This window comes from Streptomyces sp. NPDC057682 (genome assembly GCF_042799575.1).
Classification (GTDB): domain Bacteria; phylum Actinomycetota; class Actinomycetes; order Streptomycetales; family Streptomycetaceae; genus Streptomyces.
In genome coordinates this window covers 390,411-444,901 of the sequence record NZ_JBHVIN010000005.1, presented here as the reverse complement: position 1 = coordinate 444,901, position 54,491 = coordinate 390,411, and the positions used below count along the sequence as shown (strand labels likewise).

The 54,491-nt window shown below is 72.5% G+C and carries 59 protein-coding genes (2 of these 59 cut by a window edge); 29 read left to right on the top strand and 30 right to left on the bottom strand.

Going from position 1 to position 54,491, the window contains the following annotated elements; genetic code table 11:
- The 3 genes from ACFVDM_RS11875 to ACFVDM_RS11865 all read right to left on the bottom strand — a co-directional run.
- Positions 1-381 carry the 5' portion of an SRPBCC domain-containing protein gene (locus ACFVDM_RS11875; protein WP_383636624.1) on the bottom strand. Its footprint begins 15 nt before the window's first position, so only the first 381 of its 396 coding nucleotides appear in the window; the start codon lies at positions 379-381; the stop codon falls past the left edge of the window.
- Positions 382-386: 5 nt separating this feature from the next.
- Complete coding sequence (locus tag ACFVDM_RS11870; protein WP_383636621.1) at positions 387-989, bottom strand: CGNR zinc finger domain-containing protein; 603 nt, start codon at positions 987-989, stop codon at positions 387-389.
- Positions 990-1,098: 109 nt separating this feature from the next.
- Positions 1,099-1,938: a GntR family transcriptional regulator gene (locus ACFVDM_RS11865; protein WP_383636618.1), complete on the bottom strand. Its 840-nt coding sequence runs from the start codon at positions 1,936-1,938 to the stop codon at positions 1,099-1,101.
- 272 nt (positions 1,939-2,210) lie between these two features.
- Here ACFVDM_RS11865 and ACFVDM_RS11860 point away from each other — a divergent pair, with 272 nt between their 5' ends.
- From ACFVDM_RS11860 to ACFVDM_RS11830, 7 genes are all read left to right on the top strand, one after another.
- On the top strand, positions 2,211-3,479 hold the full coding sequence (locus ACFVDM_RS11860; protein WP_383636615.1) for an extracellular solute-binding protein: 1,269 nt from the start codon (positions 2,211-2,213) through the stop codon (positions 3,477-3,479).
- A 69-nt stretch (positions 3,480-3,548) separates the two neighbouring features.
- A complete protein-coding gene (locus ACFVDM_RS11855) occupies positions 3,549-4,538 on the top strand; it encodes a carbohydrate ABC transporter permease (protein ID WP_383636611.1) in 990 nt (329 codons plus the stop codon).
- Positions 4,535-5,377 (top strand): carbohydrate ABC transporter permease, encoded by an 843-nt coding sequence (locus tag ACFVDM_RS11850; protein WP_383636608.1) that lies wholly within the window; start codon positions 4,535-4,537, stop codon positions 5,375-5,377. The genes ACFVDM_RS11855 and ACFVDM_RS11850 overlap by 4 nt, the downstream gene beginning before the upstream one ends.
- A 32-nt stretch (positions 5,378-5,409) precedes the next feature.
- A complete protein-coding gene (locus tag ACFVDM_RS11845) occupies positions 5,410-7,002 on the top strand; it encodes a beta-N-acetylhexosaminidase (protein ID WP_383636605.1) in 1,593 nt (530 codons plus the stop codon).
- Positions 7,003-7,075: 73 nt separating this feature from the next.
- The gene (locus tag ACFVDM_RS11840) at positions 7,076-8,509 is read left to right on the top strand and encodes a cellulose binding domain-containing protein (protein WP_383636602.1); all 1,434 of its coding nucleotides are present in this window, start codon (positions 7,076-7,078) and stop codon (positions 8,507-8,509) included.
- Positions 8,510-8,629: 120 nt separating this feature from the next.
- Positions 8,630-9,223, top strand: coding sequence for a TetR/AcrR family transcriptional regulator (locus tag ACFVDM_RS11835; protein ID WP_383636599.1), 594 nt, complete (start codon positions 8,630-8,632; stop codon positions 9,221-9,223).
- Entirely contained in the window at positions 9,220-10,056 is an 837-nt protein-coding gene (locus tag ACFVDM_RS11830) for an alpha/beta fold hydrolase (protein ID WP_383636596.1), read from the top strand. Before ACFVDM_RS11835 ends, ACFVDM_RS11830 begins: the two co-directional genes overlap by 4 nt.
- 131 nt (positions 10,057-10,187) lie before the next feature.
- Here the strand turns inward: ACFVDM_RS11830 and ACFVDM_RS11825 are convergent, their stop codons facing one another.
- Positions 10,188-10,403, bottom strand: a complete 216-nt coding sequence (locus ACFVDM_RS11825) for a hypothetical protein (RefSeq protein ID WP_383636593.1) — start codon at positions 10,401-10,403, stop codon at positions 10,188-10,190.
- A gap of 752 nt (positions 10,404-11,155) precedes the next feature.
- Between ACFVDM_RS11825 and sigK the strand changes: the two genes are divergently transcribed.
- From sigK to ACFVDM_RS11780, 9 genes are all read left to right on the top strand, one after another.
- A complete protein-coding gene (gene sigK, locus ACFVDM_RS11820) occupies positions 11,156-11,731 on the top strand; it encodes an ECF RNA polymerase sigma factor SigK (protein WP_383636813.1) in 576 nt (191 codons plus the stop codon).
- The gene (locus ACFVDM_RS11815) at positions 11,728-12,480 is read left to right on the top strand and encodes an anti-sigma factor (RefSeq protein ID WP_383636590.1); all 753 of its coding nucleotides are present in this window, start codon (positions 11,728-11,730) and stop codon (positions 12,478-12,480) included. Before sigK ends, ACFVDM_RS11815 begins: the two co-directional genes overlap by 4 nt.
- A gap of 308 nt (positions 12,481-12,788) precedes the next feature.
- Complete coding sequence (locus ACFVDM_RS11810; RefSeq protein ID WP_383636810.1) at positions 12,789-14,042, top strand: NAD(P)/FAD-dependent oxidoreductase; 1,254 nt, start codon at positions 12,789-12,791, stop codon at positions 14,040-14,042.
- Entirely contained in the window at positions 14,039-14,785 is a 747-nt protein-coding gene (locus tag ACFVDM_RS11805; protein WP_383636587.1) for a DUF1365 domain-containing protein, read from the top strand. The genes ACFVDM_RS11810 and ACFVDM_RS11805 overlap by 4 nt, the downstream gene beginning before the upstream one ends.
- Entirely contained in the window at positions 14,782-16,128 is a 1,347-nt protein-coding gene (locus tag ACFVDM_RS11800) for a class I SAM-dependent methyltransferase (RefSeq protein WP_383636584.1), read from the top strand. The genes ACFVDM_RS11805 and ACFVDM_RS11800 overlap by 4 nt, the downstream gene beginning before the upstream one ends.
- On the top strand, positions 16,125-17,411 hold the full coding sequence (locus tag ACFVDM_RS11795) for a class I SAM-dependent methyltransferase (RefSeq protein WP_383636581.1): 1,287 nt from the start codon (positions 16,125-16,127) through the stop codon (positions 17,409-17,411). The genes ACFVDM_RS11800 and ACFVDM_RS11795 overlap by 4 nt, the downstream gene beginning before the upstream one ends.
- Positions 17,408-18,238, top strand: a complete 831-nt coding sequence (locus ACFVDM_RS11790; RefSeq protein WP_383636578.1) for a DUF1295 domain-containing protein — start codon at positions 17,408-17,410, stop codon at positions 18,236-18,238. The genes ACFVDM_RS11795 and ACFVDM_RS11790 overlap by 4 nt, the downstream gene beginning before the upstream one ends.
- 41 nt (positions 18,239-18,279) lie before the next feature.
- Positions 18,280-18,972, top strand: a complete 693-nt coding sequence (locus ACFVDM_RS11785; RefSeq protein WP_383636575.1) for an alpha/beta hydrolase — start codon at positions 18,280-18,282, stop codon at positions 18,970-18,972.
- A 184-nt stretch (positions 18,973-19,156) separates the two neighbouring features.
- Complete coding sequence (locus ACFVDM_RS11780; RefSeq protein ID WP_383636572.1) at positions 19,157-19,612, top strand: tellurite resistance TerB family protein; 456 nt, start codon at positions 19,157-19,159, stop codon at positions 19,610-19,612.
- 56 nt (positions 19,613-19,668) lie between these two features.
- Here the strand turns inward: ACFVDM_RS11780 and ACFVDM_RS11775 are convergent, their stop codons facing one another.
- Both ACFVDM_RS11775 and ACFVDM_RS11770 read right to left on the bottom strand, forming a co-directional pair.
- Positions 19,669-20,601, bottom strand: a complete 933-nt coding sequence (locus ACFVDM_RS11775) for a M56 family metallopeptidase (protein ID WP_383636569.1) — start codon at positions 20,599-20,601, stop codon at positions 19,669-19,671.
- 4 nt (positions 20,602-20,605) lie between these two features.
- Positions 20,606-20,998, bottom strand: a complete 393-nt coding sequence (locus ACFVDM_RS11770; protein ID WP_383636567.1) for a BlaI/MecI/CopY family transcriptional regulator — start codon at positions 20,996-20,998, stop codon at positions 20,606-20,608.
- A 441-nt stretch (positions 20,999-21,439) separates the two neighbouring features.
- On the opposite strand from ACFVDM_RS11770, the gene ACFVDM_RS11765 reads away from it, so the two are divergent.
- Complete coding sequence (locus tag ACFVDM_RS11765) at positions 21,440-22,441, top strand: sporulation protein (protein WP_383636564.1); 1,002 nt, start codon at positions 21,440-21,442, stop codon at positions 22,439-22,441.
- Between the two features lie 2 nt (positions 22,442-22,443).
- On the top strand, positions 22,444-22,680 hold the full coding sequence (locus tag ACFVDM_RS11760) for a twin-arginine translocase TatA/TatE family subunit (RefSeq protein ID WP_383636562.1): 237 nt from the start codon (positions 22,444-22,446) through the stop codon (positions 22,678-22,680).
- 111 nt (positions 22,681-22,791) lie between these two features.
- On the opposite strand, the gene ACFVDM_RS11755 is transcribed toward ACFVDM_RS11760, so the two are convergent.
- Positions 22,792-23,724 carry a helix-turn-helix transcriptional regulator gene (locus tag ACFVDM_RS11755; protein ID WP_383636559.1) on the bottom strand — a complete coding sequence of 311 codons (933 nt, stop codon included), beginning with the start codon at positions 23,722-23,724 and terminating at the stop codon, positions 22,792-22,794.
- A 106-nt stretch (positions 23,725-23,830) separates the two neighbouring features.
- Here ACFVDM_RS11755 and ACFVDM_RS11750 point away from each other — a divergent pair, with 106 nt between their 5' ends.
- Complete coding sequence (locus ACFVDM_RS11750) at positions 23,831-24,403, top strand: NIPSNAP family protein (protein WP_383636556.1); 573 nt, start codon at positions 23,831-23,833, stop codon at positions 24,401-24,403.
- Positions 24,404-24,513: 110 nt separating this feature from the next.
- On the opposite strand, the gene ACFVDM_RS11745 is transcribed toward ACFVDM_RS11750, so the two are convergent.
- The 8 genes from ACFVDM_RS11745 to ACFVDM_RS11710 all read right to left on the bottom strand — a co-directional run bounded on the left by ACFVDM_RS11745 (position 24,514) and on the right by ACFVDM_RS11710 (position 30,614).
- Positions 24,514-24,885, bottom strand: a complete 372-nt coding sequence (locus ACFVDM_RS11745; protein ID WP_383636807.1) for a VOC family protein — start codon at positions 24,883-24,885, stop codon at positions 24,514-24,516.
- 346 nt (positions 24,886-25,231) lie between these two features.
- A complete protein-coding gene (locus ACFVDM_RS11740) occupies positions 25,232-25,741 on the bottom strand; it encodes a hypothetical protein (protein WP_383636553.1) in 510 nt (169 codons plus the stop codon).
- Between the two features lie 192 nt (positions 25,742-25,933).
- The gene (locus ACFVDM_RS11735) at positions 25,934-26,140 is read right to left on the bottom strand and encodes a hypothetical protein (RefSeq protein ID WP_383636550.1); all 207 of its coding nucleotides are present in this window, start codon (positions 26,138-26,140) and stop codon (positions 25,934-25,936) included.
- Between the two features lie 171 nt (positions 26,141-26,311).
- Positions 26,312-26,587, bottom strand: coding sequence for a hypothetical protein (locus ACFVDM_RS11730; RefSeq protein ID WP_383636547.1), 276 nt, complete (start codon positions 26,585-26,587; stop codon positions 26,312-26,314).
- A gap of 78 nt (positions 26,588-26,665) precedes the next feature.
- The gene (locus tag ACFVDM_RS11725; protein WP_383636544.1) at positions 26,666-27,382 is read right to left on the bottom strand and encodes an SMI1/KNR4 family protein; all 717 of its coding nucleotides are present in this window, start codon (positions 27,380-27,382) and stop codon (positions 26,666-26,668) included.
- Positions 27,383-27,564: 182 nt separating this feature from the next.
- Positions 27,565-27,762: a hypothetical protein gene (locus tag ACFVDM_RS11720; RefSeq protein WP_383636542.1), complete on the bottom strand. Its 198-nt coding sequence runs from the start codon at positions 27,760-27,762 to the stop codon at positions 27,565-27,567.
- A 556-nt stretch (positions 27,763-28,318) separates the two neighbouring features.
- Positions 28,319-29,593, bottom strand: coding sequence for an APC family permease (locus ACFVDM_RS11715; protein WP_383636539.1), 1,275 nt, complete (start codon positions 29,591-29,593; stop codon positions 28,319-28,321).
- A gap of 373 nt (positions 29,594-29,966) precedes the next feature.
- On the bottom strand, positions 29,967-30,614 hold the full coding sequence (locus ACFVDM_RS11710) for a TetR/AcrR family transcriptional regulator (protein ID WP_383636804.1): 648 nt from the start codon (positions 30,612-30,614) through the stop codon (positions 29,967-29,969).
- Between the two features lie 175 nt (positions 30,615-30,789).
- On the opposite strand from ACFVDM_RS11710, the gene ACFVDM_RS11705 reads away from it, so the two are divergent.
- Complete coding sequence (locus tag ACFVDM_RS11705) at positions 30,790-32,292, top strand: MFS transporter (protein ID WP_383636536.1); 1,503 nt, start codon at positions 30,790-30,792, stop codon at positions 32,290-32,292.
- A 122-nt stretch (positions 32,293-32,414) separates the two neighbouring features.
- Here ACFVDM_RS11705 and ACFVDM_RS11700 read toward each other — a convergent pair whose 3' ends face one another.
- From ACFVDM_RS11700 to ACFVDM_RS11685, 4 genes are all read right to left on the bottom strand, one after another.
- Complete coding sequence (locus ACFVDM_RS11700; protein ID WP_383636533.1) at positions 32,415-32,843, bottom strand: hypothetical protein; 429 nt, start codon at positions 32,841-32,843, stop codon at positions 32,415-32,417.
- Positions 32,844-32,912: 69 nt separating this feature from the next.
- The gene (locus ACFVDM_RS11695) at positions 32,913-33,341 is read right to left on the bottom strand and encodes a carboxymuconolactone decarboxylase family protein (protein ID WP_383636530.1); all 429 of its coding nucleotides are present in this window, start codon (positions 33,339-33,341) and stop codon (positions 32,913-32,915) included.
- On the bottom strand, positions 33,341-33,754 hold the full coding sequence (locus ACFVDM_RS11690) for a MerR family transcriptional regulator (RefSeq protein WP_383636527.1): 414 nt from the start codon (positions 33,752-33,754) through the stop codon (positions 33,341-33,343). Before ACFVDM_RS11690 ends, ACFVDM_RS11695 begins: the two co-directional genes overlap by 1 nt.
- Positions 33,755-33,963: 209 nt before the next feature.
- Positions 33,964-34,614 carry a TetR/AcrR family transcriptional regulator gene (locus ACFVDM_RS11685; RefSeq protein WP_383636525.1) on the bottom strand — a complete coding sequence of 217 codons (651 nt, stop codon included), beginning with the start codon at positions 34,612-34,614 and terminating at the stop codon, positions 33,964-33,966.
- A gap of 132 nt (positions 34,615-34,746) precedes the next feature.
- Between ACFVDM_RS11685 and ACFVDM_RS11680 the strand changes: the two genes are divergently transcribed.
- From ACFVDM_RS11680 to ACFVDM_RS11665, 4 genes are all read left to right on the top strand, one after another.
- Entirely contained in the window at positions 34,747-36,093 is a 1,347-nt protein-coding gene (locus ACFVDM_RS11680) for a flavin-containing monooxygenase (RefSeq protein WP_383636523.1), read from the top strand.
- Entirely contained in the window at positions 36,090-36,935 is an 846-nt protein-coding gene (locus ACFVDM_RS11675) for an SDR family NAD(P)-dependent oxidoreductase (protein ID WP_383636520.1), read from the top strand. Before ACFVDM_RS11680 ends, ACFVDM_RS11675 begins: the two co-directional genes overlap by 4 nt.
- Positions 36,932-38,287: an MFS transporter gene (locus ACFVDM_RS11670; protein ID WP_383636517.1), complete on the top strand. Its 1,356-nt coding sequence runs from the start codon at positions 36,932-36,934 to the stop codon at positions 38,285-38,287. Before ACFVDM_RS11675 ends, ACFVDM_RS11670 begins: the two co-directional genes overlap by 4 nt.
- A 115-nt stretch (positions 38,288-38,402) precedes the next feature.
- On the top strand, positions 38,403-39,107 hold the full coding sequence (locus ACFVDM_RS11665) for a sulfite exporter TauE/SafE family protein (protein WP_383636514.1): 705 nt from the start codon (positions 38,403-38,405) through the stop codon (positions 39,105-39,107).
- A 43-nt stretch (positions 39,108-39,150) separates the two neighbouring features.
- On the opposite strand, the gene ACFVDM_RS11660 is transcribed toward ACFVDM_RS11665, so the two are convergent.
- Together ACFVDM_RS11660 and ACFVDM_RS11655 are read right to left on the bottom strand one after the other, a co-directional pair.
- Positions 39,151-39,690, bottom strand: coding sequence for a hypothetical protein (locus ACFVDM_RS11660; protein WP_383636511.1), 540 nt, complete (start codon positions 39,688-39,690; stop codon positions 39,151-39,153).
- A gap of 161 nt (positions 39,691-39,851) precedes the next feature.
- The gene (locus ACFVDM_RS11655) at positions 39,852-40,451 is read right to left on the bottom strand and encodes a TetR family transcriptional regulator (RefSeq protein WP_383636508.1); all 600 of its coding nucleotides are present in this window, start codon (positions 40,449-40,451) and stop codon (positions 39,852-39,854) included.
- Between the two features lie 61 nt (positions 40,452-40,512).
- On the opposite strand from ACFVDM_RS11655, the gene ACFVDM_RS11650 reads away from it, so the two are divergent.
- On the top strand, positions 40,513-41,343 hold the full coding sequence (locus tag ACFVDM_RS11650; protein WP_383636505.1) for a class I SAM-dependent methyltransferase: 831 nt from the start codon (positions 40,513-40,515) through the stop codon (positions 41,341-41,343).
- Positions 41,344-41,380: 37 nt separating this feature from the next.
- On the opposite strand, the gene ACFVDM_RS11645 is transcribed toward ACFVDM_RS11650, so the two are convergent.
- From ACFVDM_RS11645 to ACFVDM_RS11635, 3 genes are all read right to left on the bottom strand, one after another.
- A complete protein-coding gene (locus tag ACFVDM_RS11645) occupies positions 41,381-42,655 on the bottom strand; it encodes an MFS transporter (protein ID WP_383636801.1) in 1,275 nt (424 codons plus the stop codon).
- 17 nt (positions 42,656-42,672) lie between these two features.
- Positions 42,673-43,209, bottom strand: coding sequence for an ArsR/SmtB family transcription factor (locus ACFVDM_RS11640; protein ID WP_383636502.1), 537 nt, complete (start codon positions 43,207-43,209; stop codon positions 42,673-42,675).
- Positions 43,210-43,345: 136 nt separating this feature from the next.
- Complete coding sequence (locus ACFVDM_RS11635; RefSeq protein ID WP_383636499.1) at positions 43,346-44,146, bottom strand: SAM-dependent methyltransferase; 801 nt, start codon at positions 44,144-44,146, stop codon at positions 43,346-43,348.
- A 259-nt stretch (positions 44,147-44,405) separates the two neighbouring features.
- On the opposite strand from ACFVDM_RS11635, the gene ACFVDM_RS11630 reads away from it, so the two are divergent.
- On the top strand, positions 44,406-45,464 hold the full coding sequence (locus tag ACFVDM_RS11630; protein ID WP_383636496.1) for a phosphotransferase family protein: 1,059 nt from the start codon (positions 44,406-44,408) through the stop codon (positions 45,462-45,464).
- A 141-nt stretch (positions 45,465-45,605) separates the two neighbouring features.
- Positions 45,606-46,418: a hypothetical protein gene (locus ACFVDM_RS11625; RefSeq protein ID WP_383636494.1), complete on the top strand. Its 813-nt coding sequence runs from the start codon at positions 45,606-45,608 to the stop codon at positions 46,416-46,418.
- Between the two features lie 49 nt (positions 46,419-46,467).
- Here the strand turns inward: ACFVDM_RS11625 and ACFVDM_RS11620 are convergent, their stop codons facing one another.
- The 6 genes from ACFVDM_RS11620 to ACFVDM_RS11595 all read right to left on the bottom strand — a co-directional run bounded on the left by ACFVDM_RS11620 (position 46,468) and on the right by ACFVDM_RS11595 (position 50,856).
- Positions 46,468-46,905, bottom strand: coding sequence for a VOC family protein (locus ACFVDM_RS11620; RefSeq protein ID WP_383636491.1), 438 nt, complete (start codon positions 46,903-46,905; stop codon positions 46,468-46,470).
- 36 nt (positions 46,906-46,941) lie between these two features.
- On the bottom strand, positions 46,942-47,376 hold the full coding sequence (locus ACFVDM_RS11615; protein ID WP_383636488.1) for a helix-turn-helix domain-containing protein: 435 nt from the start codon (positions 47,374-47,376) through the stop codon (positions 46,942-46,944).
- Positions 47,377-47,440: 64 nt separating this feature from the next.
- Positions 47,441-48,352 (bottom strand): aldo/keto reductase, encoded by a 912-nt coding sequence (locus ACFVDM_RS11610; RefSeq protein ID WP_383636485.1) that lies wholly within the window; start codon positions 48,350-48,352, stop codon positions 47,441-47,443.
- A gap of 207 nt (positions 48,353-48,559) precedes the next feature.
- Positions 48,560-48,952 carry an SgcJ/EcaC family oxidoreductase gene (locus ACFVDM_RS11605; protein ID WP_383636482.1) on the bottom strand — a complete coding sequence of 131 codons (393 nt, stop codon included), beginning with the start codon at positions 48,950-48,952 and terminating at the stop codon, positions 48,560-48,562.
- A gap of 34 nt (positions 48,953-48,986) precedes the next feature.
- Positions 48,987-49,487, bottom strand: a complete 501-nt coding sequence (locus tag ACFVDM_RS11600; protein ID WP_383636479.1) for a protein-tyrosine phosphatase family protein — start codon at positions 49,485-49,487, stop codon at positions 48,987-48,989.
- Between the two features lie 169 nt (positions 49,488-49,656).
- The gene (locus tag ACFVDM_RS11595; RefSeq protein WP_383636476.1) at positions 49,657-50,856 is read right to left on the bottom strand and encodes a nuclear transport factor 2 family protein; all 1,200 of its coding nucleotides are present in this window, start codon (positions 50,854-50,856) and stop codon (positions 49,657-49,659) included.
- Positions 50,857-50,909: 53 nt separating this feature from the next.
- Between ACFVDM_RS11595 and ACFVDM_RS11590 the strand changes: the two genes are divergently transcribed.
- Together ACFVDM_RS11590 and ACFVDM_RS11585 are read left to right on the top strand one after the other, a co-directional pair.
- Positions 50,910-51,791: a LysR family transcriptional regulator gene (locus tag ACFVDM_RS11590; RefSeq protein WP_383636473.1), complete on the top strand. Its 882-nt coding sequence runs from the start codon at positions 50,910-50,912 to the stop codon at positions 51,789-51,791.
- Between the two features lie 205 nt (positions 51,792-51,996).
- A protein-coding gene (locus ACFVDM_RS11585) for a SpaA isopeptide-forming pilin-related protein (RefSeq protein WP_383636470.1) crosses the window boundary here: on the top strand, positions 51,997-54,491 show its 5' portion. 19 nt of this gene lie beyond the right edge of the window; 2,495 of the gene's 2,514 nt are visible here — the first part of the coding sequence; the start codon lies at positions 51,997-51,999; its stop codon lies off the right edge, out of view.

Sequence of the window (54,491 nt, the reverse complement as noted above, 5' to 3'; positions counted from 1 at the left end):
CGCGAGGGCCACCTGGTCCATGACCTGCTGCCAGTGCGCCCGTTGCCGCTCGCGCTCCTCGGGGCCGGCCAGGTGTTCCTGGTGGAAGCGGAGCATCGTGCGGGTGCCGCCGGCCGCGGGGGCGAGGGCGACCTGCACCGTGGTGGTGCCGTGGGTGACGCGGATGCGGTCTCCGGGGCGGTAGCCGCGCACCTCGCCCGTCACGCCGTCGTCGGTGCGGTAGGGGGTGCCGCGTTCCGGAGCGAGGACCGCGCCGGGACCGAGCCACAGGGCGAGGCCGTCGGCGCCGCTGACAAAGTCCCAGACGAGGGCCGGGGGCAGGGGCAGGGTGCGGGACACGCCGATCTGCCAGCCGCTGTCCTGGGTGAGTCCTGTGGGCATGAGGGTCATCCTTCCTCGATGTGGCGGGCGCGCAGGGCCCTGACCTTGTGGCGGTTTCCGCAGTGCTCCATGGAGCACCAGCGGCGGCGTCCGGGGCGCGAGGTGTCGACGTAGACGAGGTGGCAGTCGTCCGCAGCGCAGGTGCGGATGCGGTGTGCGAAGGGTCCCGTCAGCAGTTCGACGGCGTCCCGTGCGACGGTGGCCGCCAGTTGGGCGCCGGTGGCCGTTCCGGCCCACTGCCGTTGGCCGTCGGGGGTGATGGCCGGGGCAAGGGCCGGACGGGCGGCTGCCTCGTTGATGGTCCGGAGGTCGCGGGGCGGGTGGGGCTCGCCGGCGGCCCGCGCGACGACCACCCGGAGCAGCGCGTCGCGCAGCATCCGTACGTCGGCCACTTCCGCGTCGGAGATGGACAGGACCGGAGTAGGGGTCAGCCGGGACCTGTCCGCCCAGGCGGCCAGGTCGGCGGGTCCGTGCAGGACCTCGTAATGGCGGTAGGGCCCGGGACCGCCGGTGGTCAGCAGTTCCAGGCACAGCGCACCGGGGTCGAACCGATAGGCGGCACCGGAACGGGAGTGGAGCGTCAGGCCCGGGGTGGGCAAGGAATCCATGTAACCACTATAACCGGTTACGCTGGAGCGTGCGGGGCGACCGAGGAGTTCCCCCCGCCCCGCACGGGCTTCCCCGGACCGGCCGGAACGGGGGTGGCATCCGCCCCCGTCAGTCGCCCGACTGGATGTCCCCACGCGTCGAGGAGGTGATCGGCTCGCGCTGGGCGAAGTCGCCGGGAGGGATGCCCGGGTGGTGGTCGCCCTCCACGGGTTCCACGGCTGCGGCCGGGCCGAGGGCCAGTCGGGAGACGATGCGGTAGCGGTCGCCCCGGTAGAGGGAGTGCACGTACTCGACGGGGCGGCCGGCGGTGTCCGAGGTCAGCCGCTCGAAGAGGAGGGCCGGGGAGAGCTCCGGCACGTCCAGGAGGCGGGCCTCGGCGCGGGTCACCACGGTGGGTTCGATCGCCTGCACCGCCTCGTGGACGTGGACGTCGTGGCGTTCGCGCAGGTGCTGGTACAGGTCGCCGTTCTCCAGCTCGTCGGCGGAGAGGCCGGGCACGAGTTCGGCTCTGATGTGCAGGTGCTCGATGGCCATGGGCGCGCCGTCGACCAGCCGCAGCCGTGCCACGTACACGATGTCCGCGGCCGGTGACATGCGCAGCTTGCGGCCGACCCGGGCGCCGGCCTGGAGGGTGGTGAACTCCAGCAGCCGGCTCGACCAGGCCCCGGCCGCCTGCGGGACCGAGAGCGCGAGGTCCGCCGAGATCAGTTCCTGGGTGATCTTCTCGGGCGCGACGAACATGCCCCGGCCGTGCTCGCGCACGAGGAGTCCGGCGGCCACCAGTTCGTCGACCGCGGCACGCAGAGTGGGGCGGGAGACTCCGAGCGTGGCGCAGAGAGACCGCTCCGAAGGGATGGCGTCGCCCGGACGCCGGGACTCGATCAGTTCCAGGATCGCATCACGGGCTCGCTCCCGCTTGAGCACCGTCCCCGACGCGTCGACGTCCATGCGCTGCCCTCTCCTCACCACGTACTCACTCGATTGTGTGACCACTTGCCGACCTGTCACAGGATCAACTTAACCACTGGTCAGGCCAATTGTCACCGCAATCAGCACCCCGGTCGCCCGCGATCCCTTCAGCGAGATTCCCAAATCACCTCTGTACACAGGGGGTTGACGCCCTCAGAGGTCTATGCCACCTTCATCCACCAACAAGAGGTGAGCTGTCCAGTGACCATCATTGGTCAAGTGGTCAGGTCCTGGTCTCCCCGAGGTGAACCGTGAAGTACCGCTTGCTTGCCGGTGTGTCCGCGTTCGTGCTGGCCGCCGTGCTCAGTGCCTGTGGCTCATCCGACGACTCGTCCGACGCGTCCGGCGACGGCCGGACGACCATCGACGTCTGGCTGATGCGCGACAGCGTCTCGGCCGCGTTCCAGAAGGAGTTCGTGAAGGGCTTCGAGGCCGCGCACCCGGACATCCGGGTCCGGATCCAGACCCAGGAGTGGGACGGCATCGGCGAGAAGGTCACGGCCGCGCTCGCCAGCAACGACGCGCCGGACGTCATCGAGAGCGGCAACACCCAGGTCGCCCAGTTCGCGCAGAGCGGCGGCCTGGTCGACCTCAGCGACGAGGTGGACGGGCTGAACGGCAAGGACTGGCTCCGGGGCCTCGCCGAGCCGGGTGCGTACGAGGGCAGGCAGTACGGTATCCCCTTCTTCGCCGCCAACCGTGTGGTCGTCTACCGCACCGACCTCTTCGAGAAGGCCGGCATCGACGCGAAGGCGATCAAGACCCGCGACCAGTGGATCACGGCCACCGAGAAGCTCAACCGGGGCGGCACGCAGGGCATCTATCTGCCCGGCCAGATGTGGTACGCCCTGGCCGGCTTCGTCTGGGACGAGGGCGGCGACCTCGCCACCGAGTCCGGCGGCACGTGGAAGGGCGCCCTGGACACCCCGGAGGCGCTGCGCGGCATGGAGTTCTACGGGAAGCTCCAGGCGCTCGGCAAGGGGCCGAAGGACTCCGACGAGGACGACCCGCCGCAGGCCGATGTGATGGCGCAGGGCCGGACCGCCCAGGTCATCTCGCCCCCGGGCGGCGCCGGCATCGTCATCGAGAAGAACCCCGGCCTCAAGGGGAAGCTCGGCTTCTTCCCGATTCCCGGCAAGACCGCCGACACCCCGGGGGCCGTGTTCACCGGTGGCTCCGATCTGGTGATTCCCACCGCGTCCGGCAAGCAGGAGGCCGCGCTCGCCTTCATCAAGGAACTCACCGGGGACACCTGGCAGAAGAAGCTCGCCGTCGCCATGAGTTATGTGCCGAACCGCACCTCGCTCGCCTCCTCGGTGGCCGACGACCCGGGCGCGGCCGCGATGGCGGTCGGGGCGGCGAACGGCCATGCCACGCCGAACACACCGGGCTGGGCCGCCGTCGAGGCGGAGAACCCGATCAAGGACTACATGGCGGCCGTGCTCACGGGCGCGGACCCGGCGAAGGAGGCCGCCAAGGCGTCCGCCGACATCACCCGGGCCATGAGCACCGATTCCTGATCCCTCCCGGCCCCACCGCCTCATGCAACCGTCCGTCCATCCACCCGAATCGTCGAGAGGAGGCGTGCCGTGTCGGTCATCCGGGAACGGACCGCACCCCCCAGTCCCCTGCGCCGGACCGTTCCCGGCCTGTCCGGACCGCCGCCCCGCCGAGCGCGGCGATCCGGGGAACGGCGTGGCCTGCTGCCGTACGCCCTGATCGCACCGGCGGTCGGCGGGATGCTCTACCTGCTGGTCTATCCGCTGCTGCGGGCCGTGCTGATCTCGCTCCAGGACTTCCGGCTGCGGCAGCTGATCACGGGTGACGCCGAGTTCGTGGGGCTGCGCAACTACCGCACGCTGCTGTCGGATCCGCGCTTCTGGGAGGTGGTCCGGCGCACCTTCGTGTTCATGGCGGTCAATGTCGTCCTGATCATGGTGATCGCGACGCTGGTCGCCCTGATGACCGAGCGCCTGGGGCGGATCGCGCGGACGGTGGTGCTCGGTTCGCTGGTGCTGGCGTGGGCCATGCCGGTGATCGCGGCCACCACGGTCTTCCAGTGGCTGTTCCACTCCGAGTTCGGCATCGTCAACCATCTGCTGACCGGGGCGGGCCTCTCCTCGTTCGACCGCTATCCGTGGTTCGCGCACGGCACCACCGCCTTCGCCGTCCTGGTGCTGCTGATCGTGTGGCAGTCGGTGCCGTTCGCGGCGGTCACCGTCTACTCCGCGCTCACCACGGTCCCGGCCGAGCTGTACGAGTCGGCGCGGCTGGACGGGGCGGGCGCCGTCCGGATCTTCCGCTCGGTCACCTTTCCCGTCCTGCGGCCGATCTTCCTCCTGGTGTTCTCACTGGAGGTGATCTGGACGTTCAAGGCGTTCGTCCAGATCTGGGTGATGACCCGGGGCGGTCCGGGCGACGCCACCACGATCCTGCCCGTGTACGCGGTGCAGACCGCGCTCGCCGGCCAGCGCTACGACCTGGGCTCGGCCGCCTCGATGGTCACCGTGGTCCTGATGTCCGGGGTGCTCGTCCTCTACTTCCGCCAGATGCTCCGCCAGGAGGACGAGATCCGATGAGCCGTGCCCGTACCGCGCGCCTGCGGCGGATTCCGCTGAACGCCGCCGCCGCCCTGACCGTCCTGGTCTGCCTGTTCCCCGTCTACTGGATGATCTCCACCGCGTTCAGGCCGGCCCGGGACATCCAGTCCTCAGACCCCAGGCTGTTCCCGCGCACCTGGACGCTGGACCATTTCCGCACGGCCGTGCAGGCCGACGGCTTCGGGATGTTCTGGCGCAACAGCCTGCTGGTGACGGCGAGTTCGATTCTCCTGGCGCTGGTGGTCGCGCTCGCTTCGGCGTACGCGGTGGCCAGGCTGCGCTGGAAGGGCCGGCGGCAGTTCATGCTCATGGTGTTCATCGCGCAGATGGCGCCCTGGGAGTCACTGATCATCCCGGTCTACATCATCTCCCGGGACACGGACATGCTGGACCGGCTGCCCACCCTGACCCTCGTCTACTTCATGGTGACGCTGCCGTTCTCGGTGATCGTGCTGCGCGGCTTCATCGGGACCATTCCGCCGGAGCTGGAGGAGGCCGCGCAGGTCGACGGCTGCACCCGGGCCGGTGCCTTCCGGAGGGTGGCGCTTCCCCTGCTCGCGCCGGGGCTGATGGCCACCTCGCTGTTCGGCTTCATCACCGCGTGGAACGAGTTCGCGTACGCCAACTTCCTGATCATCAAGCACCAGGACAGCCGCACGCTGCCGGTCTGGCTCTCGTCGTTCCAGAACACCTTCGGCACCGACTGGGGCGCCACGATGGCCGCCTCCACCCTGTTCGCCCTGCCCGCGCTGGTGGTCTTCCTGGTGCTCCAACGCCATGTCACCTCCGGCTTCGCGGCCGGCGCCGTCAAGGGCTGACCGACCCCCAGCTCCCCTTCCGGAGGCCCCGTATGCCCGCACCCCGCCCCGAACACACCCTCGTCCCCCGCCCGCGGAAGGTCTCCTCCCGCTCGGGCCGCTTCACCCTCGCCCCGAACACCGGCATCCGCGCCCATCCGGGCGCGGAGGGCGCGGCCGACCTGCTGCGCACCCTGATCGGCCCCACCACCGGGCTGCCGCTCGCCCCCAGTGCCGCCGGCCGCGTGGTGCTCGCCCTCGAACCGCGGCTGAGCGGCCTCGGCGAGGAGGGGTACGGGCTCACGATCGGCCCGGACACGGTTCTGCTGCGGGCGGCCCGGCCGGCCGGGCTGCTGTGCGGCGTCCAGACGCTGCGCCAGCTCCTGCCCGCCGAAGCGCTCGCGCCGGGAGCCCGGAACGGGGGTTCCTGGACGCTGCCGTGCGTGGAGATCAGCGATGTGCCGGCGCATCCGTGGCGCGGCACGATGCTCGATGTGGCCCGGCACTTCCAGCCGGTCTCCTACCTGCGTCGTTACGTGGACCTGATGGCACTGCACAAGCTGAACACGCTGCATCTCCACCTCACCGACGACCAGGGCTGGCGGATGCCCGTCGCCGCCTATCCGAAGCTCACCGGGATCGGCGGCCACCGGACCCAGTCGATGGCCGGTCCCCCGGGCGGGCCCTTCGAGCATTTCGACGGCGTCCCGCACGCGGGGGCGTACACCACGCGGGAGTTGCGGGACCTCGTCCGGTACGCGGAGGCGCGCGGTGTACGGGTGGTCCCGGAGATCGAGATGCCGGGCCACGTGCGCGCGGCCCTGGCGGCCCATCCGGAACTGGGCAACGATCCGTCGCGGCGGCTGGGCGTGTGGACCCGGTGGGGCGTGTGCGACACGGTGTTCGGGGTCCACGAGGAGGTCTTCGACTTCTGCCGGACGGTGCTGGACGAGGTCATGGACGTCTTCCCGTCGCCGTACATCCACGTCGGCGGGGACGAGTGCCCGACGACCGAGTGGGAGAACAGCCCGGCGGCCCGGGAGCGGGCCTCGGCCGAGGGGCTGCCGGACGCGCGGGCGCTGCACGGCTGGTTCATGGGACGGATCGGGGCGTTCGTGACCTCGCGGGGACGCGTCCCGGTCGGCTGGGCGGAGACCGGCACCGAACTCCCCCGGGACTTCGCCGTGATGACCTGGCGTGATCCGGCCCATGCCCGCGCCGCCGCCCGCCGCGGCCACCGGGTGGTCGCCGCGCACTACCGGGCCACCTACCTCGACTACGCGGAGTCCGCCGATCCCTCGGAGCCCCGCGCGCAGCCGGGTCCTCCGGTGGAGCTGCGCACGGTGCACGGCGACCGTGCGCTGACCGACGGCTGGGATCCCGCCGAGACGGCGCGGCTGCTGGGGACGCAGGCCCAGTTGTGGACGGAGTACGCGCGCACCCCGGACCGGATCGAGTACCGGACGTATCCGAGGCTGTGCGCCCTCGCCGACCGTGCCTGGTCCGGTGGCCGTGACGGCTGGTCCGGCTTCCTCGCCCGCCTGGACCACCACACGGCCCGGCTCGACGCGCTCGGCGTCCGCTACCGCCCCCTGATCCCCCGGCCGCTCACCGCGGCATCCCCAGGAACAGCGCCGCCCCCGTGACAGCACGTCCCACCAGGAACAGCGCCCTCCGAAGACGCACTCCCCCACGACCGTTCCGGAGAGGAACAGACTCATGACGTCATCCGTGAAGAGCCGGCTGCGCGCCGCCGCCGCGGCGGCCGCCACCGCGGCTCTGGGCTGTACGGCCCTGGCCGCCGTCCCCACGCCGGCGGGCGCCGCCGGCGAGCCGATCGCGGTCCAGTACCGCAGCGGTGCGTCCGGTGCGACGGCCGACCAGAGCGAGCCCTGGCTGAAGGTACGCAACACGGGCAGCGGGTCCGTGCGGCTCAGCGACGTGAGGATCCGCTACTACTTCAAGGGCGACGCGGTGGGCGAGGTCTACCGGTTCGCCTGCTCCTGGGCGGTGAAGGGGTGCGCGAACGTCACGGGGACGTTCGGCACGCTCGCGAAGCCGACCGCGACCGCCGACCGCTATCTGGAGATCGGCTTCACGGCGGGCGCGGGTTCGCTGGCGCCGGGTGCCGACTCCGGTGATCTGCAACTGCGGTTCTACCGCGCGAACTGGCAGCCGCTGACGCAGAGCGACGACTACTCGTTCGGTGCCGGTTCGACCGCGTACGCCGACTGGTCGAAGGTGACCGCGCAGCTCGGCGGGGCCACGGTCTGGGGCACGCCTCCGGAGGGCAACGACCCCACCGATCCGACGGACCCGACCGACCCCACGGACCCGGGTGAGGACGGGCCGACGCTGTTCGACGACTTCAACTACGCCGGCCACACCGACCCGCAGATCGCGGCACACGGCTGGAGCGTCCGCTCCAACGCGGGCGGGCCCGGCGTGCCCGGGGCCACCTGGGCGCCGGACAAGGTCACGTTCGCCACGCAGAGCGGCAACTCCGTCATGAACCTGGAGACGTCGACGGCGGGCACCGGCGAGTCCACGAAGCAGACCGAGATCCTGACCCGGTCGATGAAGTTCCGCAACGGCACCTACGCGGCGCGCGTCAAATTCGACGACGCGCCGAAGTCGGGCCCGGACGGCGACCACCTCGTCCAGACGTTCTTCACCATCAACGACCTCAAGGCTCCGATGGCGGACGACTACGCGGAGTACGACTTCGAGTACCTGCCCAACGGCGGCTGGGGCGAGAGCGGCAACATCCTCTACACGACCTCCTGGGAGACGTACCGGCCCGACCCGTGGGAGGCCGTCAACCAGCACACCGAGTCCCGTCAGAGCTACGCCGGCTGGCACGACCTGGTGGTGACCATCGACGACAGCGCGATCACGTACTACATCGACGGACAGCTCTTCGGCACACACGGAGCGGCCTACCTTCCGGAACGCGGCATGTCGATCAACTTCAACCAGTGGCTGATCGATCTGGCCGGGCAGACGAGCACCACGCCCCGCGCGTACGACCAGCAGGTGGACTACGTCCTGCACGTCAAGGACCAGGTCCTCACTCCGGCGCAGGTGAACGCCAGGGTGGCCGCGTTCCGCACAGCCGGGACGACGTTCCAGGACACGGTTCCGGCCGGGTGACCCGGTAGCGGGAGCGAGCGGGGCGGGGCGGACGGCCGACGGGCTTCCGCCCCGTTCCCCGCTTGCCATTCCTAGGGCTCCTCGTCTATACCTAGGACTCCTAGGAAATGGGGAGGGCGCATGGTGCGGGCCGGGCTGACGGCGGACCGGGTGACGAGGGCCGGTGCCGAACTCGCGGACGAGGTCGGCCTCGATCAGGTGACCATGTCTCAGGTGGCGCGGCGGCTCGGGGTGAAGGACGCGAGTCTCTACACGCATGTGCGGGGACTCGACGATCTGCGGGGCAGGATCGCCCTGCTCGCGGCGGACGAGAAGACGATCCGTATCGCGGAGGCGACTGCCGGACGTTCGGGCAGGGACGCGCTCGTGGCCTTCGCGAACGCCTGGCGGGAGTACGCCCACGCGCATCCCGGCCGTTACACGGCGACCCAGACCCCGATGGAGATCGACCCGGGTCTCCTGGCGGAGGCTTCCGGACCGCGACGCGCGGTGGAGCTGACCTACGGCATGCTGCGCGGCTACGGGCTGGCCGAACCCGACGCGACCGACGCGGTCAGGCTGCTCCGCAGCACGTTCCACGGCTTCGTCGCCCTGGAGGCGGCCGGCGGGTTCGCGCACCGGCGCTCGCCCGAGCAGTCCTGGGTCCGCGCTCTCGACGCCCTTCACACCCTGTTGGAACACTGGCCCGTATCCCGGGAAGGAACGTCCTCATGACCGGCCCGACCACCGGAAGCCTGCGGGTGAACGGAGCGACCCTGCACTACGAGGTACGCGGGCGGGGCCCGCTCCTGCTGCTGGTCCCCGGCGGCACGGGCGGCGCGGCCTCGATGGACGCCGTCGCCGACACGCTGGCCGCCGCGTACACGGTGGCGACGTACGACCCGCGCGGCATGTCCCGCAGCACCTTGGACGACCCCGAAGCCGAGCAGCGGGTGACCGAACACGCGGACGACGCCTACCGGTTGCTGAATCACCTGTCGCCCGACGAGCCGGCCCGGATCTTCGGCGCCAGCTCGGGCGCGATCGTCGCCGTACACCTCCTCACCGCCCACCCCGAACGTGTCGCACGCGTCGTCGCGCACGAACCTCCGCTGGTGGAGGTCCTGCCGGACGCCGCCCGGCATCGCGTGCTCGTCGCCCGCGTGCGGGACACCTTCCGCACGCAGGGGCTCATGCCCGCCGTGGCCGTCTTCGCCGCGGGTCTCGCCGGGGACGGCGGCACCACCACGCCCGAAGCCGAGCTCAGGCTCCCGCCGCAGGCCGCCGCGCGGGCCGAGCAGACGCTGGCGGACCTGCCGTACTTCGTCGGACGCATCGTGCCCGCGTTCATGTCGTACGCCCCGGACCTCGACCGCCTGGCCGCCCTCGCCGACCGGCTCGTACTCGCCTGCGGCGAGGAGTCGCGCGGAGAGCTGACGTACCGTCCGGCCGCCTTCCTCGCCGAGCGCCTGGGGCTGGAACTGCAGCACTGTCCGGGCGGCCACACCGGGCTGACCACGCATCCCGGGGAGTTCGGGGAGGTCCTCGCGAAAATGCTCCGGGACTGACCGTCGTCCTGTGGGTGTGCCACGCCGCGACGCAACGCCGTCGATCGCACGGGGATGCGCATCGTCCGGCCGAGGCACGGCCCGGATCACCGGGGCGTGCCTGAGCGTTGCTGCCCGCGCGGACGCGTGGGTCAGAGCGCCTTCGCCTCCAGGTGGTACGAAGTGTCGACCCAGAAGCCGCTCGTGGACCTGCCTCGGATCTCCAGCACGTACTCGCCAGGAGTCAGCGGCCCGATGCCGCACCAGATGCCCCAGGCGAAGCGACGCGTCAGCCCCGTCCGGAACGAGGTGGATATCTCGTGCAATGCCAGCGGAAGACCGTTGAGGGACGCTGTGGCCTCAGCCACTGTCAGGGACTGGGGGACCTTCGAGTACGCCCTGGTGTGCTGCATGTTGATCACGGGGAAGAAGAGCGGCCGGTCGAAGGGGACCGCACAGCGCCGGACCACACGGCCGCACACGGCCGCCGTAGGTGCCTGCGAGGAACCAGAGGTCGTTCGGCTGCTTCCACGCGGCGTGTTCCCCGGTCAGATCCTGGACCGGGCTGAGGTCGTCCGGAGCCGAGAGCGCCCACTTCCACCATCGGCCCGCAAGCTCCTCGCCCTCCTCGCCGTTCAGCTCCCACACGCTGTCGACCGACTCCGTGCCACTCATGATTCCCCTCCTGATCGCTCTGCTCGTCCTCGCAGCCGTCGACCGGGGCCAGAACGTCGACCAGGGACTCGAACCCCGCCGAGACGCGAGTCGAAGACGTCACAAGAGCTTCCCGGCAAGTCAAGGACAGAGTGATGCCATCCCACCACACACCACTGACATCACCGTCCACGGGCCTCCGTAGCGGGTGGGCCGCGCGGGAAACCGTCGCCCGGACCGAAGGGGAGAAGCGGCCACCCATCCGCCGGCCCGTCGGCTACGAAGAACAGGCGAAACGCACTCAGGTTTCCAGGGCCGGACCGCCCCACGGGGTGGTCCGGCCCCGTAACAGCGACGGCACAAGGACCGGCATGCAATGGACGCCCCGCCCTCCGACGGCCACCCCGGGCCGCCTCTTCGTTCTCTCGCCACGGCCGGAGCCCCACAGGTGAACCAACCGATCCCCCTGAGCGACGGGCGGTCCCGAGGGGCCTCCGGTCGCGATCTCGTCGATGTCATGCAGAAGGTGGCCCACGGTGACAAGGAGGCCTTCTCCGTTCTCTACGACGCTCTCGCACCGTTGGTGTTCGGGATCGTGGTCAAGGTGGTGCGCGACCGTTCCCAGTCCGAGGAGGTCGCCCAGGAAGTCATGATCGATCTGTGGCGGCAGGCGGCGCGTTACCGGTCGGGGTCCGGCTCCGTCGTGACGTGGGCGGCCACGATCGCGCATCGGCGGGCCGTGGACCGGGTTCGCTCCGCGCAGGCCGCCACGGCCCGTGAGCAGGCTCAGGCGGCCCGCGAGCACGCGACCGCGTTCGACGAGGTGGCGGAGCAGGTCGAGACGCGTCTGGAGTCGGAGCAGGTGCGCCGATGTCTGCGGGGTCTGACCGAACTTCAGCACCAGGCGGTGACGCTGGCCTACTACCAGGGGCTGACCTACCGTGAGGTCGCCGAAACGCTGCGCACTCCGCTTCCGACCATCAAGACACGCATGCGGGACGGGCTCATCCGGCTCCGCGACTGCATGGGGGTGACCACATGAAGCACCACGCCACCGACGCCCACACCCTCGCGGCCGCCTACGCTCTCGGCGCGCTCGACGACGGGGAGCGGAGAGCCTTCGACGCCCATCTGCGGGGCTGTGAGCCCTGCCGGCAGGAAGCCGTCGAGTTCGAGGCGACCGCGGCCCGTCTGGCGGCGGCCGTGTCCCAGCCGCCGCCCGCCGCGGCCAAGGCACAGGTCATGGCGGCCGTCGACGGGGTCCGGCAGCTGCCGCCGCGCGTGGCCGCCCCCGCTTCCGCGGGGCCGTCGCTCCGCAGGCTGCTGAGCCGCCGCGCCGTTCCCCTGGCGCTGGCCGCCTGCGTGGCAGCCGCCGCGCTCGGCGGAGTCGCCGTCTGGCAGCTGAGGAACGGGCAGGACCTCAGGGACCGGGCCCGCCAGTCCCAGCGGCAGCTCGACACGGTGACCGCGCTCCTCGCGGCCCCCGACGCGCGCACCGTCCACGGGCGGACCGAGAACGGTGCGCTGACCACCGTGGTCTCCTCCGACCGGCAGAACAGGGCGGTCTTCACGGCCGCCGGTCTTCCCGCGCCCGGGCCCGGGAAGACCTACCAACTGTGGCTCGACCACAACGGCACGATGCGCCCCGCAGGGCTCATCGACCACGACGGCACCGTCGTCCTCGCCGGGAACCCGGCCGACGCCGGTGCCGTCGGGCTCACCCTCGAACCTGCCGGGGGTTCTCCCCGGCCCACCACCGATCCCCTGCTCCTGATGCCTCTGTCCGCCTGATCGCCCAGGCCGCCGCGCCCTTCCGCGGTTGCCCGTACGGGGCAACGCACCGACGTCCGCACGGTCTCCCCGGCCCCCGGGGAGACCGTCGGTGGCGTACGCCTGCCCGGCGGGCACCCGGAAACGCCCGGCCGCACCTCGCGCAAGCGCGACGCGTTCCTCGGTTCGCTCTCCTCCTGGCGACCGCACCGTCCACGGGTCACCGCACCGCTTCGGATCTCCCCCAATCCGGCCGCCGGGCCGCTGCGAAGTACAGATGAAGCGCGGCAGCCGGGCGGCGTGTGGAGTGAGGAGCACCTGGAGTGGAAGTGCGGAAAGTGGCCGTGGTGGGAAGCGGAGTGGCGGGACTGACCGCGGCCCACGTCCTGGCGTCCTCGTGCGAGGTCACCCTGTACGAGGGGGACCACCGGCTCGGCGGTCACGCCCATACGCACGAACTGCCGGGCCCCGGCGGGGACATGGTGGGGGTGGACTCGGGGTTCATCGTCCACAACGAACGGACCTATCCCACGCTGCTGCGGCTGTTGCGAGAACTGGGCATCGGCACGCAGGACGCCGAGATGAGCATGTCGGTACGGTGCGACGGCTGCGGTCTGGAGTACGCGGGGGCGCGCGGACCGGCCGCGCTGTTCGCTTCGCGGGCCGCGCTGAGGGGCCGCCATCTGCGGCTGCTGGCCGAGGTACCGGTCTTCCACCGCGGTGCCCGGCGTGTCCTGGCGCGCGGGGCCGACGCGGACCTCACATTCGGGGGCTTCCTGCGGTCGGGCGGCTTCTCCCGCTATTTCGTCGGCCATTTCGCTCTGCCGCTGGTCGCCGCGGTGTGGTCCTGCCCCGCGCGAACGGCGCTGAATTATCCGGCCGCCTATCTGTTCGCGTTCCTCCACCATCACGGTCTGCTGTCCGTGACCGGCTCCCCGCGGTGGAGAACCGTCACCGGCGGCTCCGCCGCGTACGTCGCCGCCGCCGCGAAGCGCATCCAGCGCGTCCACACCTCCAGCCCCGTCAGCACGGTCCGGCGCACCGGCCGGGGCGCCCTGGTCACCGCCGCGAACAGGGGCACGGACGCGTTCGACGGCGTCGTCATCGCCACCCACCCCGATCAGGCGCTGCGCCTGCTGGGCGATCCCACGCAGGAGGAGCGGCGGGTTCTGGGCGCGTTCAGGTACGCGCGCAACCCCACGGTGCTGCACACCGACACCACCGTGCTGCCGCGCTCGCCGCGGGCCCGTGCCTGCTGGAACTACCGGATGTCCGGCTGCGACCCGTCCGCGGAGCCTGTACGCGTCAGTTACGACATGCGGCGCCTGCAGCGGCTGCCCGACGGGGCCGACTACGTCGTCACCCTCGGCGGGGAGGACGGGATCGCCGCCGACCGGGTGGTGGAGCGGATGGTGTACGAGCACCCGCTGTACACGTCCGCGTCCGTCGCGGCTCAGAAGCTGCTGCCCCGTCTGAACGACGGGATCACCGCCTACGCGGGGGCCTGGCACGGTTGGGGTTTCCACGAGGACGGCTGCCGCTCCGGTGTCGCCGCCGCCCGCTCCCTGGGAGCGCGGTGGTGACCGGGGCCGAGGCGCCCGTGGCGGCGTTGTACGACTGCGTGATCTCGCACACCCGCACCACGCCGCTGCGGCGCACGTTCCGGCACCGCACCTATCTGTGGTGTGTGGACCTGGACCGTCTGCCGGTGTTGCCCCGGCCGGTGCGACCGCTCGCCCGGTTCGACGCCCGCGACCATTTCGACGGGACGTCCGGCACGATCCGCTCGGGGCTCGACGCCTGCCTCGCCGCCCACGGCATCGACCTGGACGGCGGGCGCGTCACGATGCTGGCGCACGCCCGGGTGTTCGGGTTCGTCTTCAATCCGCTCAGTGTGTTCTGGTGCCACGACCGCTCCGGCGTCCTGGTGTGTGTCGTGGCGGAGGTCCACAACACCTACGGACAGCGCCACTGCTACCTGCTGCGCCCGGACGGTTCCGGTGCGGCGGAGGCCGACAAGGCGTTCTACGTCTCGCCGTTCCTCGCGGTCGAGGGCCGCTACCGGATGCGGTTGCCGCTGCCCGGCGAACGGCTCGCGCTGGCCGTGCACCTCGACCAGGCGCCGGGTCGGGTGTTCAGCGCCGTCGTCCGGGGCCGCCGGCGCCCCGCCGCCGTGTCCGCCCTGCTGTCCGCCGCCGTCCGCAGACCGTGGTCGACGGCCGCCGTCCGGGCCGGTATCGGCCGCCACGGCATCGCCCTGCTCCTGCGCGGTCTGCCCGTACATCCCCGCCCCCGGTCGACCCCGCAGAAGGGAACGCCCTCATGACCCAGCACTCCCCCGCATCCTCGGGTCCCGCCGCGCCGTCCGGCCGCGCGGTCGGAGTCCCCGCGCCGAACGGGCCCGGTCGGCGGACGTCTCCGGCGTCGGGCACCCGTCGCGCCGCGCCCGCCGTACGCCGTGCCGAAGTCGACGCGGAGCGCTGGCCGGACGTGGCGCGGGACCCGTCCGCGGGGGCCGTGCGGACGGTGGTGGCCCGCGCACTCGTGGGACGGGCCCTGAACCGGCTCGGCCTCGCCGCGCCCGGGGCCGGCGCCACGGGCCGGCTGCTGACGGTCCACGACCCGGACGCCTTCCATCGGCGGATCGCCCGCGACGGCCTCATCGGCTTCGGCGAGTCCTACATGGCCGGGGAGTGGGACAGCGACGACCTGGCCGGCGCACTGACCGTGCTCGCGGACCACGCCGACGCGCTGGTCCCGGCCCCGCTGCGGCGGCTGCGCCGCCTGTGGGTCTCCGCCCGGCCGGCCGCCGACCGCAACACTCGCGCCGGGGCCCGCGCGAACATCCGGCGCCACTACGACCTGTCGAACGACCTGTTCTCCGCCTTTCTCGATCCCACCCTGTCCTACTCCTCCGCCCTCTTCACCGCCTTCCCGGCCCGAGCCGCCGACCTCGCTGAAGCGCAGCACCGCAAGATCGACCGGCTCCTGGACCTCGCCGGGGTCGGCGACGGGACCCGGCTGCTGGAGATCGGCACCGGCTGGGGCGAACTCGCCCTGCGGGCCGCCGCCCGAGGGGCCCGGGTCACCACCCTGACCCTCTCCGCCGAACAGGCCGGCCTCGCCCGCGCCCGGATCGCCGCCGCCGGGCTCTCCGACCGGGTCGACGTCCAACTGCGCGACTACCGCGACGCCGAGGGCCGCTTCGACGCGGTGGTGAGCGTGGAGATGATCGAGGCCGTCGGCGCGGAGTACTGGCCGTCCTACTTCGCCGCGCTGCGCCGTGCCCTGGCCCCCGGCGGCAGGATCGCCCTGCAGTCCATCACCATGGGCCACCAGCAGATGCTGCGCACCGCCGCCACGCACACCTTCATCAGCAAGTACGTGTTCCCCGGCGGCCTGATCCCCTCCCGCCGGGCCCTCTCCGAGCACTCCGCCGGTGCCGGGCTGACGACGACCGCCGACCACGGCTACGGCGCGCACTACGCGGAGACCCTCCGGCTGTGGCGCGAGCGGTTCACCGCCGCCCGGCCCACCCTCGCCGCGCTCGGCTTCGACACCGTCTTCCAACGGATGTGGACGTTCTACCTCGCCTACTCGGAAGCCGGATTCCGCTCCGGCTACCTCGACGTGCGCCATCTGCTCCTCATCGAAGGGACCCCCCGTTGAAGTCCGCCGCCGATTCCCTCGCCCGCCTCATCGGCCACATCGTCCCGGGCCCCCTCCCCGTACGCGTCCACGCCTGGGACGGCAGCCGGTCCGGCCCCGCGGACGCCCCGCTCGTCACGGTCCGCTCCCCCGACGCGCTGCGCCGGCTGATCCGGCGGCCCGGTGAACTCGGCCTCGCCGAGGCGTACATCGCCGGCGACCTCGATGTCGAGGGGGACCTCGCCGACGCCCTGTCACAGGCCGGCCGGACCCTCCGCGACCGGCCCGCCACGCGCCTCCGGCCGGCCGGCCTGGCGGCGGCCGCCGCCCTCGCCGTGCGTCTCGGCGCGGTCGGGCCGCCCCCGCCCCGTCCCGGCGGGCGGGCCCGCCCGGCCGGCCCGCTGCACAGCACCTCCCGCGACCGGGCCGCCATCAGCCACCACTACGACCTGTCCAACGACTTCTACGCGCTCCTCCTCGACCCGTCCATGGCGTACTCCTGCGCCTACTGGACCCGCCCCGGCGATCCCGCGTACACCCTCGCCGACGCCCAGCGTGACAAGCTCGATCTGATCTGCCGCAAGCTGGCCCTGCGCGCCGGGGACCGGCTGCTCGACGTGGGCTGCGGCTGGGGTTCGCTCACCGTGCACGCCGCCCGCGAGCACCGGGTGCGCGTCACCGCCGTCACGCTCTCGCGGGCCCAGCGGGACTTCGTCGCCGAGCGGGCCGCGCGCGAGGGGGTGGACGATCTGGTGGACGTCACCCTCCGGCACTGGCGGCACGTGGACGGCGCGGGCTACGACGCGGCGGCCGCCGTCGAGATGGGCGAGCACGTCGGCGCCGCGGAGTACCCCGCCTTCGCCGCGAAGCTCCACGGCGTGCTGCGTCCCGAGGGCCGGCTGCTGGTCCAGCAGATGTCCCGAGGCGCCCACGCCCCCGGAGGAGGGTCCTTCATCGAGACGTACATCGTCCCGGACATGCACATGCGCCCCGTCGGCCGGACCGTGGACCTGCTGGAGGACGCGGGGCTCGAAGTCCGCTCCGCCGAATCCCTCCGCGAGCACTACACGACCACGATCGACGCCTGGCGCGCCGCCCTCGAAGACCGCTGGGAGGAGGTCCGGGCGCTGGTCGGGGAGACCACCGGCCGGGTGTGGCGCCTCTACCTGGCCGGGGCCTCGCTCGCCTTCGCCGAACGCCGGATGGGCGTCGACCAGATCCTCGCCGTGCGTCCGACCCGTGAGGGGGCTTCCGCCATGCCGGCCACCCCCGTCACCTGGTACGCCGCACGGGGTGCGGAGTGACCGGTACCGACTGGGGTGCCCTCGGCCTCAATCTCGCCTGCTGCGCGGTCGCGATGGGTTCGATGTTCCTCGTGACCTTCGCCGTGGCCGTCCGCCGGGGGCTGCACCGCGTCGTCGACATCGCCTGGGGTCTCGCCTTCGCCGTCGTCGCCACCCTCACGTGGCTGCTCTCCGCCGGGCACGGCGACGACGGGCGGCGGCTGCTCGTCGCCGCGGCCACCGCGGTCTGGGGGCTGCGCCTGGCCGCGCACATCGCGCGGCGCTCCCGCGGCCACGGTGAGGACCCGCGCTACAGCGCCCTCCTCGACAAGGCCCGCGGCAACCGGACCCGGTACGCGCTGCGCACCGTCCATCTCACGCAGGCGTGCCTGGTCTGGCTGATCTCCCTGCCCGTCCAGGCCGCGTCCTACAGCTCCCGTCCCCTGGGCGCCCCGGCCCTCTGCGGGATGGCGCTGTGGGCCCTCGGGCTCGGATTCGAGGCCGTCGGGGACGACCAACTGGCCCGATTCAAAAGGGATCCCGCCCACCGGGGACGCATCATGGACCGGGGTCTGTGGGCCTGGACGAGACACCCCAACTACTTCGGCGACAGCCTCGTGTGGTGGGGGCTGTACCTGCTGGCCTGTACCGCCTGGCAACCTGCTCTCATGGTCCTCCTCTCCCCGGTCCTGATGACCCTTCTCCTGACCGTCGGCAGCGGCAAGCGCCTCCTGGAGAAGCACATGGCCGATCGCCCCGGCTACGCGGAGTACGCCGCACGCACCAGCGGATTCCTGCCGCGGCCCCCGCGCAGAGCCGCGACGGCCCGGCGGACGGGCACCGGATGAGCCGGGACCCGTCCGACGGTGTAAGGGAACACCGCGCCCTTGTGCTCTCCCGGCCGCCGGGCCCGGCCGCGGCCGCGGCGGTCCTCCTCCTGCACGGGGGTCGCGCCGACTCCCTCGCGCCACCGTCTCCGCTCAACCTGCCGGGTCTGCGGATGCGCCCGTTCGCCCGTGCGATGACGCGGGACGCCCGCCTCGCGGACGCGCTGATCGCCTCCGTCCGTTACCGGGTGCGCGGCTGGAACGGGCACCGGGCCGATCCCGTCCTGGACACCCGGCGCGCCCTGGAGGAGCTGCGCCGTGCTGCCGGGCCGCTGCCCGTGGTCCTCGTCGGGCATTCCATGGGCGCCCGAGCGGCGCTGCGTGCCGCCGACGAACCCCACGTACGGGGTGTTGTCGCCCTCGCCCCCTGGTGCCCGCCGGACGAGCCGGCCGGGCATCTGACGGGCCGTACGGTCATGGCCCTCCATGACGAGGCCGACCGGATCACCTCCGCCACGCAGACCTGGGACTGGCTCGCCCGCGCTCGTACGTCCGGTGCCCGTGTCCGGGGCATCCGCATGCCCCGCGGCCGCCACGCGATGATCCGCGACGCCCGCCTCTGGCACCGCCTCGCCACGGACTGTGCCGCCACGGTCCTCGGTCTCCCGGCACCGACCGGCGGCACACCGTACGAGGAGGTCTCCTGGAGTGCCGAACCGGTCGATGCCCATGACGTCCTTCTCCCCGGCCGGTGATGCGCGCCGGCACCGGGCGGTGGGAGTCCGGAGCCCGGCAGGCCCCGAACGCCCAGGTCCGGTCCCGGTCCTGACGGATTTCGGCCAAGATCCCGGATCGGTGGGGAACTTCTCCGTATCCCCGCTAGTTTCTACATTGTTGTAGAAACCAGTTCGGTGGAACACCGCATCCGGAGGAACGCCCGTGGCCCTGTGGGACCGCATCAAGGAATCCGCGTCAACCATGCAGACGCAGTTGATGGCGAAGAAGAACGATCTGAAGTCCGGTGCCTTCCGTGACGCGTCGATGGCGATGTGCGCCCTGGTGGCGGCGGCCGACGGCACCGTCGACCCGTCCGAGCGCCACCGGGTCTCCCAGCTGATCACGGGTAACGAGGTGTTGCAGAACTTCGACGCCGCCGACCTGCAGCGGCGGTTCGACGCCAACCTCGACCGGCTCCTCGCCGACTTCGACCTCGGCAAGGTGAGCGTCCTTCAGGAAGTCGCCAAGGCGAAGAAGAAGGAGAACGAGGCACGCGCGGTCATCCAGATCGGCATCGTCATCGGCGGCGCCGACGGTGATTTCGACCAGCAGGAGCGAGCAGTCGTGCGCGAGGCCTGTCTGATGCTGGGCGTGGCGCCGCACGAGTTCGATCTGTAGGAGCCGGTGCGGCACCCCGGACCGGCAGGTCGAACGCCTGTCGTTCCGGGGCCCGTTCACATGGGTGTCGCCGCGCGGAGCACCGCCAGCAGGGTGATGGTGGAGTTCGCCGACGACAGGGCCGACAGGACGGTGCCCGCGCCCGCCGTCCATGAGGCGATGCCGACGCCGGTGAAGAGCGGGGGCCAGCTCCGGGCGACCGGGGCCGGTGCGAGCAGGGCGGACATCCGCCGGGGCACCTGGCCCGGTGCCGCCATCGCGGGAAGCACCGCGGCGGCGCCCACCGGCGGGAAGAGCGCGGCCCTGCCGATGGCCCGCGCCACGACGGTGCGGTCGCGCAGCACGTCCGCGGCGTCCTCGTCCGCCCACCGCTCCGTCGTGAACGAGACGGCCGTGCACAGCGGGCGCAGGAACGGGTTGCAGCGAGCGGCCAGCCGCGCCGCGAGAACGTATCGGTGGTGGTGGCCGGTGAGATGCGCCCGCTCGTGGGCGAACAGCGCCCGCCGTTCGCGGGGTTCGAGCGCGCCGAGCAGTCCCGTGGTCACGACGATGCGCCCTCCGGTCCGGCCGGGGAGAGCGTGCGCGTAGGGGCGCTCGTCGGGAAGCACGACCACGGCCGTGGGACGCAGATGTGCCAGGGCCCGGTGGGCACGCCGTCGTACCCGGCAGTCGCCCGAAACGACCCTCGCGCCGCCCAGGAGGGCGAGCAGAAGAACGGGGATGGCGGCGATCCCCACGGCTTCGTCGTGCGGGATCACGGCCCGTACCGCGGGCGACGACCAGCCGTCGGGCAGCGGGTTCCCCGGCAGCTGGGCGGTGCCGGCCACCACCAGAAGGGCGAGGCACAGGGTGGAGCATGCCGCCATCACGACGCCCACACCGGTGAGCAGGCGGGTGGCGGTCCGCGGGTGCAGCCGCGCCGACGCGAGGTGGGCGACGGGCCAGGCAGTCACGGGAAGGACCAGCGGAAGGAGCACGAACACGCCCACCGGCTCAGCCCGTCCCCGTCTCGTCGTCCGTGCGCCGCAGGAGTTCGCGGACGGTCCGCTCGTCGGACTCGGAGAGCGACACCAGAAAACTCGCCAGCACGGCATCCCGGTCGGGCTCGCTGTCCAGCACCCTGCGCATCTTCATCGCGGCGAGTCCCGCCCCGTCGGCCGCCGGTGACCACCGGAAGGACCGCCCGCTGCGGACGCGGGTGACCACCTGTTTGCCGAGCAGGCGGGCCAGGATGGTCACGACGGTGGTGTGGGCGAGGTCCCCGGGGACGCGTTCGCGGATCCAGCCCGCCGTGACAGGCTCCCCCGCTTCGTGCAGCAGGTCGAGTATCTGCGCTTCCAGTTGTCCGTGCCGGCGCCGTGAGGGACGGGGCGAGGGGGGCGACACGATGGGGCCTCCTGCACGATGACTGCCCGTACGCGATGGCGCACCAGGGGCGGGAACGCGTCATCGTATCCAATGCCGGGCCTGCCGTCGGTTCGGCGCCGCCCTCGACGGCGGGGTGCGGCCGCCTGGAGACCGCCGGTCGCGGTCGGTTGGCGCGCGCCACGGCGGGGCGGGCGACGGCAGCGCCATCGGCAGGGCCGCCTCCCGCACCGGAATCGGTAAAGGCACAGCAAAAGACGCTCGTCAAGGGCCTATACCGGCACTCCCGACAACACCTTTCGGCCTTTCGCGCAGGGCGATGCCGTCGAGCGCTCGAAGCGGGGTCACAGCGCCCTATGCTCTACACAGTTGTAGAAAGTGGGGGTCGGTGACGACGCTCGCGCGCGCTCCACGTCCCTCTCTTCCCACCCTCGCACGCATATCAAGGGAGTGAACGCCTCGATGGTGTTCAAACGACTGCTCGGCTCACTCGGCGTGGGCGGCCCCACGGTCGACACCGTGCTCACCCCGGGAGCCACGACTCCCGGAGGGAGCCTCTCAGGCCACGTTCATCTCCGGGGCGGCAGCGGCGACTTCGACATCGACCACATCGCCCTGGAACTCGTCGCCCGTGTCGAAGCGGAACACGACGACGGCGAGAGTCAGGGCGTCGTCGCGTTCGACCGGTTCACCGTCGGCGGAGGCTTCCGTCTGCACGCCGGCGCCGAGCAGAGCCTGCCGTTCACCGTGCACCTTCCGTGGGAGACCCCCATCACCGAGTTGTACGGCCAGGGCCTCGGCATCGTCCTGGGAGTGCGCACCGAACTCTCGGTCGCCGGCGCCCGCGACAAGGGCGACCTCGACCAGCTCGCTGTCGCCCCGCTCCCTGCCCAGGAGGCGATCCTCGAAGCCTTCGGCCGGCTCGGCTTCGGCTTCGGGTCCGCCGACCTGGAGTACGGCCGCATCAGCGGCACCGGACAGCAACTCCCCTTCTACCAGGAGCTGGAGCTGACGCCCGCCCCCCAGTACGCCCACGCGGTGAACGAGATCGAGGTCACCTTCCTCGCCACCCCCGGCGGCATGGAGGTCGTCCTCGAAGCAGACAAGCGCGGCGGCCTCTTCACCGAGGGCCACGACGCCCTCACACGGTTCACCGTCGGCCACGACGGCGTTCAGCACCAGGACTGGACCGCGCTCGTCGACGGGTGGGTACGGCAACTCGTCGAGCACCGCGCACCCCACGACGGCCACCCCTCCTACGACGCGGTCCATGCCCCGCACGGCCACCACGGCGATCACCATCACCATGAGGACGGCCACCGCTCCGGCCCCGGCATGGGCACCGTCGTCGCGGTGGGAGCGGCGGGCCTCGCCGTCGGTGTCGTCGGCGGCATGGTCGCCGCCGAGGCCGTCGACGAGATCGGTGACTTCTTCGAGGGCGACGACGAGGGCGGGGAGGACTGACCGTGTTCGGAATCAGCGAGCTGGCGATCGTCCTGATCGTGGTCGTCGTGGTGCTCGGTGCGAAGAAGCTGCCGGAACTGGTCCGGTCCGCCGGCTCATCGGCCCGTATCTTCAAGGCGGAGGCCAGGGCGCTCAGGAACGAGGACGAACGCGCCGACGGAGCGTCCGCCCCGCCGCGCGTCATCCGGGGCGAGACGGTCTCCCCGCGAGACACCGGGCCGGGCCCCTCGCCTCGGTAGCCGACCGAGGCCGTCGGGGACGGCATACCGACGTGGCGGACGCGTACCGACGCAGAACGCGTCGTCGAGGGCCTCGTCGATCCGATCAGGATGCTCGGCCCGTCGAAGGGGTCATCCTCCTTCGTAGCGTGCAGCGAGGGTTCGCGCCGTCTGTGCGATGCGGTTACGCAGGTCGGCCGGTGCCAGGACCTCGATGTCGGCGCCCAGCCGCAGGAACTCCCGATGGGCGTGGTCGATGGACTCGATGGGCACGGAGGCCTCCGTCCATCCGTCGCTCGTGGGTGTCACACCGAGAAGGCGGGCGCCCTGCGGCGTCAGCCGTACCAGGGCTTCCGCGGTGTGGAGTCGGGCCCGGAAGCCGGCGAGGTAGGCGTTCCAGTGGCCGGCCAGGTCGAAGCCGGCCGGAAGGGAGAACTCTTCGTCCAGCGGCCGGACTCCGAGGATCTGGTCGACTCGGTAGGTGCGGATCCCGCACGGTCCGTCGGCGACCAGGTACCAGCGGCCGGCCTTGAGGACGAGTCCGTACGGTTCGACCCGCCGCTCGATCTCCTCCGGCGCGCGCCAGCGCCGGTACCGCAACTCCACCGCGCGCCGCGCCCACAGCGCGGCGGCGACGGTGGCCAGGTGCGGCACCTGGTCGGCGGAGCCGTACCAGCCGGGGGCGTCGAGCAGGAAGCGCTCCTGGATGCGTTCGGCGTGCTCGCGCAGTTCGGCCGGAAGGGCCGTACGCAGTTTGAGCAGGGCGGTGGTGAGCGCTTCGCCGAGGCCGAGTTCGGCGGCGGCGCCGGGGAGGGCGACGAGGAAGGCGGCCTTCGCCTCGTCCACGGTCAGTCCGGTGAGCCGTGTCCGGTAGCCGTCGACGAGGCGGTAGCCGCCCGCGTGCCCGGCGGCACCGTACAGCGGGATACCGGCGGCGCCGAGCGCGTCGACGTCCCGGTAGACCGTCCGGACGGAGACGTCCAGTTCCTCGGCCAGCTGCCGGGCGGTCATCCGGCCCCGGTTCTGGAGAAGCAGAAGGAGGGTGACCAGCCGGCTCGCGCGCATGCCGTTCAGTATCCACTGACAGAAGATGTCAGCAGACCGGCTCTAGCCTGCGGCCCATGGACGACAACTGGATCACGGACCTCACACGCACCGGGCGGGCCACCGCATGAGCATCGTCGAACTCCGGCAGTACACCCTGCGTCCCGGCGCCCGGGAGACGCTGATCGAGCTGTTCGAGCGCGAGTTCGTGACGGGTCAGGAAGCGGTCGGCATCACGGTCGGCGGCCGGTTCCGCGACCTGGACGACCCGGACCGTTTCGTCTGGCTGCGTGCCTTCCCCGACATGGCACATCGCCGGCGTGCGCTGGAGGCGTTCTACACCGGCCCGGTGTGGCGGGAGCACCGCGACACCGCCAACGCCACCATGATCGACAGTGACGACGTGCTGCTGCTGCGCGGTCCGGGTTTCATGCCGCAGCCGGGCGCGCGCGAGGTGAGCGCGACCGTCTGCCACCCCGCCGGCGCGGCCGCCTTCGACGCGTACGCCGTCCGGCACCTGGGACCGCAGCACGCGCTGCACCGTACCGAGCACGCCGAGAACGACTTTCCCCGCCTGCCCGTCCGGACCGGGGAGGACGTCCGCGTCTGGTTCGGCCGGGCAGAGTCGGCCCCTTGGCCGGCCCGGCGGCTCCGATTGGAGCCGGTGGGACCTCGGGACTCCTCACGCACACGCTCGTGAAACGTGCCGTCCGACGGGCGCGGCGAGATATGCGAGACGTGCCGCCGGCTGTCTCACGGAGGTTCCCGCACGAACCCTCCCGCGCTCGGCCGTCCCCGGCAGTGCACCGCTCAGCGCAGGACGATGCAGAAGGGGTGTCCTGCCGGGTCGGTGAGGACCCGGGCCCTGTCACCGTGCGGCTGGTGATCCGGCTTTCCCGCACCCAGTTCCAGGAGACGGGCCTCGGCCTCGTCCAGGCTCTCCGCGACCTTGAAGCAGATGTGAAGTTGCTGCGGGACGCCACCGTCGGGCCAACTCGGGGCCCGGTAGTCCTCGATCCGCTGGAAACCGATGAAGAGTCCGTCTCCTCGATTGAGGCCGGCGAACTCGGCATCCGACTTCGGGTGCGGCTCAAAGCCCGTGGCCTTCTGGTAGAACGCCGCCAGAGCCAGTGGATCAGGGCAGTCCAGCGTTATCGCGACCAGTTCCATCCCCAGGGACATGCGACCTCCGAGCCGATTCGTGAACTGCTGGGCACGCCGTGGAGGAAGCTCCTCGGCGTTGCGCGGAACGGGAAAGGGTGTGGTGGTTCTCGTTCCGCCCGGGCCGTAAGCACAGCAGGTCAGGGCCTTCACATGCCAGCAGATATCCGGGACGGGCGGCAGGCGGCTGCCCATGACCCCTTGGGCGACTGCCTACGGACCCTCTGGTCGATCGTCGGGCAGTGTGCGCAGCCAGCAGCGATTGACGAGTTCGATCAGCTTGCTGCGTAGCGGTTCGCGTTCGGCCTTTACGCTGACGTCCGCCGCCACCAGGAGGCGGCAGAGCCGCAGCGTGCAGGAACCGGGTTCAACTCCCAGCTTCTGCTGCGGGCCTCGTGCTCAGGAACTGCTTCGCCGCTTCGACGGCTTCCCGGTTGAGCTCCTCGACGGACACTCCCCAGCTCTCCTCCCATTCGTCCAGGTTGAGAGCGTGCGCGACGAGAGATTGCAGCTCTTCGGGGTAGCCGAGGTCGTAGGCGACGTCTGCCCAGATGAGGTGGGTGCCGGTGGCGGGGGCCAGGGTTCCGTCGGCTATCTGACCGGCGATCCAGTAGGCCATCGCCCACTTTGCGGCCCGAGGGTCGGCGGGCGGACGGAAGAGCAGTCCCAGCTCCTCCAGTACCTGCTCGAAGAGCGCCGGCGCTTCGGGTTCCTCGCTGCGGAGGAGGCCGGCCAGCATGGGGAGGGAGGGACTCTCGACCTCGGCCATGAGCACGTCAAGCCCTGCCTGGATGAGTCGGTCGGACCCGACGTGCCTACCGAATGCCCGCTCGCACCCGATGTGGCTGAGCTGCTTGAGGGCATCATCGCGGGTCATCAGAGTCTTCTCGGTCGGGATTCTGGGGACAGAAGAGTCGCACATCCGTCGGCGGTGCTGCATCGCCTTTCTCTTCGGCCCAACCACGCTGACAGACGATCTTCTCCGCGGACTCTCACTCACGACCAGCACGAGTACCCCGGGGCCCGGCCACACCACCCCGCTGACCTGCCAATTCAAGTTGGCGGAGGCTCACTGATCGAAGGTGTCGCTCTGCTCCCACGCCTCCATGAACTGGTCGTGCACCTTCAGCTCACGTCCTCGGCCGGGGCTCGTCAGAACGATGGTCTTCGCCTCCGCGAGCGATGTCGGGCCCGCCCCCAGCAGTTCACTCGTGATCACCACCGCGTCGAGCACCTCGATCCGGCGCTCACACAGGAGTTGCTGCACGACTGCCATGCCGTCGTTCCCGGACAAAAGCGATCTGAATTCGTCGACGAGACGTTCGAGGCGGGCCGTTCTCTCCCGGGTCAGACCTCTGATCGCCATCAACTGCCACCGATACGGTCCTGTTGTTGCTCCGCGTGGTCCCTTATGTCGTTCCCCGGCCACGCGGATGCGGACGGGTCGTCAGTTCTCCGTCGGCACCCGGACGTCGTAGACCAGCGCATACACGATGTCCCGGGCCTGCCGCAGGTCGTAGCCCGTCGCGTCGACGATCACCTTGACCGCCCGGATGGTGTCGCCGCCCAGCATGAACATGCGCGCGTCGGTCTGCGCTTCGGCCGGAACCGGCAGGGCGCGGGCCCGCCGTGGGTCCACGCTCCGTGGAATCTTCGGCAACCCGCCCTCGTTCCTCCTGGCCCCCAGCACCACAAGCCCCCACCCGTCCATCCGTTCGGCCACGCTCGTGGAGCGCATCCTATGCCGCCGGGCGCGCGGCCGAAGGTGGCGTCTGCTTCCCGCACCGGAGCCTGGTCGGGGTCAGCCGTTGAGCCAGTCGCCCGGGATCAGGTCGCGTAGCCGGTCGATGGCCTCGGCGGTCCGGCCACGGACCAGCAGGGCCACGCCGTCGTCATCCCGTACGAGGGCGTCCTCGCCCAGGAACCAGCGGACTCGCTCTCCCTCGGGGTACGTGGGGAACGGCAGCCGCGTGAAGAACGTTTCCAGCAGGTCCGGGCTTTCGTCCTCCAGGAGAAGGAAATCGCAGAGCTCGTCATCGGCGTGCAGGCACTCGGACAGAGTGATCTCGACGAAGCAGAGGGAGAGACGCTCCAGCCACGTCTCCCACCGCTCGGCGCTCTTGTCGGCGAGGTCGAGCCGGATGAACACCGCCGGATCGTCGTCCTGAAGGTGTTCCAGGAGGATGCCCCAGGATGCGGCTCCCTGGTTCTCGTGGCGGAAGACCAGGGCCTGCCGCGCCTCATCGACGTACAGGTCCGCCGGGCCGAGCAGCACATCGTGATTGCTGGTGAGGTCACGGCGGCGCCCGAACAGGGCGTATGCCTCACGCAACACGGTCGGCAGGGGGACGCCCAGCCTCGCCTCGGCGGAGGCGAGGTCGGCCTCCGCCCATCCGTCGGCGGCGCCGAGTGGGGCCCCGGCCCACTGAGCGGCGAAGTCCTGGACGAAGGTCCATGCGCCGCTGCTGCTCTCCACGCCTGCGGAGAGGGACGCGGCAAGATCGAACTCTTGTGTCATGCCAGGACGATATCCGCCCCGCCCACGACGACATCGCCACCGCCGGACGGACGTGGTGCGGGCTGCGGAGGGCGACGCGCCGCGCCCGTCGGCCTGGGGCAGGTCGACGGTGACGCGGTGGCCGATCGGGCCCTCTCCTTCTCCGAGGGTTCGGAGGCGGCTGCGGGGCGAGGACCGGTTGCCTACTCGAAGCCGACCCCGCGAAGCTCTTCCATCGCTCGGCGCAGCTCGTCGAAGGCGCGCTGCTCGTCGCGGCGGGAGTCACGGCCGGTCGGCAGGAGTCGGTTGCCCGCCCCACGGGCACGGTCGTAGGCGTCGAAGCAGATGAGCACCCTTTCGATGTGGGGTTGGGAAGAGGAGGCGGGTGTTCGTGGGGGCATGGCTGGTCCTTGGTGGGCGGGAGTTGGGGGAGCAAAGCGGAGGGCGGCGGGGCGGTCGACGGTCGTGGTGAGTCCCGCAGTTGCCGCGGGCCGGCTCCGGACCGGCAGGGGTGGATGCGGCCTGGCGCGAGGCGCGACACCTGTCTCGGTGTGCGCGGTGGCTCCGGGCGGCGTCGGGCCACGGGCCACGGCGCTCGGCGGTGTCCCGGGGACAAAGGCGGACCGGCGGTGGTGGCGGCCGGCGGCATCGCGGGCACGCGGGGGCCGGGTACGGGGCAGCGGGGGCACGGCAGACCTTCCAGGGCACGGCTGACACAACGCCGACCAGGCTTCCCGGCACACCACCCGCTCCGAAGGAACGAGCCAGGCGACATGCTATCCGGAGGGACGCGGCGGAACAGGGGGCCGTCCTCCTGTTGGCTCTTCGCACAGTCCGTGGTGACGCGTTGCCGACACGGCCCATCCTCGTCGTACGGTGCGCGGCGCGGGCCGCGCAGGGCAGCGCGGACGGCTGAACGGGCAAGGGAGAACGGGATACACGCCGGGCGGGCGCTTCCTACCGGCGACGGGCTCCGGCACGGCGGAGCGCGTACACGGCGGCACCGGCGAGGAGTACGGCCGCGCCGGTGACGACGGAGGGCAGGGGCAGGGCGCAGGCCAGGGCGGTGCAGCCGGCCAGGCCGAGGGCGGGGACGAGGCGGGCGGGGCGGCCCTCGGCGGGGGTCAGGGTCCATGCGGAGGCGTTGGCGACGGCGTAGTAGGCCAGGACACCGAAGGAGGAGAAGCCGATCGCACCGCGTACGTCGCTGGTGGCGGCCGCGACGGCGACGACGGCGCCCACGAGGAGTTCGGCCCGGTGGGGAACCTTGAAGCGCGGGTGGACCGCGGCCAGCGCGTGGGGCAGGTGGTGGTCGCGGGCCATGGCGAGGGTGGTGCGGGAGACGCCGAGGAGAAGTGCGAGGAGGGAGCCGAGGGCCGCGAGGGCGGCGGTGATCCGCACGACGGGGACGAGCCGATCGGCGCCGGCGGCGCGGGCGGTCTCCGTCAGCGGGGCCGTGGCGGAGGCGAGGGTCTGAGGACCGAGGACCACGAGGGTGGAGACCGCGACGACGGCGTAGACGACGAGGGCGATCCCGAGGGCGACCGGAATGGCGCGCGGGATGGTCCGGGCGGGGTCGCGGACCTCTTCGCCCAGCGTGGCGATGCGGGCGTATCCGGCGAAGGCGAAGAACAGCAGGCCCGCCGCCTGGAGCACTCCGCCCGGCGTCGCGTCCGCACCGATGCCCAGGCGGTGGGCCTCCGCCCCGTCGGAGCCGAGAGCCGTGACGGCGACTGCGGCCAGAACGGCCAGGACGACGGCCACGATCACGCGCGTGAGCAGGGCGGACTTCTGTACACCGGTCCAGTTGGCCACCGTGAGAGCGACGACCGCGGCCACGGCGACCGCGTGTGCGTGCGCGGGCCAGAGGTAGGTGCCGACGGTCAGCGCCATGGCCGCGCAGGAGGCCGTCTTCCCCACGACGAACGCCCAGCCCGCCAGGTAGCCCCAGAACGCGCCCAGGCGTTCGCGTCCGTACACATAGGTGCCGCCGGAGGCCGGGTAGAGGGCGGCGAGCCGGGCGGAGGAGGTGGCGTTGCAGTACGCGACGACCGCGGCCAGGGCCAGTCCGAGCAGCAGCCCGGAACCGGCCGCGCGGGCCGCCGGGGCCAGGGCGGCGAAGATCCCGGCGCCGATCATCGACCCCAGCCCGATCATCACGGCGTCCGGCACGCCCAGACGCCGCCGCAGTTCGTCGGGGAGTCCGGCGGCGGGTGAGGACGTGCGGCTCATGGTCTCTGTCTCCTTGCCGGCTGCGCACCGCGCGGACGGACTCCGCCGTGCGCGGGCACGATAGAGCACGTATCCGAACAGCCGGTGACGAACGGTGACGGTGCACCGGGGCGGGCCGGAGGAGACGGCGGTCCATTGGCGTCGGGTACGCCCGCTCATGCGGTGCTCGCGGGGCGGGAAGCCGTTTGGGCGCGCGTTCGCGCAGCGGGCGCAGCCGTGGAGGCGCGTTCGCGCAGCAGGCGCAGCCGTGGAGGCCGAAGACGACAGTGGATCCCGTCCGGCCCGCGACGCCGAGCGGCAGGCGTGCCGTCCGCCTTGGCCGCGCCGCCGTGCGCCTGCGGCAGGGGAGCCCCGGTGCGGGACGCCGCAGGGTTCAGGCCCCGGCCTGGATCCGGAGGCCGGCCAGGGTGAGATCGAGGGCGGAGCGGAACTGGTCGGCGTCGTCGTGGCCGTCGAACTCGTCCACGGTCTCGTGGATGTAGGGGAATTCGGCGGGGTCGAGGGTGCGCCAGGACTGGGTGTAGCGGCCGAGGAACTCCTCACGGCTCACCGCCCCGTCGAGGACCTCGGCGGGCGGCTCCTGTCCGATGTCGAGGGCGGAGCTGACCACGACGCCGAGGACGGCCGTCACCGCGTGGAAGCGCTGGCGCGGGGTGAGGTCGAGGCGCAGTGTGTGCTGCCCGAGCCGTTCGTAGAGACGCAGCGAGTTGCCCTGGGCGAGTGCGGAGCGCATGAAGCGCATGCCGAGCCAGGGGCGCTTCACGATCGCGGCGAAGAGGGTCAGCGCCGCCGCGCGCAGGTCGTCGACGGGGTCGTCGGTGGGGGGCAGCGCCTCGACCTCGGTCAGGACGCCGGCGATCACGTGGTCGGTGGCCCGGTCGAGGAGTTCCTCCTTGCTGGCGACGTACCAGTAGATGCTGGCGACACCGCCGCCGAGGCGCTGTGCGAGGGCGCGGAAGGTCAGCGCCTGTTCGCCGGCCTCGTCGAGCAGGGCCACCGCCTCGGTGATCACGGACTCCAGCGAGTGCGACGCCCGTCGGCGCCCTTCGCCCGAGCGGCTCTGCATGCGTGCCACGGCTCACATCCCTACGCGACCGGTTCCTGTCCTGCCTGCCTTGCATCCGTATCGAACGCTGTTCTATCGTAACTCATCGAACGTCGTTCGATAGTCGAATGCTGTACGAGTGGAGGACGCCATGACTACCGATACCGGACCCGCCGGCACCCCTGACACCACCGGCGTCGCCGCACTCGACAGCGGCTCGCGCACGTACCCCTCGCTCCGCGCGGCCTGGATCCCGCTGTTCGCGCTCTGCCTGGCCTTCTTCGTCGAGATGGTCGACAACACGCTGCTCTCCATCGCCCTGCCGACCATCGGCCGCGACCTCGGGGGCAGCACGACCTCGTTGCAGTGGGTCACCGGCGCGTACTCGCTGACCTTCGGCGGCCTGCTGCTGACCGCCGGCTCGATGGCCGACCGGATCGGGCGGCGCAAGGTGCTGCTGGTCGGCCTGGGCGTCTTCGGCGCGCTCAGCCTCTGCGCCTTCGCGGTCGACACGAGCGGCCAGCTCATCGCGTTGCGCGCCGCGCTCGGCATCCCGGCCGCGGCGATGGCCCCGATCACCAACGCGCTGGTCTTCCGGCTCTTCGACGAGAAGGCCCTGCAGATGCGGGCCATGACCGTCATGATCATCGTCGGCATGTCCGGCTTCGTGCTCGGCCCGCTGCTCGGGGGCACGGCCCTCGCCCATGTGCGGTGGGAGTGGCTGCTCGTCGTCAACGCGCCGATCGCGCTCATCGCCTGCGTCGGCGTACGGCTCGGGGTCCCGGCCGACCGCCGCGAGGACCTCACCACCGACCGCCTCGACCTGCCCGGCGCCGTCCTCAGCGTCGCCGCCATGGCCCTCGCCTGCTACTCGCTGACCAGCGGCGTCGACCACGGCTGGCTGTCGGCCGCCACGCTGGCCTCGATCGTCGGTGCGGTGGCCGCCGGGGCCGGGTTCGTGCTGCGCGAGCGCCGGGCCGCGGCACCCATGCTGGATCTGAAGGTGTTCAAGCGGGGCACGGTCCGGGGCGCCGCGATCGCCCAGGTCGGCACGGCCATCGCCATGGCCGCCGTGATGTTCGGCATGATCCTGCACTTCCAGTACGCCTACGGCTGGAGCCCGGTCCGCGCCGGTCTGGCCAACCTGCCGATCATCGTGACCATGATCGCGGCCACCCCGCTCTCCGAAGGGCTCGCCCGCCGCTTCGGCCACCGTGTCGCCTGCCTGGTCGGGTCGGCCTGCCTGGCCGTCTCGCTGGCCGGAATGGCCTGGGGCGTCTACCACGGCTACGTGGTCATCGCGGCCTGCATGGTGGTGATGACGATCGGCCTGCGTACGGTGATGACGATCTGCGCGGTCGCGCTGGTCGACGCGATGCCCAGCAACCGCACCTCCATCGGCACCGCCCTCAACGACACCGCCCAGGAGGTCGGCTCCAGCGTCGGCACGGCCGTCGCCGGCACCCTGATCGCCGCCCTCGTCACCGCCACGCTGCCGGCCGGGGTCTGGAGCGGCGAACTGATCCAGTCCTTCTTCCACGGCGAACGGATCACCTACGGCATCCTCGCCGTCGTCGTCGGCCTGATCGCCGCCCTCGGTTCCCTCGGCCTCACCGACTCCCACTCGGTCGAGGAGCACCCGCAGGAGGCGTAGGCCGGGAGCGCGACGCCCTCCCGCACGGCAGCGCCGCCCACCCGCCGCGTACCCGGCCCTGGCACCGGTCGGGTACGCGGCGTCCGCCTCCGCTCACACGGCGGCGGCCTGTGCGACCAGGGTCAGGCGGGACAGCCCGGCCCGCACCCGTGGGCGTCCATCGCGGCCACCAGCCCCCGGGCCGCGGCCCGCACGGAGGGATCGCCGTCGCCGGTCAGCCGGTCCGCCCGTGTCCTGCCCTCCAGTACGGCGCGGTGGGCCGCGTACTGCACGTCGGGGCGCGGAGGGTTGCCCTGCTCAAGGACGGTCGTGAGCAGGTGGATCACCTCGCTGCGGCCGGTGACCGACCCGGTCACCGCGAGGTCCCAGAAGAACGGGACCGCCTCCACCGTCGCGTCGAAGACGGACAGTTCGGCGAGCCAGAGTCCGAGATCGGCCAGGGCCGAGGCGCTGGTCGCCGCATCGCCCCACGCCACTCGGGAGAGCCGGCCCGGAACCGCTTCCGCCGACCCGTACGCGTGTGTCAGCCGACGCCACGGAATCCGGTTCACGCCCTTCAGGATCGTCCCCACCACGCCTCCGCCCCGGTCCCGGTGTACCGTCCCCGCGCTCTCGCGCGGCTACTGCTGCTGCCCGACGGGGAGCAGGCCGCGCTCGGCGAAGACCTTCTTGGCCACGAAGGTGGCGTTGAGGGCCTTGGGTATGCCGCAGTACACGGCTGCCTGGAGGAGGGCTTCGACGATCTCCTCGGGGGTGAGGCCGACGTTGAGGGAGGCGTTGATGTGGACGTCCAGCTGGGGTTCGCAGCCGCCCAGGGCCGTGAGCATGCCGAGGGTCACGAGCTGGCGGTCGCGCGGGGGCAGGGCGGTGCGCTCGTAGATGTCACCGAAGGCCCAGGAGACGACCTGGTGGCCGAGTTCGGGGCTGATGTCGGCGAGGGCGTCCACGACGCGCCGGCCACCCTCGGCGTCGATGGCCGTGAGGGTCTTCATACCGCGGTCGAAGCGGTCCTGGCGGGTCTCGGCGACGGCGGGGGCGGGAGTGTTCATCACTGGTCCGTTTCCGGCTGCTGGTCGAGCAGCTGTTCGTAGTGCGTGATCTTGGTGTCGAGCGCGGCAGCGTTGCGGCGCAGGGTGCGGATGCGTTCGGCGAGTTCGTGGCGGTGGTCGCGGAGCATGGTGAGTCGTGCGGCCACGGTGGTGTCACCGGCGGCACGCAGCCGGGCGTACTGCTGCATGTCGCTGATCGACATGCCGGTCTCGCGGAGGCGGATCAGGAACTCCAGCCAGGCGAGATCCGCTGCGGCGTAACGACGTTGGTTGCCCGTGGTGCGTCCGACCCGGTCGATCAGGCCGGCGCGCTCGTAGTAGCGGAGGGTGTCGTGCGAGAGGCCCGTCCGCTCGGCGACCTGGGCGATCGTGAGGGTCGGTTCCGGCTGCGGGAGGGCGTTTGCGTCGGTCACACGGACAAACCTAGAACCTGGAGCGCGCTCCAGATCAAGCGGCGCCATGGTGACGCGCGCCACTCGGGCGCTCAGGGCCCGTGTCCCGCACGGCGGTGGCCGCGTCGCGGCCGGAGGGGTGAACCGGACGTTCCGGCAGGCCCGTTGGGCGGACGGCTCCGTCACGGGCCGCGCTGGGACGCGGCGCCGGAGGCGCGGTGCCTTCGCGCTCAGTGCGGACGGGCCCCGTGGTCCAGCACCCCGGTCACCACCGCGTGCAGATGGTGGCGGAACCGGTCGAGGGCGGGCAGGTCATGGGGGCCGCGGCGGCGGCCGGCGGGGTCGATCACTCCGGCCTGACCGAAGGAGTGGGTCGTCCAGACGATGGTGAAGACGAGCATCTCGATGTCGACGCCGGCGCCCATTCCGGCGCGGTCCAGGACCGTGCGGACACCGGACGCCACCTCGGCGACCAGCGGGCCGGCGAACTCCGTCTCGATCTCGGCGAGTTCGGCTCCCTCCGAGAGCCAGCGCCGCATCCACAGCGCGGGGACCTCGGGGTGGCCCAGACAGAAGGAGAGATAGGTGTCGACGAAGCCGAGCAGCGCGGCACGGGTCTCGTCGGCGGAGGAGCCGCAGGCGCGCAGCCGGTCGAGGGCGGTGGTGGCGACGTCGCGCTGGGCGAGGTGGGCGCGGCGCATGACGGCGCGGTAGAGGTCGGGCTTGCCGCCGACGTGGTAGGCGACCGTGGCGATGTTGAGGCCGACGGCCTCCGCGATGGCGCGGGTGCTGGTGGCGTCGTACCCGCGCTCGGCGAAGAGTCGGGTGGCCGCTTCCAGGATGCGTTCCCGGCTGGATCCGTCGTCGGCTCGCTGGCTCATGGATCCGAGGCTACCCGATGGGTGGGGGCCGGTTCAATCAGATGCCGGAGAGTAAAAGAGCAGGTCAGAGATGATTGCACTCCTCTCCATCATTCGATTGAATGAGCGCCCTCACGGAAGGGTGGGCATGGCATGGGTGCGACGAGGGTGGCGGTGATCGGTGCCGGGGCAGCCGGGCTGGCCGCGGCGAAGGCGCTGCTCGACGAGGGTCTGGACGTCACGGTCCTGGAGCGCGGCGAGCGCGTCGGGGGTCTGTGGGCGCCGGACGACGAGGGGGCGACGCCCGCGTACGGGAGTCTGCATCTCAACACCAGCAAGGGGCGGACCGAGTTCGCGGACTTCCCGATGCCCGCGCGGTGGCCGGACTTTCCGTCGGCGGCCCTGGTCGGGGGCTATCTCGCGGCGTACGCGGACGCCTTCGGGATCACCGAGCGCGTCCGGTTCGGCGCCGAGGCCGGTGCCGTGCGGCGGTGCGACACCGGGTGGGAGGTGACGACCGGGCACGGCGGGGAGGCGGCGGAGCTGTACGACGCCGTGGTCGTGGCGAACGGGCACAACCGCGAGCCGAAGTGGCCCGCCCCCGCCTATCCGGGCGCGTTCGACGGTGTGCAGATGCACGCCCACGACTACCGGAGTCCGGAGATGTTCGCCGGGCAACGGGTTCTCGTCGTGGGCATGGGCAACTCCGCGATGGACATCGCGGTGGACGCCTCGTACGTGTCCTCGGGGCCGGTGCTGCTGTCGGCGCGGCACGGGACGCACATCGTGCCCAAGTACCTCTTCGGCCGTCCCGCGGACGCGACCGGCGGGGCCCTCGCCGTGCTGCCGTGGCGGATCCGGCAGACGGTGGCCCAGAGCGTGCTGCGCCTGGCGGTCGGCACGCCGGAACGTTACGGACTGCCGCGTCCGGCGGGCGGGCTGTTCCAGAACCATCCGACGGTCAGCGACACGATCCTGCACCGGCTCACCCACGGCGAGGTGGTCGCCCGGACCGGCATCGAGCGGCTGGACGGCGGCCGGGTGGTCTTCACGGACGGCTCGGCCGAGGACGTCGACGTGATCGTGTGGGCGACCGGCTACCACGTGACGATGCCGTTCCTGGGCCGCGACTGGGCCGGGGACGATCCGGAGGAACTGCCGTTGTACCAGCGGGTCTTCCATCTCGACGATCCGACACTGTCCTTCGTCGGCCTGATGCAGTCCACCGGCGCGGCCCTGCCGGTCGTCGAGGTCCAGGGCAGGCTCGTCGCCGCGTATCTGTCCGGCCGGTACGCCCTGCCCTCGCCGGCCGAGCAGCGCACGGCGGTCGCACGTGCCCGCGTCGCCGCGGTCGGGCGCTGGGGCGCGCGGCGGCCGGTGATGCGGATCGACTTCGACCGGTACGTGACCGCGCTCCCCCGTGAGATCCGGGCCGGTGTCCGCCGGGCCGCCCGCGGTGCCACCGTCCACACCCCGACCACGAAGGCTGATGTGTCATGACCTCTTCCTCCTCCGGCCGCCGTCACGACGCCCACGGGCGGCGGGTCCTCATCACCGGTGCGTCGGGCACCATCGGCCGGGCCCTCGGAGAGCGGCTGACACGTGCGGGGGCGCGGGTGGTCGGTCTCGATCTGCGTCCGGGAGGCGACGAGCCCTTCCCCGTCATCGCGTGCGACGTCACCGACGACGCGCGTACGGCCGCGGCCGTCGCGGAGGCGCTCGACGTGCTCGGCGGTCTGGACGTGCTGGTGAACAACGCGGGCGTCGGCGGACCGGCTCCGGCCGAGTACGCGCCGGGGGCCGAGGTGCGCCGGCAGTTGGAGCTGAATCTGCTCGGGACCTGGCGGGTCACGGCCGCGTGCGTCGGCGCGCTGGTCGCGGCGCGCGGGCGGGTCGTCATGGTGACCTCGCGGATGGCGGTGATGCAACTGCCGCTCGCCGCCGCGTACGGGGCGTCGAAGCGGGCCATGGTCGCGTACGCCGACGCGCTGCGCCTGGAACTGGGCACGCACGTCTCGGTCAGTTGTGTGTACCCGTCGGCGGTGCGCAGCCCCATCCATGACTCGACGAAGGCGGCGGGGCTCTCGTTGGAGGGCATGAGCGTGTACGAGCCGCTGGACGGCGTGGTGGACGCGCTGGTCCGCACGGCGCTGGCCCGACGGCCGCGCCGGGACGTGACCACGACGCGGCGGGGCGCGGTGGAGTTCTTCCTCGCCCGGCATCTGCCCGCGCTCACCGACCGGGTCGTGGCCCGCACGCTCGCCGCGCGCGCCCGGTCGGGGGTCTTCGACGGGGCGGACCTGGCCGCCGGTGTGGTCGAGCGGCACCGGAGCGGGACATGACGGCCGACCGGGCCACCGGGGCCGGCCCGGTCACCGGCGCGTCGCCGGCCCGGGGCGCGCTGTCGGCGTACGCGGCGGGCTCGGTGGGCATGGGCGTCTGGGTCACGGTGCCGGGGCTGCTGCTGCTCTACTTCCTGACGGACGTCCTCGGCGTGCCCGCGTTCGCGGCCGGTCTGACGCTGCTGCTGCCCAAGGTCGTCGACATCGTCGTGCACCCGCTGCTGGGTTCGCGGTCGGACCGGGAGGCCCGGCGGTTCGGGCACCGGCGCCGGATGCTGCGGTCCGGACTGCTGCTGGGGCCCGCCATGGTGGCGATGTTCAGCGTGCCGTCGGGGCTGAGCGGCGGGGCGGCCGCCCTCTGGGTGGGCTGCTGGTTCGTGGTGGGCAATCTGCTGTTCGCCGGTTTCCAGGTGCCGTATCTGACGACCCCCTCCGACCTTCCGATCGGGTACCACGAGCGGACCCGGGTCTTCATGTTCCGCATGGTCCTGCTGACCGTGGGTCTCCTCGGCGCGGGCGTCGCCGCTCCGGCGCTGTCCTCGGCGGGCGGGCGCGGCGACTACACCCTGATGGCGGTGGTCCTCGCGGTGGCCATGACCGGCTCCGCGGCCGTCGCGCTGGCCGGCGTACGCGGGCTCACGGACGCCTGCGGCTTCCGGACGCCCGGCGTACGGGCGGGTCACTCCTCGCTCGCCGACCTGCGCCTGGCCCGGCGGGACCGCGCGTTCCGGCCGCTGGTGCTGTCGTACCTGTTCACGGGGACGACGACCCATCTCTTCCTCGCGGCGCTGCCCTATGTGACCGAGTACGTCTTCGACGCGCCGGGGCTCACCGCGCTGTTCATGGGGCTGTTCCTCGGACCGGCGCTCTTCGCGGCCCCGGTGTGGACGGCGTGGTCGCGCCGGCACGGCAAGCAGCGCGGGCTGCTGCTGTCGCAGGGTGTGTTCGCGGCCGGGTCGCTGGCGCTGCTGCCGGGAGTGTCACTGAGCGGGACACCGGGTGTCGTGGTCACGTCCGCCGTGGTGATAGTGATGGGCGTGGCGTTCGCGGGGCTGCAGTTGTTCGCGTTCTCGATGCTGCCCGACGCGATCGCGGCGGCCGGGGCGGCGAAGGCGGGGGCGTACACGGGGGTGTGGACCGCGACCGAGGCGACCGGGACGGCCGTCGGGCCGTATCTGTACGCGGCGGTCCTGGCGGCGGGCGGATTCGTCTCCAGCACGGCGGGCACGTCCGCCGACCAGTCCGGTACGGCGCTGACCGCGCTGCTCGTCGGGTTCACCTGTGTGCCGGCGGTGCTGATGGGTGTGGCGCTGTGGTTCCAGCGGCGTTGTGCGCTGGACGGGGCGGCGTGAGCGTGCGGGAGCGGGTGACGAGAGGGGTGGGGACGATGGCGGTGGCTCCGTCCGGTGTGTGCGGTGCGCCGGTTCGCGTGGCACGGGGGACGGGCTTCCCGCGGGGCGGTGCGCGGTGAGCGTGTGGGAGCAGGCCGCCGTGGCGGCGGTCGCCCTCGGCGCGTTCGCGCAGGCGTCGACGGGGATGGGCTTCTCGCTGGTCGCGGCTCCGGTGCTGATCGCGGCGTTCGGCCCGCACCGGGGCGTGCCGATGGTCCTGGTCCTCGCGGTGGGCGCCTCCCTCCTGCCGCTGTCGCGCGACTGGCGGCACGCCCGGCCCCGGGACGCGGGCCGGCTGCTGCTGCCCGCCGTCCTGGGGACACCGGTGGCGGCCTGGCTGCTGGGGGCCATGGACACCCGTGTGCTGGCCGCGGCGGCCGGCTGCGGGGTCCTCGTCGGGGTGGCGCTCCTGGGCCGCGGGGTGCGTTCGTCGTTCCTGAACACTCCGGCGGGCGCCTGGCTGACCGGCCTGGGCAGTGCCGGACTCAATGTCATCGGCGGTGTGGGCGGGCCGCCGGTCGGTCTCTACGCGGCCAACGCGGGCTGGCCCGCCCGCGAGACCCGGGCCACGCTGCACACCTTCTTCCTCGTCCAGAACCTCGTCACGGCCGCCGTCCTGGGGTTCGCCCTGCCGCCCTGGCCGGCGGTGGCCGCCCTCGCCGCCGGCGCGGCCGCAGGGATGGTGTCGGCGCCCCGGCTGCCGGCGACGGCGACGCGCGTCGGGGTGCTGGCGGTCTCCTGCGCGGGCGGGCTGACGCTGGTGGGAAGCGCGCTGACCTGACCACGGCCGGCCCGCGGTGGCGCCGAACGGGGCGTGCCCCGGGTCACGGCCGCTCGGCGCGCCGGCGGCGGTGGTAGGAGAGCGTGACCGCGCCGAGCAGCGGTCCCCAGGCCACCAGCGGCAGATAGAGGAGCCCGGCGACCAGGTTGCCGGTGTCGGTCATCCCGTGGTGGGGAACGGTCCACCACAGGACGAACGGGGACCACAGCACCGTCAGCGCGACCGCGCCGGCGGCGGCCGGGACGACGGCGGCCCGCACCGCGACCCGTCGGCCGCCGAGCACGGGGATCCACTCGGGCACCCTCTCGCCCCACGGTCGCACCAGGCCGAGCGTCAGGAGGGCGGCCGCCTCCACGGCCACGCTCAGGCCGATCACGTAGACCGTCCCCCAGCCGTCGATGCCCATGGCCTCGTACCCGGCCTCCGTGTACCCGCCCCGGTGCCCGCCCGCCAGCCACAGGCGCCAGAGGCCCGAGGGCAGGGTGAGCAGCGGGATGATGTGGGCGGTGCGCACGGCCCAACGGGGCGGTGCGGAGGGGACGTCGGCCGCCGGGCGGGTGATCGTGCGCTTCGTGGTGGTCATGCCTCCATCGTTCCGGCGTGCCGGCGCCGGGGCGTCGGCCCGGGGGCCCGGTCGTCCGGCCGCCCGGGAAGGAGGCGTCCGCCCCCGGTCCCACCCGCGCGGCGGAGAGGGTGTCATCCCCAGGTACCGGGGAACCGCCCCCCTTCGGTGCCCGGCGGGGCTCAGGCGCCCGGCTCGCGCAGCGCTCCTCCGATGACGGCGGTCACGGTGCGACGGACGGCGGCCGCCGGTGGCGGGGGGCTCGTCCGGTCGGCGAAGAGGAGATGGGCGGCTCCGACGAGCGTGGGGGCGAGGGTGTCGATGTCGGCGTTCCCGGCCACGCGTCCGCGCTCCCGTTCGGCGGCCAGATAGGCGGCGATTCCCGTCGTCGCCTGCGCGGCCAGCGGGATCCCTGCGAGACCGGCCTCGCGCAGCCGGGCCCGCAGGCCGTCGCGGAAGGTGATGAGGGCGACGACCGACACCGTGAGGGGGCCGAACAGGTCCTGGAGCGCCTCGGTCAGACGGTCCGCGACGTCGCCGGTCCCGGCCGCGTCGCGCAGGGCCGCGGTCCGCGCGTCGACGGTGCGGACGCGGTCGAGGACCAGTTCGGCCAGGAAGGCGTCGAAGTCGGCGAAGTGCCGGTGCAGGACGCCCTTCGCGCAGTTCGCCTCGTCCGTGACCGCGCGGCTGGTGAGGGCGCTGGGCCCGTCCCGGAGCAGCACGCGCTCGGCCGCCTCGAACAACTGGCCGCGCACGTTCCGGAGGTGGACTCCTGTCGGCATCGCTCCTCTTCCCGGTCCGGCCCACTTCCACTAGTGGGCACTCGCCCACTAGTGTGGGCACATGCCCACTCTAACGCGGGGACCGTCAGGACCGTCCGGATCCGAACCCCATCGCCACCGGCGGGTGGCCGAGTCCTTCGGCACGGACGCCGCTCGTTACGACCGCGCCAGACCGCCGTATCCCGACGCCCTGGTGCACCGGATCGTCGCCGCGCTGCCGGGGCGGGACGTCCTCGACGTGGGGGCCGGGACCGGTATCGAGGCCCGGCAGTTCACGGCGGCCGGCTGCACCGTGCTCGGCGTCGAGCCGGATGCGCGGATGGCCGCCTTCGCCCGGCGCGGCGGCGTCGAGGTGGAGGTCGCGCGGTTCGAGGACTGGGAGGCGGCCGGGCGTCGGTTCGACGCGGTCGTCGCGGGAACGGCGTGGCACTGGGTGGACCCGGTCGCCGGCGCGGTGAAGGCGGGGCAGGTGCTCAGGCCGGGCGGCCTGCTCGCACCGTTCCACCACGTTCCCCAGCTCCCCGCCGAGGTGGCCGGCGCGCTCGCCGAGGCGCACCGGCGCGTCGCCCCCGACTCCCCCGTCGATCTGGGGCGGTTGAAGGGCTCCGCCCTCGACGCCTCGCAGCCGCTGTTCACCCGCATCGCCGACGGCATACGGCGGTCGGGGCTCTTCGGGGCGCCGGAGCAGTGGCACGTCGCCTGGGAGCGCACGTACACGCGGGAGGAGTGGCTGGACCAGCTCCCCACGTTCGGCGCCCTGACCGGGCTCCCGCCGGACGGTCTGCGGGAGGTCCTGGACGCGGTCGGAGCCGTGGTCGACGCGCGGGGCGGCCAGGTCACCGTGCCGTACACCACGGTGGCGGTCACCGCGCTCCGCTCCGGCGACGCCTGACCCGGGGAGCGGCGGGCGGGGGCTCCCGCGCCGGGACTCACACCGCGCCGGCGACGCTCTCCCGCGCGGTGTCCCCGTCCTCCGGGCCGCCCGGGGACTCCGGCGGGGCGGCTGCGCGCAGGGCCGCCTCGACCCGGCGGTTGCTGGTCATGGACGCGGTGACGGCCGTCATGGTGAGGAGCAGCACGGCGGCGGCGTACAACGGGGTGCGGATGTCGTAGGCGGTGGCCAGCCAGCCGCCGAGGACGGCCCCGCCGGGGGCGGCGCACATCGCAAGCATGCGGGAGGTGGAGGCGACCCGGCCCATCAGGTGCCCGGGGACGATGGCCTGCCGCAGGGAGGGCGCGAGGACCATCGTGGCGCCCATGCCCGCTCCGCAGACGGCGAGCGAGAACCCGGCGACGTAGGGGTCGGGGGCCGAGGCCAGGCCCAGGATGGCGAGGCCCTCGACGGCGGCCGTGCAGGTCAACGCGGTGCCGGTGCCGAGCCGCCGGCCCAGGTACGAGGCGATGCCCGCGCCGAGCAGACCGCCGGCGGCCTCCGCGGTGAGGAGCAGTCCGAAGCCGTAGGTGTCGATGCCGAGACGCTCGTGCGCGAAGAGCGCGAGGACGGTCTCGACGGCGACGAAGGCGATGTTCCCGACGGCCGGACGCAGCGCGAGGCCGAGCAGCACCCGGTCCCGGAAGACGTACGCGGCACCGGCCCGCGCCTGGCGGAGCAGCGACTCACGGGCCTCCGGTACGGGCCGGGGCACGGCGGGCAGCGTCCGGACGAGCAGGGCGGAGCAGAGGAAGGAGAGCGCGTCCGTGAACAGCGGGACGGCCCGGCCGAGGGCGAGCAGCGCACTGCCCGCGGGCGGTCCGGCGAAGCCGGACATGGCGGTCTGGGCGCCGCGCAGGCGGGAGTTGGCGCGTTCCAGGAGGGCCGGTTCGCGGTCGAGGAGGGCCGGCAGATAGGCGGTGGCGGCGGTGTCGAAGAAGAGTCCGCCGACGCCGAGAAGGAAGGCGACGGCCGCGAGCAGGGGGATGCTGAGGGCGTCGAGCACGACCGCCACCGCGGGTATCGCGAGCAGGACCGCGCGGGCCGTGTCGGCGACCCACATCGTGCGCCGGCGGTCCCAGCGGTCCACGAGCGCGCCGCCGAGCACCCCGAAGAGCAGCCACGGCAGGGTCCCGGCGGCCGTGACGACGGCGAGCGCCATGGGGTCGCGGGTCAGTGCCAGGGCGAGCAGCGGGAGGGCCGCGTGGGTGACGCCGTCGCCGAACGAGGAGACGGTCTGGGCGGTCCACAGCCGACCGAAGCCGGTCGGCAGCTTCTGGGTAGGCGTACTCACTTGGCATCCTCCTCGGTCCGCGTGCCCGACGCGGGGTGGAACAGCGCGAAGACGAGCGAGGTATCGGGCAGGGCGGGGTCGGACAGCGCGCGGTACTCGTTCGCCAGGGACTGCAGCCGCTCCCCCAGCTCCGCGAACTGCGCGTCGGTCAGGCGCAGATGGGCCATCCGCACGTGCCGGTCCTCCACCGGCGACGCCTCCAGGTCGGCGACCGCGTGGCGCATCAGGACATCGGGGCCGCCCTCGCCGGGGTCCGGCAGTGTGATGGAGCGTGCGGCCATCGCGTAGTACCGCTCCATGACGCCGCGCACCTTGCGGGTGCGTACGACCTTCACCAGGCCGGCCCGTTCCAGGAGCCGCACGTGGTAGCTGGAGCTTCCCTTCGCGAGGCCCACGCGGTCGGCGATCTGCGTGATCGTCGCGGGCTCGAAGCGGAGGACGGCCATGATCCGATGGCGCGTCAGATTGGAGACGGCGCGCAGTTGTTCGTCGGTGGTGACGTGAATGGTCTCGGGGAGATCGTCGGTTGGCATGCGAGCAATGGTCAACGTTTCTTGACCATTGCGCAAGGGGGTAATCGCGGAGACCTTCGTTCCGCCCCCGAAAACGCCAACTGGCCCTGGCCGTCCGGGTGGACGGGCAGGGCCAGCGGGTGTGCGGTGCGGGCGGTTACGGCTTGGCGGCCACGAAACCCCACTGCTCGACCGGCGTTCCGGTGAAGGGCTTCTCGGGGCGCCACAGGCTGATGGAGCCGAAGCCCGGCTCCACCAGGTCGAGCCCGTCGGCGAAGGTCGCCATGATCTCCTTGGGGCGCGAGATGTACGGCATGGCGCCGCCACTGGCGTACTCGTCGGAACCGGCCGCCGTCATCGGCGTCTCGATGGTGTCGCACTGCATCAGGAAGCTGCCCGAGGGCAGTGCGTCCAGGTAGCTGCGCAGCAGCGCGGAGGCCTCGGCGGAGTCCGCCACATGCCCCAGCGTCGAGAGCAGCATCACCGCTACCGGCCGGTCGAGGTCCAGCGTCTTCGCGGCCTCGCGCAGAACCGTTTCTGCGTTTCTGAGGTCCGCGTGTACGTAGTCCGTGGCACCTTCGGGGCGGCTGGTCAGCAGGGCGCGGGCATGGGCGAGCACGATCGGGTCGTTGTCCACGTACACGATACGCGCCGTCGGATCCACGTCCTGGGCGACCTCGTGCGTGGCGTTCGCCGTCGGCAGCCCCGTCCCCAGGTCGAGGAACTGACGGACCCCCTTCTCGCTCGCCAGGTAGCGCACCGCCCGTGCCTGGAACGCGCGGGAGGCGCGCGCTATCTCGATGATCTGCGGGTACAGCTCCTCCATCGTGGCACCGAGGCGGCGGTCCACCTCGTAGTTGTCCTTGCCGCCCAGCCAGTAGTTCCACACCCGCGCCGAATGCGGCGTCCCCGTGTCGATCCCGTCCACCGCCGCCGGATACCCCTGCTCGCCAGTCATCAGCCCTCTTCATGTCGCATTTTCGGCCACGCGGACAACCCCCGTACCGCGCACCCCCATGTTTCCTCACCAGCAACTTTCACACCAGCCCCCGCAGGAACAACTCCCTTTCCAGGGGCGGAAACCCGATGCCCGCCGGGGACGATGTGAGGTCCGAGCCGGTCGTCGTCGGACCCCGCCGCCCGTGAGAGGGTCCTGCCCGGCCTCCGCACCGAACGCGCCGGGTGGGACGGTTTACTCCCCGGATACGCTCGTCCGCATGACCGATCGAGTGCCCTTCACCGAGCAGCTGCGCTCCGCCGTCGGCACGCCCCGGCGCGCCACGTTGCTGGACAGCAGTCCGCGATCCCGCGTGTGGCGGGTCCGGCTGGCCGACGGGCGGCAGGTGGCCGTCAAACAGATCACCGACGACGGCGCTCCGGGCGTCGACGCGGGCAGCCGGTTCGCCCGGGAGGTGGCCGCGCTCCGTCTGGCGGGGAGGGCCACCGCGCCGGCGGTCGCGCCCGTCCTCCTGGCCACGGACCCCGAGGTCCGGATCATGGTGCTGGAACTCCTCGACACGTCCGCCCAGCCGGAGGACTGGCTGCCGGGCTACGCCGAGGCGCTGGCCCGGCTGCACGCGCTGACCGGGCCCGACGACGCCGGAACGCTGCCGGCCTGGGCGGGACCCACGGCCGCCGACGCCGAGTCCTTCCTCGCCCTCGCGCGGGCGCTCGACGTCCCGGTTCCGCCCCGGGTCCCCGACGAACTCGACGCGCTCCTCGTACGGCTGGACCCCGCCCCGCACCACGCGCTGCTGCACGGCGACCCGTGCCCCGGCAACGACGTCCACACCGCCGGCGGCGTCCGCTTCCTCGACTTCGAGGGCGCCTCGCTCGGGAACGGGCTGATCGAGCTGGCCTACCTGCGCATCGGCCTCCCCACCTGCTGGTGTGCCATGTCCGTGACGGGGGCCCCGCTCGCCGAGGCCGAGGGGATCTACCGCTCGACCTGGCGGGACCTCACCGGGCGCGAGGTGCCCGGCGATCTCGCCGACGCGTGCGCGGCCTGGCTGATCCGGGGCGACTCCCTGGTCGAACGGGCCGAGCGCGGCACCGTGGACCAGTTCGCCCGGGTCCCGGGCAAGGACTTCGAGTGGGGGTACATCACCGCCCGCGAACGCCTCGTCCACCGCCTGGACGTGGTCGCCGGACTGGCCCGCGACCACGACGGTCTGGAGTCGCTGGGCCGCCTCTGCTCGGACCTCGCCAACCGCCTGCTCACCCACCGGCCCGCCCCGCGGCCGCTCCCAACGCACCGCACCCGCCCGTGGTTCTGACACCACCTCAGCAGATCCGGCAGGACGGAACACCGCCCCTGGCCCGGAGCTTTCCACGTGCGACCGCCCTGGCCGGCTACTGCTTCATAGTCAGGTGACCGTACTATGGGCGCTCGTCGAACGAACGGACCGGAACCCCGCATGACCGACCCCCGGCCCTCCCTCCGTGTGCTGTCGCTCTACCCGCGCGGCTACCGGGCGCGCCACGGCGCCGAGATCCTGGAGATGTACCGGGCGGCCACGGCGGACGCCTCCCCCGCCGCCCGCCGCCGGGAGCGGCTGGACATCGCGGCGCACGCGGTGCGCGTACGCACCCGCACCGGCGCCGATCGTCCGGCCGGCCGCTTCCTGGTGGCCGTCGCCCCGTACGCCCTGGCCGCCGCCGCCGCGATCTCGGCCGCCGGGCCGACCGTCGCGGTGTCGCGCGCCCTGCACGGCGGCCCGGGGCCCGGCCTGCCCGGGACGGCCTTGTGCACGGCGGTGCTCGTCGCCGGGGTGCCGGCCCTCCTGGGCAGCTGGCCCGCGGCCCGGGGCACGGCGGCCCTGTGCCTGGTGGCGCTGGTCGCGGGCGTGCCGGGTTCCGCCTGGCTCCTGCCGTTGCTGGCCCTGGTCGCGGCGATGCCCCCGGCGGTCGCTCCGGCAGGGAGGGACGGCCGGCTCGCCGGTGCGTTCGCCGTCATGACGTGGCTGCCGTCGCTGTGTTCGGCCCTGTCGGGCGGTCACGTCGGCTTCGGCCTCGTACAGCAGATCGGTCCCACGATGCTGCTCCTCGCCCTGCGCGCGGCGGCTCCCGACGTCCGGCCGCGCCACCTCCTCGCGATCCTGGTCGCGGGAGCACCCTGGGCCGCGTCCCCCACGGGCTCGCCGGCCGGCGCCCTCGTGGTGGCCGTCGCCCTCGGTCTCGCGTGGACGGGCGGGCGTCTGTCCCGGGGCGGCACCCCCGCCGTCGGATAGCGGCGGATCCTTCGGGCCGCGCTCTGCCCGGTGGTGGAGCGGCGGGCGTTCAGGCGCGGTCCGGATCGAACTCCAGCACCTGGGTGAGCCGGATGTTGTTGCCCGAGGGGTCGCGGAACGAGGTGTCGATGCCGTACGGCCGGGCCGTCGGCGGGTCGTTGAACTCGACGCCCCGGGAGGACAGCTCGTCGTACGCGGCCCGGCAGTCGTCGGTCTCCAGGAAGAGGGTGCCTCCCGCACCCTTCGCCACCAGCTCGGAGAGCCGGGCGCTGCTCGGCTCGTCCAGCATCGGCGGGCCGGGCACGGGCATCAGAACGAGGGCGGGGCCGTCCCCGCCGGGCGGGCCGACGCACACCCAGCGGAAGCTCCATTCCTCCATCGTCACATCGGCCCGGACCTCCCAGCCGACCTTCTTCGTGTAGAACGCGAGCGCCTCGTCCTGGTCGTGCACCCAGAACTGGGCGTTGGCGATGCGGATCGTCGTCATGGCGGTTCCTCCTCCGTCGGTCACCCACCACCGACGTTAGGCAGCCCGCTCCCCCGTGTCTTCTCGAAACGTGCGGTTCCGCGGGCGCCCGTAAGCCATGGCGACGCAGCGCGGAATGCGTACGTGGCGGGCGGCGGGCGGGCGCGCCGCGCGGTAGGCCTGTGGGGACACTCCGTGCATCCGGCGGAAACTGGTGGTGAACGAGCCGATGCTCTGCGCGCCCACGGCGATCCCGATCTCGGCCACGGTCCGGTCGGTGGCAACCAGGAGCGCGGCGGCGCGCTCCAGGCGTCTGGTCAGCAGGTACTGGTGCGGCGACTCCCCGAACGCGGCCTTGAAGCGGCGGCTGAAGTGCGCGGGCGACAGTGCGGCGGCCGCGGCCATGTCCGCCACGGTCAGCGGCTCTGCGTAGCGGGCGTCGACGAGGTCCTTCGCGCGGAGCAGATGGCGGGTGATCGGGACAGACGGCACGTCTCCATTGTGCGCCACGGCCCCACCCCTCCGGCGGTGCGTGCGCGAGGGGCGAGGCCGGCCCTCAGGCGCCGGCCGGGCGGATTCCGTCGAGGCGGGCCAGCTCCTCCTGGGACAGCCTGATCGTGGCGGCCGCCAGGTTCTGGGCGAGGTGGTCCGGGTCGCCGGTGCCGGGGATCGCCAGGACGTGCGGTCCCTGGTGGAGCGTCCACGCGAGGCGGATCTGTGCGGGGGACGCGCCGTGCGTCCGGGCGACGGCCGTCACCGCCTCTTCGGACTCGACGGCCGCGGGACCGTCCTCACGGCCCGTTCCCGCGACGGCGAAGAACGGCACGAAGGCGATCCCCTGGTCGCCGCAGAACCGCAGGAGTTCCCGGCTCGCGTCGTCCGCGCCGAGCCCGAACGGGTTCTGGAGGCAGACGACGGGCGCGACGGACCGTGCCTCGGCGAGCTGCCCGGAGGTGGCGTTGGAGAGACCGAGGTGCCTGATCAGTCCGGCGTCCCGCAGGCGGGCCAGGGCGCCGAAGTGCTCACCGACCGGGCCCTCCTTGCTGCTCGGCGGCACCCGGAGGTTCACGACGTCGAGGTGGTCGCGGCCGAGCTGGCGCAGGTTCTCCTCGACCTGGCCGCGCAGTTGCTCCGGGGACGCCCACCACCACTCCCCCGAGGTGTCGCGGCCCGGCCAGACCTTGGTGGTGATGACCAGTTCCTCCGGGTAGGGCGCCAGGGCCCGGTTGATCAGCTCGTTCGCCGAGCGGGTGGTGGAGAAGTAGAACGCTGCGGTGTCGATGTGGTTCACCCCGAGGTCGACCGCGCGCCTGAGGACCCGTATCGACTGCTCCCGGTCGCGGGGCACCCCCTGGTCGAAGGGCTTGGTCCCGGTCAGCCGCATCGCGCCGAATCCGACCCGGTTGACGGTCAGATCGCCGAGACGCCAGGTGCCGGCCGGTGCCGAGGTCGTCGCGTGGGTGCTCATGGCAGGGTTCTCCTCGTACGTAGCGGGGGCGGACGGCGGCCTTCTCTCCCGGGCCGGGGCCGTCCGGTGCGGGGCACGGAACGGGCCCCGGACACAAAAAAGCCTTCCTGGTGGCGGGATCTCCATCAGGAAGGCTCGGCTGCTGCGGTGAGGGATTCTAGCAGGCCCGGGGCGGAGGGTTCCGCCCCGGGCCTGGCGGACGGGGTGTCAGTCCACACGGACCTCGGTGTTCTGGCCCACGTGCAGCAGCCAGCCTCTGTCGTCCTGCTTCGTCATCACGTACAGCGGGGTGCCCTCCGAATCACCCTCGGGCGCGTGGTAGATCTGCCGGATCTTGACGGCCGCCACGTCCGGGCGCAGGAACTTCGTGTGGACGGTCTCGTAGGTGACGGCCCCGTCCCAGTCGCTGTTCGGCAGGACCTCACGGGTGAAGTCCGCGATCGCTTCGTAGCCGACCAGGACCTTCCCGTGGGCCGTGGTCCACAGCGCGTCCTGGTGGAAGAGGGCGAGGAATCCCTCGACGTCCTTGTCCCGCTGGGTGCGTTCGACGGTGGCCACGACGTCCTCGATGGCCTTGATGTCCGCGTTCTCGGTGTCCATGGAGATCACTCTGCGACCTCGATCGCGCTTGAGGTCAAGGAAGTGGCCCGGCCCGGTTCTCCCGGAGCGGATGCCAGGCGCGCTGTTCCCGCGTGTCCGGTACGGAGAGGCCGCGGGCGCGCTGGATGCCGCTCCAGGCGGTGTCGGGGTCGACGCCGTCGAGGATGAGGACCGCGGCCGCGAGGAGGGAGGAGCGGCCGATGCCGGCCCGGCAGTGGACGACGATGTGCGCGCCCTCGCGCCGTTGCCGGCGGAGGTCGCGCAGGGCCGGCAGCACGGCGGCGTGGTCGGGGACGGACAGGTCGGGGACGGGCAGGGCGACGAAGCGCAGTCCGGCCGCCGTGGCGGACCGCGGCTCGTCCGCGAGCCCCAGCTCCGCGCGTTCTGGTTCGGTGAGCGCGCAGACCAGGACGTCGGCCCCGGCGTCCTTGAGCGCGGCCATCTCCGTCTCCAGCCAGTCACCGCCCCGGGGTCTGGCCATGGTGCTGAGCCGCCCGGGGCCGGGGAGGTCGACGGTGAAGAGGGTGGGACGCATGCGGGACACCGCTTTCGGGTCGGACGGGTGAGGTGATGCGCTCGTGCGGGCCGGGCCTCGCGCGGTGCGCCTACGCGTCCGACGCTCCTCGCCCCAGGGCGCGGGCGGTCGTCGCGGCGCCGGACGGAGGGAGCGGGACCCCGGTGAACGGGGGCGGGAGGGGGCGCGGTCACATGTGGCGGTGGTAGGCCTTGTTGGCGATGCGCCAGCCGCCGCCAGTATGCACCAGCAGGAACACGTCGGTGAAGGTGTCCGCCCCGTGCCGCAGCGTCATGCCGGCGGTGGCGACGGTCCCGTGGACGTCGACCGTGTCGATGCGGCGGACGCGGGAGACCTCGTCCGGTGCCGGGTGGCCCGGGAAGAGCGCGCAGTAGGCGTCGAGGTCCCAGGAGACGAACGCGCCGTCGCGCACGCCCTCGATGTGGGCGGTGGGCAGGAAGGCCTCGCGGAAGTGGGCGGGGTCGCCGGTGGCGTGGCCGCGTAGGTACGCGCGGAGCGGCGCGCGGACGGCCGCGTCCGGGGCGGGGGCCGTCGCGGCGAGCGCGATGTCCGCACCGGGGCCTGCCGGGGTCGCGGCCAGCTCCGACGCGCTGGGCAGCGGAACGTCCGAGGCCGCGGCGAGGAGGGCCATGTCCTTGGCCAGGGCGCCCGTGGTGAAGTCGGCGTTGCCGTCCGTCGGCCCGCCGAGCAGGAAGCGGCGTTTGCCGGCCACCAGGGCGCCGAGGCGGCCCAGTTCGAGGACGTCGAGGACATCGGCGCGCGGGAGGCCGAGGGCGTCCGCCTGGCGCAGCGGATCGCGCAGGGCGAGCACGGCACCGGCGAGCCCGCTGTTGGCGACGAGTTTGAGCGCGGCGGCCGTGGCTGCGTCGTCCACACGGCGCACCGTGCCGAGATCGTCGAGCACCGGCCGCACACGGTCGAACGCGCTCGTCCGCGCCGCCGTGAGGATGTGGAGGGTACCGGCGGCCGCGGCCGGCACGGATCCGAGCACCGGGGCGTGGACGTACGCCGGGCCGAGCCGCCCGGCCAGCGCCGCCGCCTCGGCGGGAGACACGGTGGCGGTGTTCACCACCACCGCGTCCTCGCGCAGCGACGCGCTCGTCGCGTCGACGACCTGGGCGCAGGCCGGTCCGTCGAACAGGGCCAGGAGGACGACATCCGCCCCTGCGACGGCCTTCGCCGGATCGTCGGTGGTCCTGACGGCGCCGTCCGGCCGCCCCGAGCGGGTCCAGCCGACGACGTCATGTCCCCGGGAGGCGAGTCGTGCGGCGAAGGCGGTTCCCATGCGTCCCAGACCGAGGACGGCGATCGTGTGCGATGCGTTCATACGAGCCACGGTGCGGCACGACGAGCGATGCGACAAGCGCATAGTTCGCATGCCTGATCTGCTTCGCACGCATACCTGGGAGGCATACTTGTCGCATGGATCTGCAGGTGTGGCGTGCGTTCGTGACGGTGTGCCGGCTCGGTTCGCTGTCCGCGGCGGCCGTCGAGCTGAACCACACGCAGTCGGCCGTCTCACGGCAGATCGCGGGGCTGGAGCGGCAGCTCGGCGTTCCCCTGATGGAGCGTCATGCGCGCGGTGTGCGGCCGACGGAGGCCGGGGAGGTGTTCCGCCGTCATGCCCTGGCGACACTGGCCGAGGCCGACCGCGCGCTGCGTGCGGTACGGGAGGCGCGGGACGGGACGGCCGGGCGGCCGCTGGTCATCGGGGCGACCCCGTCGCTCGCCGCGGGGATCGTGCCCGAGGCCGTCCGGCGTCTGCTGGACGGGGCGGGGGCGTTGCGCTGGAGTCTGCTGCCGGGGCTCAGCACGCATCTGGTGAGCCGTGTCGTCTCCGGCGATCTCGATCTGGCGGTAGTGACCGACGCCCCTCCGGGGCTGCCCGCCGACGCGTCGTGCGAGCGTCGCTTCCTGGGGCTCGACGCGATGGTGGTCGTGGTGCCGGTGGGTCATCCGCGGGCCGGACGGGGTCCCGTGGAGATGCGGGTCCTGGGTGACGAGACCTGGGTGGAGGACAACGAGGGTTCGGCCGCCCTGCTGCGCCGGCACGCCGCCCGAGCGGGGGTCGGCGCCCGGATCGGTCTCGCCGCGGCCGATCTGCCCGGCAAGCTGGCCATGGTGGCGACCGGGCACGCGATCGCGCTGATCCCGGGGGTGCTCGCGGGCGCGCTGCGGGCCGACGTCACCACCGTAGGGCTCGTGGATCCTCCGACCAGGGGCATCTACGCGCTCACTCCGCGCCGCTCCCCTCACCCCGCCGCCGCACCCCTCGTCGATCTGCTGGCCGAGGCCTTCGCGTAGCTCCGTGCGCACGGGGTGCCCGGAGGGTGGGGTGCCCGGAGGGTGGGGCGCGGCGGTCCGATCCGGCATTCCTCCGTGCCGGACGGTTCGCGCGATCGGGCGGGGTGCGCGCGGGTGAGTCCGTACGGGTGGGCCGGTCCGCTGGACGGGGCAATGACACGTGTCGTCCATCGTTCCCTGTGTGCCGCCTGTCCAGGATGCCCGTATGAAACCCAAGCCCCAGCGCCTCGCCGCGCTGCGTTCACGCGCCCGGTCCACAGGCGTCGCCTGTGCCGTGCTCGCCGCGGTCGTACCGGCCGTCACTCTCGGCTTCGGCGTCACGCCCGCGTCGGCCGCCCCGCTGCCGGGCGGCCTCGGGCCGTGTGTGCCCGGTGACTGCCCCGACCCGTTCCCCGGAATCAACAACGGCCCCATCGCCGGCCGGGACAACGGCATCAACATCTTCGTGGGCAATGACTTCCTCGTCCGCGGCCGTGCCGCCGAGGCGGAGGGTCGCGTCGTGGTCCTCGACGACTTCGACCAGAACAAGGACGCGGACGCGAGCGCCCTGTACAACCTCGGAGTCGCGGGCGTCGGGTCCCGGGTTCCGCCGCCCAACGGCGCGGACTCCCTGACGTCCGGCGGGGACGTCACCATCGCCGACGGACAGCGCCTGGACACGACGGGCGGTCTGCCCGACGAGCAGGGCATCGTGCGGTACGCGGGCGACCAGACCGGCACCCTCATCGGCACGCCGGTCCAGGACCCGAACGCCATCGCCCAGTACGCGGGGCTGCGCGACGAACTGACCGCCGCCAGTCAGTGCTACGCCCGTCCCGACGGTTCCCTCCGCACCCCGACGGGCACCGCCGTCAACGAGGGCTTCCAGACGCGGTTCACCGGTGACGGGACGTCCGCGCTCCAGGTGTTCAACGTCGACTTCGACATGACGAACGCGACGGGCGGCCAGCAGGCGGTCCTCTTCGAGAACATCCCGGACAACGCGACGATCCTCGTGAACGTCATCGGGGCCGACCGGACGATCAACACGTCCAGCGGCGGCATCGACGACTCCACGGACCCGCTCAACGCGTACCGCGAGCGCCTGATGTGGAACTTCCCGGACGCCACGACGGTGGATCTGACGGGCTCCGGCCAGTTCCAGGGCAGCTTCCTGATGGGTGAGCAGTCGTCGATGACGACGGTGTCGCTCCCGGGTGTGAACGGGCGCTTCTTCACCACCGGTTCGGTGACGCACACCAGTCCCGAAGGCGGGGGCGGGGGCCAGGAGTTCCACTCGTATCCGTTCAACGGCGACCTTCCCGATTGCGGCGGGCCGCAGCCGGTGACGGGTCAGGTCAGCGTCCTGAAGAAGGATTCGGACACCGGTGACCCGCTCGCGGGCGCCGACTTCGAGCTGTGGCGCGAGACGAACGGGGTGGACGGCCTCCAGACCACCGGCACCGATCCCGACACCCGGGTCAGCGACTGCACGACCCCGGCCGACGGCATCTGCTCGGAGACCACGGCCCTGGGCACGTACTACTGGCGCGAGACCGCGGCCCCCGACGGCTACGACCTCCCCGACCCCAACGTCTTCGGGCCCCTCGTCCTCACCGAGGACAACGCCGAGGCCGGCGTCCGCGTCGAGGCCTCCAACACCCCGAGCGACGTCCCGCCGGTCACCGGTGAGGTCAGTGTCCTGAAGCAGGATTCGGAGACCGGCGAGCCGCTCGCCGGCGCCGACTTCGAACTCTGGCGCGAGACCAACGGCGTCGACGGCCTCCAGACCACCGGGGTCAACCCCGACACCCAGGTGACCGACTGCACGACCCCCGCCTCCGGCATCTGCTCCGAAACCACCGACACCGGCACCTACTACTGGCGCGAAACCGCCGCCCCCGACGGCTACGACCTCCCCGACCCCAACGTCTTCGGCCCCCTCGTCCTCACCGAGGACAACGCCCAGGACGGCGTCCAGGTCGAAGCGGCCAACACGCAGACCGTGATCCCGCGCACCAACGGACTGGTGAGCGTGCTGAAGAAGGACGCGGACACGGGTGCCCCGCTCGCCGGTGCGGACTTCGAGCTGTGGAAGGAGAGCAACGGCGTCAACGGTCTCCAGACCACCGGGATCAACCCCGACACCAAGGTCACCGACTGCACCACCCCCACCTCGGGCATCTGCGAGCAGCTCACCCTTCTGGGGACGTACTACTGGCGCGAGACCGCCGCCCCCGACGGCTACGACCTGCCCGACCCCAACGTCTTCGGCCCCCTCGTCCTCACCGAGGACAACGCCGAGGACGGCGTCCGGGTGGAGGCCGCCAACACGAAGACCCCGGTGCCGCCGGTGAAGGGGTCGATCACGCTGGACAAGACGGACTCGAAGAACGGGGAGCCGCTTCCGGGCGCCGTCTTCGAGCTGTGGCGCGAGACGAACGACGTGCCGGGTCTGCAGACCACGGGAGCGAACCCGGACACGCTGGCCGACGCCGGCTGCTCGACCGACAGCGCGGGGGTGTGCACCTTCGACGATCTGCCGCTCGGTGAGTACTACCTGCGCGAGATCGCCGTTCCGGAGGGCTACGTCCTGCCGGCCAACCCGGTCTCGGGTCCGTTCGAGGTGACGGAGGCGAACAGCTCGCAGGGCGTCCACGTCGAGCTGTCCAACAAGCGCGGCGAGCCGTGCAAGGGCAAGTCCTGCAAGGACCGCTCCCA

What these genes read in the sequence shown, in the direction of transcription:
- ACFVDM_RS11720 (WP_383636542.1), bottom strand. Translation starts at nt 27,762, where the DNA reads ATGCCCCCACGAACACCCGCCTCCTCTTCCCAACCCCACATCGAAAGG.
- ACFVDM_RS11670 (WP_383636517.1), top strand. Translation starts at nt 36,932, where the DNA reads ATGACGGCCGACCGGGCCACCGGGGCCGGCCCGGTCACCGGCGCGTCG.
- ACFVDM_RS11660 (WP_383636511.1), bottom strand. Translation starts at nt 39,690, where the DNA reads ATGACCACCACGAAGCGCACGATCACCCGCCCGGCGGCCGACGTCCCC.
- ACFVDM_RS11840 (WP_383636602.1), top strand. Translation starts at nt 7,076, where the DNA reads ATGACGTCATCCGTGAAGAGCCGGCTGCGCGCCGCCGCCGCGGCGGCC.
- ACFVDM_RS11800 (WP_383636584.1), top strand. Translation starts at nt 14,782, where the DNA reads ATGACCCAGCACTCCCCCGCATCCTCGGGTCCCGCCGCGCCGTCCGGC.
- ACFVDM_RS11815 (WP_383636590.1), top strand. Translation starts at nt 11,728, where the DNA reads ATGAAGCACCACGCCACCGACGCCCACACCCTCGCGGCCGCCTACGCT.
- ACFVDM_RS11650 (WP_383636505.1), top strand. Translation starts at nt 40,513, where the DNA reads ATGCCCACTCTAACGCGGGGACCGTCAGGACCGTCCGGATCCGAACCC.
- ACFVDM_RS11600 (WP_383636479.1), bottom strand. Translation starts at nt 49,487, where the DNA reads ATGCGTCCCACCCTCTTCACCGTCGACCTCCCCGGCCCCGGGCGGCTC.
- ACFVDM_RS11635 (WP_383636499.1), bottom strand. Translation starts at nt 44,146, where the DNA reads ATGACTGGCGAGCAGGGGTATCCGGCGGCGGTGGACGGGATCGACACG.
- ACFVDM_RS11630 (WP_383636496.1), top strand. Translation starts at nt 44,406, where the DNA reads ATGACCGATCGAGTGCCCTTCACCGAGCAGCTGCGCTCCGCCGTCGGC.
- ACFVDM_RS11725 (WP_383636544.1), bottom strand. Translation starts at nt 27,382, where the DNA reads ATGACACAAGAGTTCGATCTTGCCGCGTCCCTCTCCGCAGGCGTGGAG.
- ACFVDM_RS11595 (WP_383636476.1), bottom strand. Translation starts at nt 50,856, where the DNA reads ATGCGCTTGTCGCATCGCTCGTCGTGCCGCACCGTGGCTCGTATGAAC.
- ACFVDM_RS11640 (WP_383636502.1), bottom strand. Translation starts at nt 43,209, where the DNA reads ATGCCAACCGACGATCTCCCCGAGACCATTCACGTCACCACCGACGAA.
- ACFVDM_RS11625 (WP_383636494.1), top strand. Translation starts at nt 45,606, where the DNA reads ATGACCGACCCCCGGCCCTCCCTCCGTGTGCTGTCGCTCTACCCGCGC.
- ACFVDM_RS11765 (WP_383636564.1), top strand. Translation starts at nt 21,440, where the DNA reads ATGGTGTTCAAACGACTGCTCGGCTCACTCGGCGTGGGCGGCCCCACG.
- ACFVDM_RS11590 (WP_383636473.1), top strand. Translation starts at nt 50,910, where the DNA reads ATGGATCTGCAGGTGTGGCGTGCGTTCGTGACGGTGTGCCGGCTCGGT.
- ACFVDM_RS11850 (WP_383636608.1), top strand. Translation starts at nt 4,535, where the DNA reads ATGAGCCGTGCCCGTACCGCGCGCCTGCGGCGGATTCCGCTGAACGCC.
- ACFVDM_RS11750 (WP_383636556.1), top strand. Translation starts at nt 23,831, where the DNA reads ATGAGCATCGTCGAACTCCGGCAGTACACCCTGCGTCCCGGCGCCCGG.
- ACFVDM_RS11755 (WP_383636559.1), bottom strand. Translation starts at nt 23,724, where the DNA reads ATGCGCGCGAGCCGGCTGGTCACCCTCCTTCTGCTTCTCCAGAACCGG.
- ACFVDM_RS11705 (WP_383636536.1), top strand. Translation starts at nt 30,790, where the DNA reads ATGACTACCGATACCGGACCCGCCGGCACCCCTGACACCACCGGCGTC.
- ACFVDM_RS11685 (WP_383636525.1), bottom strand. Translation starts at nt 34,614, where the DNA reads ATGAGCCAGCGAGCCGACGACGGATCCAGCCGGGAACGCATCCTGGAA.
- ACFVDM_RS11735 (WP_383636550.1), bottom strand. Translation starts at nt 26,140, where the DNA reads ATGGCAGTCGTGCAGCAACTCCTGTGTGAGCGCCGGATCGAGGTGCTC.
- ACFVDM_RS11740 (WP_383636553.1), bottom strand. Translation starts at nt 25,741, where the DNA reads ATGACCCGCGATGATGCCCTCAAGCAGCTCAGCCACATCGGGTGCGAG.
- ACFVDM_RS11865 (WP_383636618.1), bottom strand. Translation starts at nt 1,938, where the DNA reads ATGGACGTCGACGCGTCGGGGACGGTGCTCAAGCGGGAGCGAGCCCGT.
- ACFVDM_RS11655 (WP_383636508.1), bottom strand. Translation starts at nt 40,451, where the DNA reads ATGCCGACAGGAGTCCACCTCCGGAACGTGCGCGGCCAGTTGTTCGAG.
- ACFVDM_RS11605 (WP_383636482.1), bottom strand. Translation starts at nt 48,952, where the DNA reads ATGGACACCGAGAACGCGGACATCAAGGCCATCGAGGACGTCGTGGCC.
- ACFVDM_RS11845 (WP_383636605.1), top strand. Translation starts at nt 5,410, where the DNA reads ATGCCCGCACCCCGCCCCGAACACACCCTCGTCCCCCGCCCGCGGAAG.
- ACFVDM_RS11610 (WP_383636485.1), bottom strand. Translation starts at nt 48,352, where the DNA reads ATGAGCACCCACGCGACGACCTCGGCACCGGCCGGCACCTGGCGTCTC.
- ACFVDM_RS11695 (WP_383636530.1), bottom strand. Translation starts at nt 33,341, where the DNA reads ATGAACACTCCCGCCCCCGCCGTCGCCGAGACCCGCCAGGACCGCTTC.
- ACFVDM_RS11835 (WP_383636599.1), top strand. Translation starts at nt 8,630, where the DNA reads ATGGTGCGGGCCGGGCTGACGGCGGACCGGGTGACGAGGGCCGGTGCC.
- ACFVDM_RS11680 (WP_383636523.1), top strand. Translation starts at nt 34,747, where the DNA reads ATGGGTGCGACGAGGGTGGCGGTGATCGGTGCCGGGGCAGCCGGGCTG.
- ACFVDM_RS11870 (WP_383636621.1), bottom strand. Translation starts at nt 989, where the DNA reads ATGGATTCCTTGCCCACCCCGGGCCTGACGCTCCACTCCCGTTCCGGT.
- ACFVDM_RS11715 (WP_383636539.1), bottom strand. Translation starts at nt 29,593, where the DNA reads ATGAGCCGCACGTCCTCACCCGCCGCCGGACTCCCCGACGAACTGCGG.
- ACFVDM_RS11830 (WP_383636596.1), top strand. Translation starts at nt 9,220, where the DNA reads ATGACCGGCCCGACCACCGGAAGCCTGCGGGTGAACGGAGCGACCCTG.
- ACFVDM_RS11620 (WP_383636491.1), bottom strand. Translation starts at nt 46,905, where the DNA reads ATGACGACGATCCGCATCGCCAACGCCCAGTTCTGGGTGCACGACCAG.
- ACFVDM_RS11745 (WP_383636807.1), bottom strand. Translation starts at nt 24,885, where the DNA reads ATGTCCCTGGGGATGGAACTGGTCGCGATAACGCTGGACTGCCCTGAT.
- ACFVDM_RS11675 (WP_383636520.1), top strand. Translation starts at nt 36,090, where the DNA reads ATGACCTCTTCCTCCTCCGGCCGCCGTCACGACGCCCACGGGCGGCGG.